The organism is Streptomyces sp. NRRL F-6492, assembly GCF_001280125.1.
Classification (GTDB): domain Bacteria; phylum Actinomycetota; class Actinomycetes; order Streptomycetales; family Streptomycetaceae; genus Streptomyces.
The window spans coordinates 1-56624 of sequence record NZ_LGEG01000215.1 but is presented as its reverse complement, the minus strand read 5'-3'; the positions used below and the strand labels follow the sequence as shown (position 1 = coordinate 56624).

55 protein-coding genes, 2 tRNA genes and 1 pseudogene (1 of these 58 running past the window's edge) are annotated in these 56624 nt (G+C 73.0%); 46 read left to right on the top strand and 12 right to left on the bottom strand.

Annotated features, from left to right (window positions below):
* From ADL08_RS18030 to ADL08_RS18020, 3 genes are all read left to right on the top strand, one after another.
* Window positions 1-214 carry the end of a chorismate-binding protein gene (locus ADL08_RS18030; RefSeq protein WP_053644146.1) on the top strand. It extends 854 nt beyond the left edge of the window, so only the last 214 of its 1068 coding nucleotides appear in the window; its start codon lies beyond the left edge, outside the window; its stop codon occupies window positions 212-214.
* Window positions 211-1041 carry an aminotransferase class IV gene (locus tag ADL08_RS18025; RefSeq protein WP_053644144.1) on the top strand — a complete coding sequence of 277 codons (831 nt, stop codon included), beginning with the start codon at window positions 211-213 and terminating at the stop codon, window positions 1039-1041. The genes ADL08_RS18030 and ADL08_RS18025 overlap by 4 nt, the downstream gene beginning before the upstream one ends.
* Window positions 1042-1104: 63 nt before the next feature.
* On the top strand, window positions 1105-1944 hold the full coding sequence (locus tag ADL08_RS18020) for a GNAT family N-acetyltransferase (protein ID WP_053644142.1): 840 nt from the start codon (window positions 1105-1107) through the stop codon (window positions 1942-1944).
* A 41-nt stretch (window positions 1945-1985) separates the two neighbouring features.
* On the opposite strand, the gene ADL08_RS18015 is transcribed toward ADL08_RS18020, so the two are convergent.
* On the bottom strand, window positions 1986-2501 hold the full coding sequence (locus ADL08_RS18015; RefSeq protein WP_053644140.1) for a DsbA family protein: 516 nt from the start codon (window positions 2499-2501) through the stop codon (window positions 1986-1988).
* A 207-nt stretch (window positions 2502-2708) separates the two neighbouring features.
* On the opposite strand from ADL08_RS18015, the gene ADL08_RS18010 reads away from it, so the two are divergent.
* Both ADL08_RS18010 and ADL08_RS18005 read left to right on the top strand, forming a co-directional pair.
* Complete coding sequence (locus ADL08_RS18010) at window positions 2709-3128, top strand: hypothetical protein (protein WP_053644138.1); 420 nt, start codon at window positions 2709-2711, stop codon at window positions 3126-3128.
* Window positions 3129-3228: 100 nt separating this feature from the next.
* On the top strand, window positions 3229-3414 hold the full coding sequence (locus ADL08_RS18005; protein WP_159043123.1) for a hypothetical protein: 186 nt from the start codon (window positions 3229-3231) through the stop codon (window positions 3412-3414).
* 32 nt (window positions 3415-3446) lie between these two features.
* Here ADL08_RS18005 and ADL08_RS18000 read toward each other — a convergent pair whose 3' ends face one another.
* The gene (locus ADL08_RS18000) at window positions 3447-4004 is read right to left on the bottom strand and encodes a CGNR zinc finger domain-containing protein (protein ID WP_053644134.1); all 558 of its coding nucleotides are present in this window, start codon (window positions 4002-4004) and stop codon (window positions 3447-3449) included.
* Between the two features lie 191 nt (window positions 4005-4195).
* Window positions 4196-4609: an SsgA family sporulation/cell division regulator gene (locus tag ADL08_RS17995; protein WP_015032345.1), complete on the bottom strand. Its 414-nt coding sequence runs from the start codon at window positions 4607-4609 to the stop codon at window positions 4196-4198.
* Between the two features lie 189 nt (window positions 4610-4798).
* On the opposite strand from ADL08_RS17995, the gene ADL08_RS17990 reads away from it, so the two are divergent.
* Window positions 4799-5221 (top strand): TIGR02611 family protein, encoded by a 423-nt coding sequence (locus ADL08_RS17990; RefSeq protein ID WP_053644132.1) that lies wholly within the window; start codon window positions 4799-4801, stop codon window positions 5219-5221.
* Window positions 5222-5275: 54 nt separating this feature from the next.
* A tRNA-Val gene (locus ADL08_RS17985) sits at window positions 5276-5350 on the top strand.
* A gap of 64 nt (window positions 5351-5414) precedes the next feature.
* Here ADL08_RS17985 and ADL08_RS17980 read toward each other — a convergent pair.
* A complete protein-coding gene (locus tag ADL08_RS17980) occupies window positions 5415-7898 on the bottom strand; it encodes an SCO7613 C-terminal domain-containing membrane protein (protein ID WP_053644131.1) in 2484 nt (827 codons plus the stop codon).
* An 83-nt stretch (window positions 7899-7981) separates the two neighbouring features.
* Here ADL08_RS17980 and ADL08_RS17975 point away from each other — a divergent pair, with 83 nt between their 5' ends.
* Window positions 7982-8305, top strand: coding sequence for a hypothetical protein (locus tag ADL08_RS17975; protein WP_053644129.1), 324 nt, complete (start codon window positions 7982-7984; stop codon window positions 8303-8305).
* Between the two features lie 39 nt (window positions 8306-8344).
* Window positions 8345-8416 (top strand) — tRNA-Val (locus tag ADL08_RS17970).
* A 62-nt stretch (window positions 8417-8478) separates the two neighbouring features.
* Here ADL08_RS17970 and ADL08_RS17965 read toward each other — a convergent pair.
* A complete protein-coding gene (locus tag ADL08_RS17965; RefSeq protein ID WP_053644127.1) occupies window positions 8479-9207 on the bottom strand; it encodes a 3'-5' exonuclease in 729 nt (242 codons plus the stop codon).
* Window positions 9208-9328: 121 nt separating this feature from the next.
* Here ADL08_RS17965 and ADL08_RS17960 point away from each other — a divergent pair, with 121 nt between their 5' ends.
* The 3 genes from ADL08_RS17960 to thrS all read left to right on the top strand — a co-directional run bounded on the left by ADL08_RS17960 (window position 9329) and on the right by thrS (window position 13384).
* Window positions 9329-9895: a DUF4365 domain-containing protein gene (locus ADL08_RS17960; protein WP_053644125.1), complete on the top strand. Its 567-nt coding sequence runs from the start codon at window positions 9329-9331 to the stop codon at window positions 9893-9895.
* Window positions 9895-11262: a hypothetical protein gene (locus ADL08_RS17955; RefSeq protein ID WP_053644123.1), complete on the top strand. Its 1368-nt coding sequence runs from the start codon at window positions 9895-9897 to the stop codon at window positions 11260-11262. The genes ADL08_RS17960 and ADL08_RS17955 overlap by 1 nt, the downstream gene beginning before the upstream one ends.
* 145 nt (window positions 11263-11407) lie before the next feature.
* Window positions 11408-13384: a threonine--tRNA ligase gene (gene thrS / locus ADL08_RS17950; protein ID WP_053644121.1), complete on the top strand. Its 1977-nt coding sequence runs from the start codon at window positions 11408-11410 to the stop codon at window positions 13382-13384.
* Window positions 13385-13469: 85 nt separating this feature from the next.
* Here the strand turns inward: thrS and ADL08_RS17945 are convergent, their stop codons facing one another.
* Window positions 13470-14165, bottom strand: coding sequence for a potassium channel family protein (locus ADL08_RS17945; RefSeq protein ID WP_053644119.1), 696 nt, complete (start codon window positions 14163-14165; stop codon window positions 13470-13472).
* A gap of 65 nt (window positions 14166-14230) precedes the next feature.
* Here ADL08_RS17945 and ADL08_RS17940 point away from each other — a divergent pair, with 65 nt between their 5' ends.
* Window positions 14231-14794 carry an HIT family protein gene (locus ADL08_RS17940; RefSeq protein WP_053644117.1) on the top strand — a complete coding sequence of 188 codons (564 nt, stop codon included), beginning with the start codon at window positions 14231-14233 and terminating at the stop codon, window positions 14792-14794.
* 65 nt (window positions 14795-14859) lie between these two features.
* Here ADL08_RS17940 and ADL08_RS17935 read toward each other — a convergent pair whose 3' ends face one another.
* Window positions 14860-16518, bottom strand: a complete 1659-nt coding sequence (locus tag ADL08_RS17935) for a hypothetical protein (RefSeq protein ID WP_199837031.1) — start codon at window positions 16516-16518, stop codon at window positions 14860-14862.
* Between the two features lie 187 nt (window positions 16519-16705).
* Window positions 16706-18937: an elongation factor G-like protein EF-G2 gene (locus ADL08_RS17930; RefSeq protein WP_053644113.1), complete on the bottom strand. Its 2232-nt coding sequence runs from the start codon at window positions 18935-18937 to the stop codon at window positions 16706-16708.
* 397 nt (window positions 18938-19334) lie between these two features.
* Between ADL08_RS17930 and pgsA the strand changes: the two genes are divergently transcribed.
* The 16 genes from pgsA (at window position 19335) to ADL08_RS17850 (ending at window position 35294) form a co-directional block, all read left to right on the top strand.
* Entirely contained in the window at window positions 19335-19997 is a 663-nt protein-coding gene (gene pgsA, locus ADL08_RS17925) for a phosphatidylinositol phosphate synthase (protein WP_053644111.1), read from the top strand.
* A 5-nt stretch (window positions 19998-20002) separates the two neighbouring features.
* On the top strand, window positions 20003-20938 hold the full coding sequence (locus ADL08_RS17920) for a phosphatidylinositol mannoside acyltransferase (protein ID WP_420709641.1): 936 nt from the start codon (window positions 20003-20005) through the stop codon (window positions 20936-20938).
* The gene (locus ADL08_RS17915) at window positions 20935-22089 is read left to right on the top strand and encodes a glycosyltransferase family 4 protein (protein ID WP_053644105.1); all 1155 of its coding nucleotides are present in this window, start codon (window positions 20935-20937) and stop codon (window positions 22087-22089) included. Before ADL08_RS17920 ends, ADL08_RS17915 begins: the two co-directional genes overlap by 4 nt.
* A 240-nt stretch (window positions 22090-22329) precedes the next feature.
* Entirely contained in the window at window positions 22330-22971 is a 642-nt protein-coding gene (locus ADL08_RS17910; RefSeq protein ID WP_053644103.1) for an MBL fold metallo-hydrolase, read from the top strand.
* An 11-nt stretch (window positions 22972-22982) separates the two neighbouring features.
* The gene (locus tag ADL08_RS17905; RefSeq protein WP_030214862.1) at window positions 22983-23525 is read left to right on the top strand and encodes a membrane protein; all 543 of its coding nucleotides are present in this window, start codon (window positions 22983-22985) and stop codon (window positions 23523-23525) included.
* A 115-nt stretch (window positions 23526-23640) separates the two neighbouring features.
* Window positions 23641-24555, top strand: a complete 915-nt coding sequence (gene pdxS / locus ADL08_RS17900; RefSeq protein WP_053644102.1) for a pyridoxal 5'-phosphate synthase lyase subunit PdxS — start codon at window positions 23641-23643, stop codon at window positions 24553-24555.
* A gap of 6 nt (window positions 24556-24561) precedes the next feature.
* Window positions 24562-25152, top strand: a complete 591-nt coding sequence (pdxT, locus tag ADL08_RS17895; protein WP_053644100.1) for a pyridoxal 5'-phosphate synthase glutaminase subunit PdxT — start codon at window positions 24562-24564, stop codon at window positions 25150-25152.
* A gap of 62 nt (window positions 25153-25214) precedes the next feature.
* Window positions 25215-25967: a YebC/PmpR family DNA-binding transcriptional regulator gene (locus ADL08_RS17890; RefSeq protein ID WP_053644098.1), complete on the top strand. Its 753-nt coding sequence runs from the start codon at window positions 25215-25217 to the stop codon at window positions 25965-25967.
* 109 nt (window positions 25968-26076) lie between these two features.
* Entirely contained in the window at window positions 26077-26643 is a 567-nt protein-coding gene (gene ruvC, locus ADL08_RS17885) for a crossover junction endodeoxyribonuclease RuvC (protein ID WP_053644096.1), read from the top strand.
* On the top strand, window positions 26640-27269 hold the full coding sequence (gene ruvA, locus ADL08_RS17880; protein ID WP_053644094.1) for a Holliday junction branch migration protein RuvA: 630 nt from the start codon (window positions 26640-26642) through the stop codon (window positions 27267-27269). Before ruvC ends, ruvA begins: the two co-directional genes overlap by 4 nt.
* A gap of 50 nt (window positions 27270-27319) precedes the next feature.
* Window positions 27320-28420 (top strand): Holliday junction branch migration DNA helicase RuvB, encoded by a 1101-nt coding sequence (ruvB, locus tag ADL08_RS17875; protein ID WP_053644092.1) that lies wholly within the window; start codon window positions 27320-27322, stop codon window positions 28418-28420.
* 165 nt (window positions 28421-28585) lie between these two features.
* Complete coding sequence (gene yajC / locus ADL08_RS17870) at window positions 28586-29059, top strand: preprotein translocase subunit YajC (RefSeq protein ID WP_053644090.1); 474 nt, start codon at window positions 28586-28588, stop codon at window positions 29057-29059.
* Between the two features lie 144 nt (window positions 29060-29203).
* A complete protein-coding gene (gene secD / locus ADL08_RS17865; RefSeq protein ID WP_053644088.1) occupies window positions 29204-30976 on the top strand; it encodes a protein translocase subunit SecD in 1773 nt (590 codons plus the stop codon).
* A gap of 1 nt (window position 30977) precedes the next feature.
* Window positions 30978-32057, top strand: coding sequence for a protein translocase subunit SecF (secF, locus tag ADL08_RS17860; protein WP_053644086.1), 1080 nt, complete (start codon window positions 30978-30980; stop codon window positions 32055-32057).
* Window positions 32054-32605, top strand: a complete 552-nt coding sequence (locus ADL08_RS17855; RefSeq protein ID WP_053644084.1) for an adenine phosphoribosyltransferase — start codon at window positions 32054-32056, stop codon at window positions 32603-32605. The genes secF and ADL08_RS17855 overlap by 4 nt, the downstream gene beginning before the upstream one ends.
* A gap of 211 nt (window positions 32606-32816) precedes the next feature.
* Window positions 32817-35294, top strand: coding sequence for a RelA/SpoT family protein (locus ADL08_RS17850; RefSeq protein ID WP_053644082.1), 2478 nt, complete (start codon window positions 32817-32819; stop codon window positions 35292-35294).
* 119 nt (window positions 35295-35413) lie between these two features.
* Here ADL08_RS17850 and ADL08_RS17845 read toward each other — a convergent pair whose 3' ends face one another.
* Window positions 35414-36643 (bottom strand): DUF349 domain-containing protein, encoded by a 1230-nt coding sequence (locus ADL08_RS17845; protein WP_053644080.1) that lies wholly within the window; start codon window positions 36641-36643, stop codon window positions 35414-35416.
* Window positions 36644-36844: 201 nt separating this feature from the next.
* Window positions 36845-37648, bottom strand: coding sequence for a peptidylprolyl isomerase (locus tag ADL08_RS17840; RefSeq protein ID WP_053644078.1), 804 nt, complete (start codon window positions 37646-37648; stop codon window positions 36845-36847).
* A gap of 162 nt (window positions 37649-37810) precedes the next feature.
* On the opposite strand from ADL08_RS17840, the gene ADL08_RS17835 reads away from it, so the two are divergent.
* From ADL08_RS17835 to ADL08_RS17820, 4 genes are all read left to right on the top strand, one after another.
* Complete coding sequence (locus ADL08_RS17835) at window positions 37811-38518, top strand: MBL fold metallo-hydrolase (protein ID WP_053644077.1); 708 nt, start codon at window positions 37811-37813, stop codon at window positions 38516-38518.
* An 8-nt stretch (window positions 38519-38526) separates the two neighbouring features.
* Entirely contained in the window at window positions 38527-39789 is a 1263-nt protein-coding gene (hisS, locus tag ADL08_RS17830) for a histidine--tRNA ligase (RefSeq protein ID WP_053644076.1), read from the top strand.
* A gap of 141 nt (window positions 39790-39930) precedes the next feature.
* Window positions 39931-40542 (top strand): vitamin K epoxide reductase family protein, encoded by a 612-nt coding sequence (locus ADL08_RS17825; protein ID WP_053644075.1) that lies wholly within the window; start codon window positions 39931-39933, stop codon window positions 40540-40542.
* A 42-nt stretch (window positions 40543-40584) separates the two neighbouring features.
* A complete protein-coding gene (locus ADL08_RS17820; RefSeq protein ID WP_053644156.1) occupies window positions 40585-41946 on the top strand; it encodes a replication-associated recombination protein A in 1362 nt (453 codons plus the stop codon).
* Between the two features lie 5 nt (window positions 41947-41951).
* Here the strand turns inward: ADL08_RS17820 and ADL08_RS17815 are convergent, their stop codons facing one another.
* Window positions 41952-42647 carry a DUF2470 domain-containing protein gene (locus tag ADL08_RS17815; RefSeq protein ID WP_053644074.1) on the bottom strand — a complete coding sequence of 232 codons (696 nt, stop codon included), beginning with the start codon at window positions 42645-42647 and terminating at the stop codon, window positions 41952-41954.
* Between the two features lie 206 nt (window positions 42648-42853).
* Here ADL08_RS17815 and rpsD point away from each other — a divergent pair, with 206 nt between their 5' ends.
* Window positions 42854-43468 (top strand): 30S ribosomal protein S4, encoded by a 615-nt coding sequence (gene rpsD, locus ADL08_RS17810; RefSeq protein WP_030214918.1) that lies wholly within the window; start codon window positions 42854-42856, stop codon window positions 43466-43468.
* A 28-nt stretch (window positions 43469-43496) separates the two neighbouring features.
* Here rpsD and ADL08_RS17805 read toward each other — a convergent pair whose 3' ends face one another.
* Complete coding sequence (locus ADL08_RS17805; protein ID WP_053644072.1) at window positions 43497-45710, bottom strand: ATP-binding protein; 2214 nt, start codon at window positions 45708-45710, stop codon at window positions 43497-43499.
* Window positions 45711-45867: 157 nt separating this feature from the next.
* Between ADL08_RS17805 and ADL08_RS17800 the strand changes: the two genes are divergently transcribed.
* The 12 genes and pseudogenes from ADL08_RS17800 to ADL08_RS38250 form a co-directional block, all read left to right on the top strand.
* Window positions 45868-46305 (top strand): DUF948 domain-containing protein, encoded by a 438-nt coding sequence (locus tag ADL08_RS17800; RefSeq protein WP_053644070.1) that lies wholly within the window; start codon window positions 45868-45870, stop codon window positions 46303-46305.
* 6 nt (window positions 46306-46311) lie between these two features.
* Window positions 46312-46665 carry a DUF6167 family protein gene (locus ADL08_RS17795; protein WP_053644068.1) on the top strand — a complete coding sequence of 118 codons (354 nt, stop codon included), beginning with the start codon at window positions 46312-46314 and terminating at the stop codon, window positions 46663-46665.
* Entirely contained in the window at window positions 46665-49334 is a 2670-nt protein-coding gene (gene alaS / locus ADL08_RS17790) for an alanine--tRNA ligase (protein ID WP_053644067.1), read from the top strand. Before ADL08_RS17795 ends, alaS begins: the two co-directional genes overlap by 1 nt.
* Window positions 49335-49336: 2 nt before the next feature.
* Complete coding sequence (gene ruvX, locus ADL08_RS17785; RefSeq protein WP_053644065.1) at window positions 49337-49801, top strand: Holliday junction resolvase RuvX; 465 nt, start codon at window positions 49337-49339, stop codon at window positions 49799-49801.
* A 102-nt stretch (window positions 49802-49903) separates the two neighbouring features.
* A complete protein-coding gene (gene mltG / locus ADL08_RS17780; RefSeq protein WP_053644062.1) occupies window positions 49904-51733 on the top strand; it encodes an endolytic transglycosylase MltG in 1830 nt (609 codons plus the stop codon).
* Window positions 51730-52557: a shikimate dehydrogenase gene (locus ADL08_RS17775; RefSeq protein ID WP_053644060.1), complete on the top strand. Its 828-nt coding sequence runs from the start codon at window positions 51730-51732 to the stop codon at window positions 52555-52557. The genes mltG and ADL08_RS17775 overlap by 4 nt, the downstream gene beginning before the upstream one ends.
* A 52-nt stretch (window positions 52558-52609) precedes the next feature.
* Entirely contained in the window at window positions 52610-52954 is a 345-nt protein-coding gene (locus ADL08_RS17770; protein WP_053644058.1) for a hypothetical protein, read from the top strand.
* A complete protein-coding gene (gene aroC, locus ADL08_RS17765; RefSeq protein ID WP_053644056.1) occupies window positions 52951-54135 on the top strand; it encodes a chorismate synthase in 1185 nt (394 codons plus the stop codon). Before ADL08_RS17770 ends, aroC begins: the two co-directional genes overlap by 4 nt.
* On the top strand, window positions 54132-54653 hold the full coding sequence (locus tag ADL08_RS17760) for a shikimate kinase (RefSeq protein ID WP_053644054.1): 522 nt from the start codon (window positions 54132-54134) through the stop codon (window positions 54651-54653). Before aroC ends, ADL08_RS17760 begins: the two co-directional genes overlap by 4 nt.
* Entirely contained in the window at window positions 54650-55747 is a 1098-nt protein-coding gene (aroB, locus tag ADL08_RS17755; protein ID WP_053644052.1) for a 3-dehydroquinate synthase, read from the top strand. The genes ADL08_RS17760 and aroB overlap by 4 nt, the downstream gene beginning before the upstream one ends.
* Complete coding sequence (aroQ, locus tag ADL08_RS17750) at window positions 55744-56190, top strand: type II 3-dehydroquinate dehydratase (protein WP_053644049.1); 447 nt, start codon at window positions 55744-55746, stop codon at window positions 56188-56190. The genes aroB and aroQ overlap by 4 nt, the downstream gene beginning before the upstream one ends.
* 130 nt (window positions 56191-56320) lie before the next feature.
* Window positions 56321-56624, top strand: a pseudogene (locus ADL08_RS38250) (hypothetical protein); the annotation flags it as partial.

Genomic DNA, 56624 nt, shown 5'->3' with positions numbered 1-56624 from the left:
CACCGGCGAGCTGGCCGTCGGCATACGCACCTTCTGGATCGACCGCCCCGAGGGCGTGCTGCGCTTCGGCACCGGCGCCGGGATCACCTGGGGCTCCGATCCCGAGCGCGAGTGGGAGGAGACCGAACTGAAGGCGTCCCGGCTGGTCGCGATAGCGTCGGGCACCTACGAACCAGGCGCCCCCGAGGCGACCGGAAAGGCCATTTCTCGATGAAACTCTGGGTCAACGGCGGGCTGCACGACGCGGAGACCGCCCGGGTCTCCGTACTGGACCATGGACTGACCGTCGGCGACGGCGTCTTCGAGACGGTCAAGGCGGAGCGCGGCGGGACGTTCGCCCTCACCCTCCACCTGGAGCGCCTCGCCCGCTCGGCCCGGGGCCTCGGCCTGCCCGACCCGGACCTCGACGAGGTCCGCCGCGCCTGCGCCGCCGTCCTGGAGGCCAACCCGATGGAGCTCGGCCGGCTCCGCATCACGTACACCGGCGGTCTCTCCCCGCTCGGCTCGGAGCGCGGCGACTCCGGCGCCAGCCTCGTCGTCGCCCTCGGCGAGACCGGCCGCCGCCCCGACTCCACCGCCGTGATCACCGTGCCCTGGACCCGCAACGAGCGCGGCGCCCTCACCGGCCTCAAGACCACCTCGTACGCCGAGAACGTCGTCGCCCTCGCCAGGGCGCGCGAACACGGGGCGTCCGAGGCGCTCTTCGCCAACACGGCGGGGCGGCTCTGCGAGGGCACCGGCTCCAACGTCTTCGTCGTGGTCGACGGCCGGATCCTCACCCCGCCCGTCTCCTCCGGCTGCCTCGCGGGCATCACCCGCGCCCTCGCCGTGCGGTGGACCGGCGCGGAGGAGGCCGATCTGCCGCTGGACGTCCTGGAGAGCGCCGACGAGGTCTTCCTGACCTCGACCCTCCGCGACGTGCAGGCCGTGCACCGGGTCGACGGGCGCGAACTGTCGCCCGCGCCCGGCCCGGTCACCGCCAAGGCCATGCGGACCTTCGACGAGCACGCGGCCCGCGACCGGGACCCGGGTCTCGGCTAAGCGGGCGCCGTCCCGCCGCAAAACCCGATGACGGACGGCCTCGGGGTGGGTAGAACACCTCTGATGACCACCACCCTGCGGCCGGTCGAGCCGCTTCAGCAGCTGCCCGGCGGCGGCCGTTCCCGCACCTACGACGTGTGCGTGAACAGCCGTCGCGTGGGCTCCGTCCACCTCGCCACCGACCCCGGCTTCGGCGCCGCCTCGGGAGTGGTCGAGGACCTCCGCATCGACGAGCCGGACCGGGGGAGGGGCCGGGGCACGGTCGCCGCGCTCGCCTCCGAGGAGGTGCTGCGGGGCTGGGGCTGCGTCCAGGTGCGGACGTCGGTGCCCGCCGACGCCGCGCCCGCCCTGCGCATGGTCCGCTCGCTCGGCTACGTCGAGCGCAGCCGGAACATGGTCAAGGAACTGCCCGCCGTCCCGCCCGCACTGCCGGAGGGCGTCGAGGTCCGGCCGATGACCGGCGCCGAGTACGAGGAGTGGGAGGCGCGGGCCAGGGAGGCCTTCGCGCGGAGCTGGACCGAGCGGGGCGTCCCCGAGGAGCAGGCGCGCGCGAAGGCCGAGAACAGCCACCGCACCCTCCTGCCCGAAGGGCTCGCCACCCCCGGCACCGCGATCCACGTGCTCGTCCGGGACGGCCGGTCCGCCGGCTTCCTGTGGACCGGTCGGGTCGAGCTCGAACCGGGGCGGTGGGCGGCCTACGTGTACGACGTCGAGGTGTACGAGGAGCAGCGCGGGCACGGCTACGGGCGGGCGCTCATGCTGCTCGCCGAGCGGGTCGCGCGGGAGGCCGGGGAGACCCTGCTCGGGCTGCACGTCTTCACGGACAACACCCCGGCGGTCCGGCTCTACGAGTCGCTCGGCTACCGCACGACCCACGTCAACAGCGCCAAGACGCTGCTGTAGCGGGGCGGTCGGGCGTCCGGGAGCGGTCGGGTGTCCGGCGGTCAGGCGTCCAGGAGGCGGTCGGCGATCGCCCCGATCCGCTCCCGCAGGCCCTCCTGGCTCCGGCCGCCGTCCAGGCGCTCGCCGCCGATGACGTAGGTCGGCGTGCCGGTGACCTTGATCGCCTTGCCCTCGGCCTCGTCCGCGTCGACGGTCAGCAGGTGCCGGCCGTCGATCAGGGCGGTGTCGAACTCCTCGGCGTCCAGCCCCAGTTCGGCCGCCAGTTCCAGGAGGACCGGCTCGCCCCGCTCGCCGAGCTCGGCGGTCCTGGTGAGCAGCGCCTCCGCGTACGGCCAGCCCTTGCCCTGGGCGAGGGCCTCCTCGGCGGCCTGGGCGGCGGCGTACGCGTGCTTGTGCTTCGCCAGCGGGAAGTGGCGCAGCTGCACGTCGAGCCGGTCGCCGTACTCCTCGCGGAGCGCGCGGACGTCGTCGAGGGCCCGGAGGCAGTCGGGGCACTGGAGGTCGAACCACGCCTCCAGGACGACGGGGGAGACGGGGGCGGTGGTGGAGTCGCTCATGCCAGCAGTCTCCCTCACCGGGGCCCGGGGGCCCACCGGCGCCCGGGACCTCGGCCGGCGTTCGGGGAGGCCCACCGGGGCCCGGGGAGGAGATCCCGGCCGGGACGACCCGGAGATCTCCCTGAGACCGGGCCGGGGACATGGCCCCGGGCGGAGGCGCGGGTGCAGGATGGAAGGGACGTATCACCCGGGGACCTGGAGGACCGCATGCTCGCCGAGACCATCTGTTCTGCGGTGTCCGCGGCGGGCCTGGGCATCGCCGCGATCGCGGCGTACCGGAAGCGCTTCCTGTCCGCCGCCCGGATCGCCGCCTACGCGCTGGTGCCCCTCGGCCTGGTGATGACGGGGGCCGTCGCCTGGATCGCGGGCACGGCGTTCAGCCCGGTGGCCTGGGCCGGCTTCGGCCTGCTCGGCCTGGCCTGGGTGCTCTTCCTGTCCACCCGGGCCGTCGAGCGGCGCCGGGCCGGCCGGGCGCGGCCCGCCGTCGCGGAGGCCGACCCGAGAGCCGCGGCTCCCGCCGCCCCGGCGGCCCCGCGGGCCGTGACGGGGAAGCCGCGGGCCGCCGCCGAGCCCGCGGGCGACGACTTCGGCGACATCGAGGCGATTCTGAAGAAGCACGGAATCTGACCGCTTCTGGCGATTCCGCTGTCCGTCCCGGTTCGGTGATCCACGGGAAGGAGTGAACCCCCCGGTCGGAAGGCGTGTTCCGTGAGGTCGGGTGCGCGGCGTGCGCGATCATCCCCCCGAGATGCTGGATACCTCGCGGGACGCCGTCCCCGCCCCCACCGACGCCCCCGGCGAAGAAGCGCGCGGCTGTCTGTACGCGCTCTCCCAGCCGCCGCTGATGATCTTCCTCGGCGTCATCGGCTGTCTGCTGCTCGTGGCCGCCGTGAACGACCTCTTCGTGCGGTGAGCCCCCTGCCGTGATCCTCCGGACCGGGGCCGTCAGCCCGCCGCCTCCTTGCGGCGCGCCCGGTAGGCGGCCACGTGCAGCCGGTTGCCGCAGGTCCGGCTGTCGCAGTAGCGGCGCGAGCGGTTGCGGGAGAGGTCGACGAAGGCCCGGCCGCAGTCCGGCGCCTCGCAGCGCCGCAGCCGCTCCTGCTCGCCCGCCACGACGATGAACGCCAGGGCCATGCCGCAGTCGGCCGCGAGGTGGTCCGCCACCGAGGCGCCCGGCGCGAAGTAGTGCACGTGCCAGTCGTAGCCGTCGTGGTCGGTGAGCTGCGGGGTGGTGCCCGCGCCGGCCACCAGCTGGTTGATCAGGGGGGCCGCGATCCGGGCCTCGGGCGCGGAGAAGACCGCCGCGAACTTCTCGCGCACCTGGCGCACGGCCCGCAGGTCGCCGGTGCCGAGGTCGCCCACGTCGCTGATCTTGTGCGCGTGCACGAAGGCGTGGAGGCCCCGGAGGTCGGCGAGCGCGTCGGGGCGGTCGCCCTGGGGCGCGGTGTTCATCAGATCGACGACGGTGTCGAGGGCGATCCGGGTGTCGTGAGGGATCAGCACGATTCGCTCCCTGGCCGGCCGCGGGCGGGCGCCCGCGGAATGGCGCTGACTTTAGCGCGGTCCGGACATGGCACCGGCGCCCACCACCGCGCCGGCTGCGCGGTGGTGGGCGCCGGATGACGTGCCTGTGTGGCTGCCCGCGCGGCGCCGTCTCCCCGAGTCGGACGGCGCCGTGCGGCTCTCGGGCTGGCTCAGCTGTCGGCCAGGATGTGGGAGAGCTCCGTGTCGAGGTCGAAGTGCCGGTGCTCGGTGCCCGGTGGCACGGCGGCGTCGGTCCTCTTCAGGAACGACTCCAGGGCCCTCGCCGGGGCCTCGAGCAGGGCTTCTCCCTCGGGGGAGCTCAGCGCGATGCAGACGACTCCCTGGCCGTGACTACGGGATGGCCAGACGCGGACGTCGCCCGTGCCGGTGGGCCGGTGCAGCCCCTCGGCGAGAAGGTCGCGGGCGAAGACCCACTCGACCGTCTCCTCGGCTCCGGTGTGGAAGGTGGCGTGCACGGCATACGGATCGGCCGTGTCATACCGCAGGCCCGCGGGTACAGGCAGTGAGGACTCGCTCGACACAACGAGGCGCAGGTGCAGCTCGCAGCTGACCGTGGTGTTCATAAGCGCCAGGGCCTTTCGCTCAGTGTGCGCTCGGGGATTCGCACGTCGGCGCAATCGACATGCCACCTCCGGTGGCGTTGTAAACCCCTCTGTCGGTTTTGTGGTCGTTCAGGTCCCTCGTACGGACCCATGTAACTTTGGGTAATACGGCCATTCAGGTATCGGCTCGGCGTCCGGTAGGTTGGAGCCATGAATGCGGAGAGTGACGAGCGCACGGGGGAGTCCGCGGCCGACCAGGACGCCGAACTGGGATCCCGCGCGCCGGAGTTCATCAAGTCCCGCCGGACCCTGCACCTCAGCTGGCAGGTCGGCGTCTTCGTCGTGGGACTCGCCGTGGTCGGCGCCGGGGTGGTCATGCTGCCGCTGCCCGGACCGGGCTGGCTGGTCATCTTCGCCGGCATGGCGATCTGGGCGACCGAGTTCGTCTGGGCGCAGCTCGTGCTCCGCTGGACCAAGCGCAAGGTCACCGAGGCCGCCCAGCGCGCCCTCGACCCCAAGGTCCGCCGCCGGAACATCGTCCTCACCGCGATCGGCCTGGTGATCGTCGCCGTCCTGCTCGGCGTCTACCTCTGGAAGTTCGGCTTCGTCATGCCGTGGAAGATCGACGAGTGACCCTCCGCGTGGTGCGGGAGCCCCGCTGACATGGGGTAATGTGTGCGGTGCACCGGGCGATTAGCTCAGTGGGAGAGCACTTCGTTCACACCGAAGGGGTCACTGGTTCGAACCCAGTATCGCCCACCACCCGGACCGAGGGCCCGGAGACGACCACCGTCTCCGGGCCCTCGGCGTTCCCCCGGCAGCGGCCTCACCGCATCCGCGCCAGCCTCTCCCGCAGCCTCCGGGCGTCCCGCAGCCGCTGCTCGTACGTGGCGCCCACCGCGAGCAGCAGCAGCCCGGCGAGGGCCGGCGGCAGCCAGCGCGGCAGCGCGCCCACCACCTGCACCACGTACGGCGCCAGCTCGTGCAGGCCGTCCAGGGCGAGCGCCGTGCCGCCGAGCAGCAGCAGGGCCTGGAGCCGGAACCGCGCCCCGAGCAGCGTCACCACGAGCGCCGCCACCCCCAGGACCAGCGGCCGCACCCACTCCGGGTCCGTCCAGGCCGCGCCGAGGCTCGGCAGCAGCGTCGCCGCCAGACCGGGGCCGTACGCCGCCCAGGACGAGGCCTCCGGGTCCCGGCGCCGCCGCAGGAACCCGACGACGAGCGCCGGAACCGTCACCGGCAGCGTGTACGCCTCCGGAGCCGTCACGCCCCAGGCCCCCAGGCGCACCCAGGCGGCGAGGAGGAACAGCCCCGCCGCCGCCCAGGAGGCGAACCGGCGCCGCTCCGGCCGGACCGCCGTCGCCGCCGCGATCACCCCGCCGAGCGCCAGGACGAGCGCGAGGAACGCGGGCCGCGACCCGGCGAGCCCGACGGCGCAGAGGCCCACGGCCGCGCCGGTGATCTCCACCGGCAGCGCCACCGGACGCGCCTTGGCGCCGACGGCCGCCGTCGCCGCCGGGACGAGGAGCAGTACCAGCGCCGTCCAGTGCCCCTCCAGACCGCCGGCCGCCGCCCCCGCGAGCACCAGGCCCGTCGCCGCGAGCACCGCACCGCAGGCCGACACCGTCCGCCGCGCGTCCGTACCGAGGACGGCGACGCCCGCGAGGAGCCCGAGGACCACCCCGAGCGCGACGAACGTGGCCTCCCGCACGTCCAGGGCGAGGGCGACCGCGCCCACGGCGGACAGGAGACCGCCGGCGTACGCGACCCACCCGAGGACGGTCCCGGGCTCCGTCGCGGGAGTCCGAGGCCGGGGCCGCGGGGACGCCCAGCCGGACCAGGGGGCGGCGGGGCCGGCCGCGGGGGCCCGGGGCGCCTTCGCGCCCGGAGCCGTTTCCGGGGCCGGTGCGGCGCCCTCGGGCGCACCCGGCCGGGGCAGGCCGTGGGTCAGCGGGGCCGGGCGGACGGCGATCCACAGGGCCGCCGCCGTCGTGAGGAGCCGGAGGGCGAGCGTCGCCGCGTACGGCAGGTCCAGGGAGACCGGCAGGGCCGTGAGGAGCGCCCAGCCGAGGACGAGGGCCCCGCACCGGGCCCACGGCCGGGGGACGGAGGCCAGGGCCGCGGCGACCACCGCGAGGACCAGGACGGCCGTCGCGGGGTGGGAGCCCAGGACGGAACCGGCGTGCTCGCCCGACCAGACGTCCGTCGTCCGGGCCAGGGGAGCCAGCGCGCCCGCCACGACCGGCGGCAGCGCCCACGCGAGCCCCAGCGCCGTCACCGACGCCCCCGCGCCCGCGAGACCCGTCCGAACCCCGCGCGGCAGCCGGTCGCCCGCGCCCGCCCGCCACACCGACGCCAGGACCAGCGCGCACAGCACGTACCCCGGAACCGCCCAGTCGCCGGGAAGCGCGGACCGCAGCAGACCGCCGACGGCCGCCAGTACCGCCAGGCCCGCGACCACCGAGGCCGCCACCGCCCGCGCGGGCGTCCGCCACGCCACGTACAGGCACACCGCCGCACCCGTCAGGAGCAGCGCGGCGCCGCTCCACGGCGAGGAGAGGGAGAGCCGGCCGCCCGTCAGGAGCGCCCAGCCGCCCAGGACCGCCGCACCGACGCCCGCCGTGATCCGCACCGGCGGCGGCCGCGTCCACAGGACCGCCGCGCCGTCCGCCGCGGCGGTGACGAGCGCCGCCCACGCGAAGGCCGTCGGCCCGCCACCGGCCGCGAGCACGCCCAGCGGCAGCGGCAGCTGCGCCGCGACCACGGCCGCCGGCAGCGGCACGCGCAGCCGGGACAGCGCCGAGCCGTACGCCGCCCACACCCCCGCCAGGACCGCCGAGGCCCCCGCCGCGTACCCGAGGCCGTCCGTGTCCGCCAGCGCCACCCGGTGCAGCGCGTACGCGTCGAGCACCGTCAGGACGAGCCCCAGGGCCGTCACCGACTCGGCCGTCGACGCCAGCCCCTTGCGCAGCAGCGCCACCGGCGCCGCGAGCGCCGCGCCGGTCACCGCGCACAGCACCGCCGCGCGCCCGCCGATCCCCATCGAGCCCCAGCTCACCAGGGTGAACGCGACCGCCGCGATCGTCAGCAGCGTGCCGCCGAGCGTCAGGAGCACGTTCTGCGCGCTCCGCGGCGTCGAGTCCGCCACCGGCGCCGCCGGCCACGACGGCGCCGCCGCCCGGGCCGGCTGGTACAGGACCTGGACCAGCCAGGCCCGCCGGGTCAGCAACTGGGTCCGGCGCACTTCGAGTTGCGCCAGCTCGCGGTCGACGAGCACCAGCTCGTCCGCGGGCGGCAGGGAGTTGTCCATGACCGGAGTGTCGTCCCGGCCGCGGCCGCCGGGAATCGGGCCCCGTACTCAGATTCCCGTCTGAGTACCCCCACACCGGGCCCATGGACCGGTGCCGGTGCCGGTGCCGGTACCGCTTCCGCCGCGTCCGGCGGCTCGCCGCCCCGCCCGACACGGTCCACGCCGTCCCCGAACGGGCCGAGGACCACCCCGGCCGGTGGCCCCGGGCCCGCGAGGGCTTCCCCCGCGACGCGACCTCCGGCACCGCCCGCCTCCGCTCCGTCCTCCCGTACGACCTCGTCGTCACCGTCCGCGCCCGGCTCCTGAGGGTCCTCACCGTCCCCGGCGGCCCCCTCTTCCGCGCCCACCACGCCCCGATGGCGCGCGGCGGGAGACGGGGGCTCGCCGCCCACCTGCGATCGGTTTGAAGGAAGGGCCGGGAGGCCTGTATGGTTCAACCCGTTCCCGGGCGATTAGCTCAGCGGGAGAGCACTTCGTTCACACCGAAGGGGTCACTGGTTCGATCCCAGTATCGCCCACCGGGAGAGGCCGGTCCGTCGACAGACGGACCGGCCTCTGTCATTGCGCGCCACGCACCGGCTCACGCCGCCGTGCGCAGCTCCGGACGCAGCGGCCACGACGGGTCCACCGTCTCCGGCGTCCCCTGCCGCGCGAACCACGCCTGGAGGCCCCGCGCCTGGGCCGCGTGCCACACCGCCTGGAGCGTGTGCAGCTCCGCCGGCGTCAGCCGTTCGAGCCGGGACGAGAAGCGCCGCGCCACCGCCCGTACGACGTCCATCGCCGCCGTCGCGTCCGCCGCCGCGTCGTGCGCCCCCGCCAGCTCCACCTCGTAGTGGGCGCACAGGTCCGTCAGCGTCCTGCGCCCCTTCCGGTAGCGGTCCAGGTGCTTGTCCAGGACCCGCGGGTCGAGCACGCACAGCGGGGCGCCCGCCAGGTAGGTGCCCAGCGTCGACGCCCGGTGCCGCCTCAGCTCCCGGTCCAGGAGCGTCAGGTCGAACGGCGCGTTCATCACCACCAGCGGACGCCCGGCCGCGATCTGCTCGGACAGCGCCCGCCCCAGCTCCTCCATCACCGGAGCCGGCCACCGGCCGTTCCGCTGAAGGTGATCGTCCGTCAGGCCGTGCACGGCGGTGGCCTCCGCGGGCACCGGTATGCCCGGGTTCACCAGCCACCGCGTCACCCGGGGACGCGCCCCGGCCGCGTCCTGCACGACGAGCGCGGCCGAGACGATCCGGTCGCCCTCGACGTCGATCCCCGTCGTCTCCGTGTCGAAAGCCGCCAGGGGCCCTTCGTACCAGTGCATCGTCATCCCTGAACTCCCTGCACACGTGCGGCAGATGGCCAACCCCCTGCCCCGAAACGGTGATACCCGGACTGTTTGCGCCGTACGCGGACCGGTCACAACAGAAGGGACGGGGAAGGAAGACGACATGGCGCTCGCCCAGCCCGAGTCGGGAGGGCTGCCGCCCCGGCGGGCAGCACCGACGCGCGGCTCACTCGCCACCACCGCCTGCATGGAGACCCTCCAGGTGGGATACCTGCACGCCGTCGCCGCCGCGGCGGGCTGCTCGCTGTCCCAGCCCTTTCCGGACAACGGCATCGACTGGCACGTGAGCCACAGCGCTCCCGGCCACACCGTCGACGACGAGGTGACCATCAAGGTGCAGCTCAAGTGCACCTACCAGATACCGCCGCGCCCCCGGGGGAGCGCGTTCTCCTTCACCCTGGACAACGACCACCTGGTGAAGCTCGCCCGGACCCCGGTGTCCGTGCACAAGATCCTGGTCGTGATGCTCGTCCCGAGGTCCCGGGACGACTGGCTGAGGGCGGACCACGACGGGCTCGACCTGCGGCACTGCTGCTACTGGATCAACCTGGCCGGGCACCCGGTCACGGGACGGCGCCGGACCACCGTGCGCGTCCCGACGACACGGATCTTCGACGACCGGGCGCTCTGCGACATCATGACCCGGGTCGGGGTGGGAGGGAGACCTTGATGCACCGACCGATCGACGACCCCGGACGCGGAGACGGCTCCGGAGCCGGGGGAGAGGGGCACGGCCCCGTCCCCCCGCCCTACCGGCCCCACCCGGCACCCGGCGACCTCTCCGGCCCCCGGCCCGACCCCTCCGGACCCCGCGCCGGGATCCCCGGGTCCCGGACCGGCGCCCCCGGGTTCCCCGTCCCGCCCGCCGGGCCCTGGGCCGACGTCCACGGCGCGCCCGACCCCGGCCGCGTCGACCCGCGGGTCCTCGGCGCCCTGCTCGCCCGCCACGGCTGGCGGCGGCGCGGCGGCGCGGCCGGCCGCTACAGCCGCTGGACCCCGCCCGGCACCGGCACCGGCACGAGCCTCCTCGTCCCCGAGAGCCGCGCCTTCCCGGACTGCGAGGACCTGCTCGGCGAGGCCCTCGCCGCCCTCGCCCACAGCGCCACGCCCTCCGCCCGCGAGGTCCTCACCGGCCTCGCCGTGCCCAGCGACGAGATCCGCTGGTGGCGCGACGTGCCCCCGGGACCCGCCGGCACCGTCCCCTGGACCGTGCGGGAGCAGCTCGGATCGGCCGCCCGCCAGCTCCTCCTCGCCGGCGCCCTCGCCGTGCGCGGCCGGGCCGGCTACTACGGCGCCCGGCACCGGCGCCCCGCCCAGGCCTCCCTGGAGACCGTCCTCGTCGGCGCGTCCCCCGGCGGGCGCGGTCTCACCGCCTTCCTGCCCGTCGAACCGGGCCGCCCGATCGCCGTCCGGCTCTACCACGCGCTCCACGCGGCCCGCGAGGCCGTCGACTACCGGCGCGCCACCGGCGGCACGGAGGCCTTCGACGCCGCCGTCGAGGCGGGCGTCAGCCGCGAGCTCACCGAGGCCCTCGTCGCCCTCGTCCGGGGCACCGAGGGCGCCCGCGTCGCCCTGGAGTGGGCCCCGGCCGCCGGACCGCCCGAGGGGTGCGCCGCCCGGCCCGAACCGGTCGAGTTCTCGCCCGGCGACCTGCCCGCCCTGCGCGAGGCGAGCGCCCGCTACCGGACCGGCGAGCCCGCCGTGCCGGTCCGCCTCACCGGCGCCGTCGTCCGCATGCGCCGCTCCGGACCCCGGGGCGAGGGCACCGTCCGGCTCCGCGTCCTGGGCGGGGCCGAGGTCCAGCACGTCCGCGTCGCCCTCGACGAGGAGGCGTACCGCACCGCCGGCCACGCCCACCTCGTCGGCCTCCCGATCAGGGTCTCGGGCCGCCTGGAGAGCCGGGGCGGCTTCCGTCGCCTCACCGACGCCTCCGAGGTCGTCCCCGTCCAGGTCGACGAGGTCGAACGGGACCGCCTGATGAAGGCGCTCCACGAGAACCTCGACTTCTTCGGGGAGGCCTGCGGGCCGGAGGACTGAGGGCGGGGGCGGGGGGCGGCCCGAAAAGCCGGCGTCGGGCCCGGGGCCGAGCCCGTAAGATCGGCGGTGCGCGGCACCTCGTCTCTGTCGCGCACCGCCGGCGCCGGCACCTCGTGTCTGCCGCGCCCCGATGTATGGAGCACCAGTGTCTGATGTCCGTGTGACCGTCCAGTCCGCCTCGGAAGCAGAGGAGAGGGCGGTGAGCGCGGGCACCACCGCCGGCGCCCTGTTCGCCGACGACCGTACGATCGTCGCCGCCCGCGTCGGCGGTGAGCTGAAGGACCTGTCCTACGAGCTGGCCGACGGCGACGTCGTCGAGGGCGTCGAGATCTCCTCCCCGGACGGTCTCGACATCCTGCGCCACTCGACCGCCCACGTCATGGCCCAGGCCGTGCAGGAGCTCTTCCCCGAGGCCAAGCTGGGCATCGGCCCGCCGGTCCGGGACGGCTTCTACTACGACTTCGACGTCGACCGGCCCTTCACTCCCGAGGACCTCAAGGTCATCGAGAAGAAGATGCAGGAGATCCAGAAGCGCGGGCAGCGCTTCGCCCGCCGCGTGGTGACCGACGAGGCCGCCCGCGAGGAGCTGGCCGACGAGCCGTACAAGCTGGAGCTCATCGGCATCAAGGGCTCCGCGTCGACCGACGACGGCGCGAACGTCGAGGTGGGCGGCGGCGAGCTGACCATCTACGACAACCTCGACGCCAAGACCGGCGAGCTGTGCTGGAAGGACCTCTGTCGCGGTCCGCACCTGCCGACCACCCGGAACATCCCGGCGTTCAAGCTGATGCGGAACGCGGCCGCCTACTGGCGCGGCAGCGAGAAGAACCCGATGCTCCAGCGCATCTACGGCACCGCCTGGCCGTCCAAGGACGAGCTGAAGGCCCACCTCGACTTCCTCGCCGAGGCCGAGAAGCGCGACCACCGCAAGCTGGGCAACGAGCTCGACCTCTTCTCCATCCCGGACGAGATCGGCTCCGGCCTCGCGGTCTTCCACCCCAAGGGCGGCATCATCCGCCGGGTCATGGAGGACTACTCGCGCAAGAAGCACGAAGAAGCCGGCTACGAGTTCGTCTACACCCCCCACGCCACCAAGGGGAAGCTGTTCGAGAAGTCGGGCCACCTGGACTGGTACGCCGAGGGCATGTACCCCCCCATGCAGCTCGACGAGGGCGTGGACTACTACCTCAAGCCCATGAACTGCCCGATGCACAACCTGATCTTCGACGCGCGCGGCCGCTCCTACCGCGAACTGCCGCTGCGCCTGTTCGAGTTCGGCACCGTGTACCGGTACGAGAAGTCCGGCGTCGTCCACGGCCTGACCCGGGCCCGCGGCTTCACCCAGGACGACGCGCACATCTACTGCACCCGCGAGCAGATGGCGGACGAGCTGGACCGCACCCTCACCTTCGTCCTGAACCTGCTCCGCGACTATGGTCTGACCGACTTCTACCTGGAGCTGTCCACCAAGGACCCGGAGAAGTTCGTCGGCTCCGACGAGGTGTGGGAGGAGGCCACCGCGGTCCTCCAGCAGGTCGCCGAGAAGCAGGGCCTCCCGCTGACCCCCGACCCGGGCGGCGCCGCGTTCTACGGCCCGAAGATCTCGGTGCAGGCGCGGGACGCCATCGGTCGCACCTGGCAGATGTCGACCGTGCAGCTCGACTTCAACCTGCCGGAGCGCTTCGACCTGGAGTACACCGCCCCGGACGGCACCAAGCAGCGCCCGGTCATGATCCACCGCGCGCTGTTCGGCTCGATCGAGCGGTTCTTCGCGGTGCTCCTGGAGCACTACGCGGGCGCGATGCCGCCGTGGCTGGCCCCGGTCCAGGCGGCCGGCATCCCGATCGGCGACTCGCACGTCGAATACCTCCAGGACTTCGCGGCCGAGGCGAAGAAGCTGGGGCTGCGGGTCGACGTGGACGCGTCCTCGGACCGGATGCAGAAGAAGATCAGGACCTGGCAGAAGCAGAAGGTCCCGTTCATGATCATCGTCGGTGACGACGACATGGCGGCCGGCACCGTCTCCTTCCGCTACCGCGACGGCTCGCAGGAGAACGGCATCCCGCGTGACGCGGCGCTGGCGAAGCTCGTCGACGTGGTGGAGAGCCGCGTTCAGGTGTGACGCGGTCCCCGCGTGAGCGGGGGTGGCCCGTCGTAGTCCTCCTTCTCGTGCCGTTTGCGTGAGTTGCTCCCCGCCCGCGCGGGGGTCAGGCCCCCGGGGAATCCCCCGGGGGCCTCCTCGCGTCCTGCCGCTTCTCGTCCTCCCGCGTGAACGCCTGGACCAGCCAGGACGAGAACGAACCCGTCACCGCCCCCAGCAGCGCCAGGCCGCAGGCCATCAGGCCCACCGCCGTCACCCGGCCGACCGGGGTCACCGGGGACACGTCCCCGTACCCCACCGTCGCCAGCGTCGAGCAGGTCCACCACACCGAGTCGCCGAAGGTGACGATCGTCGCGCCGGGGGCGTCCACCTCGTGGTGGTAGACCGTGAGCGCCCCCGCGAAGCCGAGCAGGGCCACGCTGAGGCCCGAGTAGACCATCACGCGCCCGTAGAGGCCGAGCCTCGGACCGTGGCGGCGCTGGACCCGGCCGTACAGGTTCACCATGCGGAGCGGACGCAGCAGCGGGAGGAGCACGACCAGGGTGTCCAGGGGATGGGCGCGCGGGAAGCGGTGCGGGGCCAGGCCGCTCAGCCGGAGCCGCACCAGGTAGTCCACGACGAAGAGGGCCCAGGCGCCGAGGGTGACCGCGAGGCAGACGTCATGCCAGACCTCGGGGAGCCGGCGGGCGAGGACGTGGACGGCGTAGGCGGTGAGGAAGGCGAGGGAGGCCACGGCGAGCGGGATCTCCATGCGGCGGTCCCAGTGCTCCTGCCGGGACGGTGTCGGTGGCCTGTCGCTCATCGCATCAGCATGGCCGGAGGAGGGATCCTGCGCCCCGGCGACACGTTCCGAACGGACGACGCAATATGCTGCACGGCATGACGACTGAGCCGGAGCAGCAGATCGGAGTGGGGACGCAGGACGCGTTCCAGCGCCTGTGGACGCCTCACCGGATGGCGTACATCCAGGGCGAGAACAAGCCGACCGGGCCGGGTGCCGGGGACGGCTGTCCGTTCTGCTCGATCCCGTCGAAGTCGAACGAGGACGGTCTGGTGATCGCGCGCGGCGAGAGCGTGTACGCGGTCCTCAACCTGTACCCGTACAACGGCGGCCACCTCATGGTCGTCCCCTACCGGCACGTCGCCGACTACACGGACCTGGACGCGGCGGAGACGGCGGAGCTGGCCGACTTCACCAAGCGGGCGATGGTGGCGCTGCGGGCGGCCTCCGGCGCGCACGGCTTCAACATCGGCATGAACCAGGGCGCGGTGGCGGGCGCCGGCATCGCCGCCCACCTGCACCAGCACGTGGTGCCGCGCTGGGGCGGGGACACCAACTTCATGCCGGTCGTCGGCCACACGAAGGTGCTGCCGCAGCTGCTCGCGGACACCCGCGGGATGCTGGCCGACACCTGGCCGACCGGCATCTGACCCGTACGGCACGGAGACCCGGACCCCCTCGGCGGGGGGCCGGGTCTCCGTGCCGTACGGGCCGGTCAGGCGTCGTAGACGTCGGCCTTCCGGGGGCTCGCCTCCTGGGCGCCGCCGCTGAGGACGAGCGAGCGGTTGGTGAAGCGCTCGGTCTCGACGTTGTGCTCGTCGAGGACCTTGATGGTGGCCGCGTGGACCGCGCGCAGGACCGGCGTCGCCATGCGGATGGCGTCGTCGGCCATGAAGCGGTTCCTCCAGAGCGGCCCGGCCCAGACGTGGCGCAGCCCGAAGGGCTCCGGCAGGACGAGCTTGCCGCCGAGGAACTCCAGGACCGGCGGGAACCAGGTGAACGGGGCGCGGACGGCGGTCCGGACGACGTCGTCGGTGGTGGTCAGCGGCAGCTTGACCTCGCGGGTCTCCCAGAAGCGGACGGACTTGGAGACCACCTTGCTCTTCCCCGCGGGCTTCTCGCTGAAGAGGCCGTGGACGGGGCCGAGGGCGTGGCCGGTGACCTCGACGCGGAGCGTGTGGAGGAGCGAGGTCACGGTGACCATCATGGTGAGGACGAGGTTCCCGTCCCAGAGGGTGAACTGCACGCCGAGGTAGTGGCGGTTGCCCGCGCCGAACTGCTGGTCGTTGCAGATGCGCTGTATCTCGTGGGGCTTCACCTGGTAGTGGACGATGTTGTCGCCCTCGGGGCGGCTGACGGAGTCGGCCCCCTCGCCCACCGGGGAGACGATCCAGTGCTTCACCGTCGGCTTGGGGAAGCCGGTCTTGAGCGAGCCGCGCTCCAGCAGGGTGAGCTGCTCGTGGATCTTGCGGACGACGTCCCAGGCGCGGAAGTCGTGGATCTCCTTGCCGGCCTTGGGGACGATCTCCTCGGCGAGCGTCCAGCTGCCCCAGCGGGTGCCCAGGCCGAGGATGCCCTTGGGGCCGGCGTAGAACACGACGTTGGACTGCTGCTCGGCGGAGAGCTTCTCCAGGTTCTGGCGGAGCTCCTCGGCGGCCTTCTCGCCCGGGTCCCGGGGCGCCGCCTCGGGGATCCTGGCGCCGATGCCGCCGCCGCCCAGCAGGGCGCTCCAGCGCTCGCGCAGCTCGACGGCGGTCCTCTCGCAGGCGCGGCGGGCGAGGAACCAGCCGATGACCGGGGCCACCAGCATGGCGCGCAGATAGGTCGGCAGGACGCCGGCGAAGGGCAGCTTGAACATCACGAGCAGGGCGAGGAACCCGGCGGCGACGAGCACCGCGTTGCCCAGGAAGCCGGTGCGCCTGTTGTCGGAGCCGGCGGCGAACCGGCGGAGCTGGATGACGGCGAGCCAGAGCAGCAGCCCGGGCAGGAAGAGGACCCCGCAGACGAGCGTGATCAGGGTCAGCTTCACGTCCCGCTGCTTGCGGATGCGGTTGGCGGCGAGGCAGTGGACGACCACCGGCTGGGGCTCCACGCCGAAGGACTGGACGAGGGCGCCGCGGGCCCCGCCGAGCATCCGCACCTGGACGGCGCGGGAGAAGGCCTCGCCGAGGTCGGGGCGGAAGAGCTTGTGCCACCTGCCCGGCGTGACCTTCGACTTGTACAGCTCGTTGTCGGCGTCCAGGATCTTGTCGACGGGCCCGTCGCGGTACGCGGCGGAGGCGAGGGCGTGGGTCGCCGCCGTCTGCCCGTCCGAGCCCTGGAGGGGGATCTGCGCCCCGAGACCGAAACCGTCCATCGCCACTGCCGCCCCCATCGCGCCGAGTCCCTGTGCGGGCTGTTTCCCAACTGCGGTGCCCCGCACACCTTCTGAGCTGGGCACCCCAGCGTAACCGGGTACCGCCCGACGCGTCACCGGAGTGCGCGGGGACGGCCGAATGCCGCCCGCCCCGCGGCGGCGGAACGGGCGGTCGGCGCTGTCGGGCCGTCAGCCAGGAGCCTTTTCAGGCCTGTTGCCGGACCTTCTCCGCCAGGTGGGGCGGCATCGGTTCGTGCCGGGCGTACGTGCGGTCGAACCGTCCGGTGCCGTGCGACACGGACCTGAGGTCCACCGCGTACCGCACGATCTCGGTCTCCGGCACCTCGGCCCGCACGAGGGTCCGCCCCGGGCCCGCCCGGTCGGTGCCGACGACGCGGCCGCGCCGTCCCGACAGGTCGCTCATGACCGGGCCGACGTACTCGTCGGGGACGAGGACCCCGACCTCGTCCACCGGTTCCAGGAGGTGGACGGGGACGCCGGCGGCCGCCTCGCGCAGCGCGAGGGCGCCGGCCGTCTGGAAGGCGGCGTCCGAGGAGTCGACGGAGTGGGCCTTGCCGTCGCGCAGCGTGACCCGGACGTCGACGAGCGGATGGCCGGTGGCGATCCCGCGCGCGGCCTGGGCCCGTACGCCCTTCTCGACGGAGGTGACGAAGGGGCGCGGGACCGCGCCGCCGACCACCTTGTCGACGAACTCGACGCCGCTGCCCGGCGGCAGCGGCTCCACGTCGATCTCGCAGACCGCGTACTGGCCGTGGCCGCCGGACTGCTTGACGTGCCGGCCCCGGCCCGAGGAGGAGCCGCCGAAGGTCTCGCGCAGCGCCACCTCGTACGGCACGGCGTCGACCCGCACGCCGTGGCGCTCGCGGAGGCGTTCCAGGGCGACGTCCTGGTGGGCCTCGCCCAGGCACCACAGGACCATCTGCCGGGTGTCCGGGTTCTGTTCGAGCCGCAGGGCCGGGTCCTCGGCGACCAGCCGGGCCAGGCCCTGGGAGAGCCGGTCCTCGTCGGCCTTGCCGTGGGCGCGGACGGCGAGCGGCAGCAGCGGCTCGGGCAGGGTCCACGGTTCCATCAGGAGCGGATCGTCCTTGGCGGAGACGGTGTCGCCGGTCTCCGCGTGCCCGAGGCGGGCGACGCAGGCGAGGTCCCCGGCGACGCCGTGCGCCACGGGGCGCTGCTGCTTGCCGAAGGGGGAGGTGAGGCCGCCGATCCGGTCGTCCGCCTCGTGGAGGTCCTGCTCGCCGGGGCCCGCGTCCGTCCCCGTCCCCGGCCCGGCCGTGTCCATGAGGCCGTGTCCGGCGACGTGGACGGTCTCGTCGGGGCGCAGGGTGCCGGAGAAGACCCGGACCAGGGAGATCCGGCCCACGTAGGGGTCGGCGGCGGTCTTGACGACCTCGGCGACCAGGGGGCCCTCGGGGTCGCAGACGACGGGGGGCCGGGGCTGTCCCCCGGGGGTGGTGACGGCGCGCGGCCCGTGCTCCAGGGGGGAGGGGAAGCCGCGGGCGATCAGGTCCAGGAGTTCGACGGTGCCGAGGCCCTGCGTGCCGCCGTCGGCGGCGGGGGCGGCCGCGAGGACCGGGTGGAAGACGCCCCGGGCGACGGCCTTCTCCAGGTCGGCGACGAGGGTCTCCGGGGCGATCGGCTCGCCGCCGAGGTAGCGGTCCATGAGGGTCTCGTCCTCGCTCTCGGCGATGATCCCCTCGATGAGCCGGGCGCGGGCCTCCGCGACGAGCTCCCGCCGGTCCTCGTCGGGCGGCCGCTCCCGTCGCGCCCCCGTGGAGTAGTCGAGGGTCCGCTCCGAGAGCAGGTCGGCCAGACCGGTCGCGGGCGCGTGCCCGTCGGAGCCCTCGGGGCCGTACACGGGCAGGTGGAGGGGGAGGACGGCGTCCGGGTCGTCGCGGCCGAAGAGCCCGGCGCAGACGCCGGTCAGCTCCGTGAAGCCGGTGCGGGCGGTGTCGAGGTGGGTGACGACGACGGCGCGGGGCATGCCGACGGCGGCGCACTCCTCCCAGAGCGCGCGCGTGGAGGCGGCGACGGCGTCGGCCTCCTGGGCGGCCGAGACGACGAAGAGGGCCGCGTCCGCCGCGCGCAGACCGGCCCTCAGCTCCCCGACGAAGTCGGCGTACCCGGGGGTGTCGATCAGGTTGATCTTGCAACCGTCCCAGCCGACCGGGACGAGCGAGAGCTGGACGGAGCGGTGGCGGCGCCGCTCGATCTCGTCGTGGTCCGAGACCGTGCCGCCGTCCTCGACGCGTCCGGCCCGGTTGAGCGCGCCCGCGGTCTGCGCGAGGGCCTCGACGAGCGTCGTCTTGCCCGATCCGCTGTGGCCGACCAGCACCACGTTCCGTATGTCCGAGGGCCGGTCGGCCGTCGGAGCCCTGCCGGCGGCCCCGGCGGGTGTCTTCGCCCTGTCACCCATGACGTGTTCCTCCCGACTGCTCGCACGGTGCGGCGGGACGCGGGCGCGGGGGAGAGGGTGTCGCGGCGGTACGGCTGCGGTACGGCTTCCGCGGTGCCCGCGGTGCCTTGCGGTGGTCCTTCGAGCTTGGCACCGACACCGGGGCGCGTCCATCCGTCCGCCGCGCGGCACCGGCCCGGTGCGCCGCGCCGGCCCGTACGCGGTGCGCCGCGCCGGCCTGTACGCGGTGCGCGCCCGCCCCGACGAAGGGCCCCGTTCGCGCGCCGCCTGCGCCGGGCCCTTCGGGGGCGCCGACGCGGCGGGGCGGGTACCCGCCGGTAGCCGGGGGCGCGCGTGGCTACGATGGGCGGGCCGGTGGTCGTAGGGGCCGCGCGGCCCACCGAACCTCGGGAAGGCCATGCTGAACAAGTACGCGCGTGCCTTTTTCACGCGTGTCCTCACACCGTTCGCCGCGTTTCTGCTCCGCAGGGGCGTCAGCCCCGACGCGGTCACGCTCATCGGCACGGCGGGGGTGATGGCCGGTGCGCTGGTCTTCTTCCCCCGCGGGGAATTCTTCTGGGGCACGATCGTCATCACCCTGTTCGTCTTCTCCGACCTCGTCGACGGCAACATGGCCCGGCAGGCGGGGATCTCCAGCCGCTGGGGCGCCTTCCTCGACTCCACGCTCGACCGGGTCGCGGACGGCGCCGTCTTCGGCGGCTTCGCGCTCTGGTACGCGGGCAAGGGCGACGACAACGTGATGTGCGCCGTGTCGATCTTCTGCCTGGCGAGCGGCCAGGTCGTCTCTTACACCAAGGCCCGCGGCGAGTCGATCGGCCTGCCGGTCGCCGTCAACGGCCTGATCGAGCGCGCCGAGCGGCTCGTGATCTCCCTGGTCGCCGCCGGACTCGCCGGACTGCACGCCTTCGGCGTCCCCGGCGTCCAGGTGCTGCTGCCGATCGCCCTGTGGATCGTCGCCGTCGGCAGCGCGGTCACCCTGGGACAGCGGGTGGTCACCGTACGGCGGGAGTCGGCCGAGGCGGACGCCGCCGCGGCCGGGGGAAGCGGAGCGACCACGTGAGCGACCTGAAGGACCGGCTCAGCGACGGGCTGTACGGCCTGGGCTGGGCGACCGTGAAGAAGCTGCCCGATCCGGTGGCCGAGGGCCTCGGCCGGCGGATCGCCGACCTCGCGTGGAAGCGGCGCGGCAAGAGCGTCCTGCGCCTGGAGTCCAACCTCGCGCGCGTGGTGCCGGACGCCACGCCCGAGCGGCTCGCCGAGCTGTCGAAGGCCGGCATGCGCTCGTACATGCGGTACTGGATGGAGTCCTTCCGGCTGCCGGCCTGGAGCAAGGAGCGGGTCGGTCGCGGGGTCGACATCAAGGACATCCACCGTCTGGAGGAGGGCCTCGCCTCCGGGCGCGGGGTCGTCCTCGCCCTGCCGCACCTGGCCAACTGGGACCTCGCGGGCGTGTGGGCGACCCGCGTGCTCGGCGTGCCGTTCACCACGGTCGCCGAGCGGCTCGAGCCGGAGTCGCTGTACGACCGGTTCGTCGCCTACCGCGAGTCCCTGGGCATGGAGGTCGTGCCGCACACCGGCGGCTCCGCCTTCGGCAGGCTGGCGCGGCGGCTGCGGGCCGGCGGCCTGGTCTGCCTGGTCGCGGACCGGGACCTGTCGGCCTCCGGCACCGAGGTCACGTTCTTCGGGGACACCGCACGGATGCCGGCGGGCCCGGCGATACTCGCCCAGCAGACGGGTGCCCTGCTGCTGCCGGCGACGCTCTGGTACGACGACACGCCGGTCATGAAGGGCCGGATCCACCCCCCGGTGGACGTGCCCGACGCGGGTACACGGGCGGAGAAGACGGCCGTCATGACCCAGGCCCTCGCCGACGCCTTCGCCGAGGGCATCGCGGACCACCCGGAGGACTGGCACATGCTGCAGCGGTTGTGGCTCGCGGACCTGGAGGAACAGGGAACGGGCGAGCGGGCCTCGGGTGAGAGGGAGGGCGGGGCGGAGTGAAGATCGGGATCGTCTGCCCGTACTCCTGGGACGTGCCGGGCGGCGTCCAGTTCCACATCCGCGACCTCGCCGAGCACCTGATCCGGCTCGGCCACGAGGTCTCCGTCCTGGCCCCCGCCGACGACGAGACCCCGCTGCCGCCGTACGTGGTCTCGGCCGGGCGGGCCGTCCCCGTGCCGTACAACGGCTCGGTGGCCCGGCTCAACTTCGGCTTCCTGTCCGCCGCGCGGGTGCGCCGCTGGCTGTACGACAACGCCTTCGACGTCGTCCACATCCACGAACCGACCTCGCCGTCGCTCGGGCTGCTCACCTGCTGGGCGGCGCAGGGGCCGATCGTGGCCACCTTCCACACCTCGAACCCGCGCTCGCGGGCGATGATCGCCGCGTACCCGATCCTCCAGCCCGCCCTGGAGAAGATCAGCGCGCGGATCGCCGTGAGCGAGTACGCGCGGCGCACGCTCGTCGAGCACCTCGGCGGCGACGCCGTCGTCATCCCCAACGGCGTCGACGTGGACTTCTTCGCCCGCGCCGAGCCGAAGGAGGAGTGGCAGGGCGAGACCCTCGGCTTCATCGGCCGGATCGACGAGCCCCGCAAGGGCCTGCCCGTCCTCATGAAGGCCCTGCCCCGCATCCTCACCGAGCGGCCCGGGGCGCGGCTCCTGGTCGCCGGGCGCGGCGACGAGGAGGAGGCGGTGGCCTCGCTGCCGCGCGAGATGCGCTCCCGGGTGGAGTTCCTCGGCATGGTCAGCGACGAGGACAAGGCGCGGCTGCTGCGCAGCGTCGACGTGTACGTGGCGCCCAACACCGGCGGCGAGAGCTTCGGCATCATCCTCGTCGAGGCGATGTCGGCCGGCGCGCCCGTGCTCGCCGCCGACCTGGACGCCTTCGCGCAGGTCCTCGACCAGGGCGGCGCGGGCGAACTCTTCGCCAACGAGGACGCCGACGCCCTCGCGGACGCGGCGATCCGCCTCCTGGGCGACGAGAAGCGCCGCAAGGAGCTGAGCACCCGCGGCTCGGCCCACGTCCGCCGCTTCGACTGGTCCACCGTCGGCGCGGACGTCCTCGCCGTCTACGAGACCGTCACGGACGGCGCGGCGGCCGTGGACACGGACGAACGCGTGGGCGGGCTGCGGGCGCGGCTGGGGCTGTAGGGCGGGGGCGGGGGTAGGGCCCCGCCCGTACGCGGACGGCGGGCCCGTCACTGCGCGCCGGTCACGGGTCCCCGTCCGCAGCGGGACGGCGGGCCCGTCCGTACACCGATCGCGGGCCTGTCCGTACGCCGGTCGCGGATTCGTCCGTACGCCGGCGGCGGGACCCGGGGCGGCCGTCCCACCCGTACGCTCCCGGCTGAAACCGCCCGCCCGGCGGGTCCCGCGCCGCGGGCTGGGGCGATGACCCCGATCACCGTGCACCGGCTCGACCTCGGTCACCTCACCCGTCCCGCCGAGGAGTGGGGCGGTCCCCACGCGCGCGTGGAGCCCGTCTTCGGCTACCTCGTGCGGCACGCGCGCGGAGCGCTCCTCCTCGACACCGGCATGGGCGGCGGCTCGCCCGAGACCGACGCCCACTACCGGCCGGTCCGCAGGCCGCTCACCGTCCGTCCCGCCGACGTGGACGCCGTCGTCAACTGCCACCTCCACTTCGACCACATCGGCGGCAACCAGCGCTTCCCCGACACCCCCGTCCTCGTCCAGCGCGCCGAACTCGCCCGCGCCCGGGCCGGCGGGCACACCATCGACTCGCTCCTGCCCGGCGTCCGGTACGAGGAGCTGGACGGCGAGCACGAGATCGCGCCCGGCGTCCTCGTCGTGCCCACGCCCGGCCACACCGAGGGACACCGGTCGCTCCTCCTCGACCACGGCGACCGCGTGACCGTCCTCGCGGGCCAGGCCTACGATTTCGCGGCGGAGTTCGGGACCCCGTACCGCCCCTGGCTCGCCCGGCTCGCCGAACTGGCCGACGGCCGCCCGGCCCGTGTCCTGTTCGCCCACGACCACGCCCTTCGGGAAGGCGTGCTGCCACCGCCCCGGTAGCCTGTGCGCCCGTGACCCAAACCCTGATCTGGACCGTCGTCGCGCTGATCGTCATCGGCGTCTACCTCAGCTGGACCGCCGGCCGGCTCGACCGGCTGCACTCGCGCATCGACGCCGCCCGCGCGGCCCTGGACGCGCAGCTGCTGCGCCGGGCCTCGGTCACTCAGGAACTGGCCACCTCCGGGGTCCTCGACCCGGCCGCCTCGATCGTGCTGTACGAGGCCGCGCACGCCGCCCGGCAGGCCGAGGAGGACCAGCGCGAGGTCGCCGAGAGCGAGCTCAGCCAGGCGCTGCGGGCCGTCTTCGGCGAGCCCGAGCAGATGGAGCTCGTACGGGAGGCCCCCGGCGGCGAGGAGGCCGCGGGGGAGCTCGCGCAGGCCGTGCGCCGGGTGCCGATGGCCCGCCGCTTCCACAACGACGCCGTACGGGCCGCCCGCGCCCTGCGCCGCCACCGCACGGTCCGCTGGCTCCGGCTCGCGGGCCACGCCCCCTTCCCCCTGGCCTTCGAAATGGACGACGAGCCCCCGGTGGCCCTTGCCGATCGCCCGGCTTGATCGTCCCCACCTGCGAAAACGATCCACCGGGTCCACATTGGCCCTTGCCGTGGCCCATGGGTGGACTGTTTCCTCGTCTCTGTCGTCAACCCCCGTTGTCACCAGTGAGGTATCCGTGTCCACCACGCCTTCCACCCCCTCCTCGTCCCCCGAGACCGGCACCGCGCGCGTGAAGCGCGGCATGGCCGAGCAGCTCAAGGGCGGCGTGATCATGGACGTGGTCAACGCCGAGCAGGCGAAGATCGCCGAGGACGCCGGCGCCGTGGCCGTCATGGCCCTGGAGCGGGTCCCCGCGGACATCCGCAAGGACGGCGGCGTGGCCCGCATGTCCGACCCGAACATGATCGAGGAGATCATCGGCGCGGTCTCCATCCCGGTCATGGCCAAGTCCCGCATCGGCCACTTCGTCGAGGCCCAGGTCCTCCAGTCCCTCGGCGTCGACTACATCGACGAGTCCGAGGTCCTGACCCCGGCCGACGAGGTCAACCACTCCGACAAGTGGGCCTTCACCACGCCCTTCGTCTGTGGCGCCACCAACCTGGGCGAGGCCCTGCGCCGCATCGCCGAGGGCGCGGCCATGATCCGCTCCAAGGGCGAGGCCGGCACCGGCAACGTCGTCGAGGCCGTCCGCCACCTGCGCCAGATCAAGAACGAGATCGCGAGGCTGCGCGGCTTCGACAACAACGAGCTGTTCGCCGCCGCCAAGGACCTGCGCGCCCCGTACGAGCTGGTCAAGGAGGTCGCCGAGCTCGGCAAGCTGCCGGTCGTCCTCTTCTCCGCCGGTGGCGTCGCCACCCCCGCCGACGCCGCGCTCATGCGCCAGCTCGGCGCCGAGGGCGTCTTCGTCGGCTCCGGCATCTTCAAGTCGGGCGACCCGGCCAAGCGCGCCGCCGCCATCGTGAAGGCCACCACCTTCTACGACGACCCGAAGATCATCGCGGACGCCTCCCGCAACCTGGGCGAGGCCATGGTCGGCATCAACTGCGACACCCTCCCCGAGTCCGAGCGCTACGCCAACCGCGGCTGGTAAGCACTCATGAGCACTCCTGTGATCGGTGTCCTGGCCCTCCAGGGCGACGTACGGGAGCATCTGATCGCCCTGGCCGCGGCGGACGCCGTGGCCAGGCCGGTGAGGCGCCCCGAAGAGCTCGCCGAGGTCGACGGCCTCGTCATCCCCGGCGGCGAGTCCACCACCATCTCCAAGCTGGCCGCGCTCTTCGGCCTCATGGAGCCGCTGCGCGAGCGCATCGCCGCGGGCCTCCCGGTCTACGGCACCTGCGCCGGCCTGATCATGCTCGCCGACAAGATCCTCGACCCGCGCTCGGGCCAGGAGACCTTCGGCGGCATCGACATGATCGTCCGCCGCAACGCCTTCGGCCGGCAGAACGAGTCCTTCGAGGCCGGCGTCACCGTCACGGGCATCGAGGACGGCCCCGTCGAGGGCGTCTTCATCCGGGCCCCCTGGGTGGAGTCGGTCGGCGCGGCCGTCGAGGTCCTCGCCGAGCACGAGGGCCACGTCGTCGCCGTACGGCAGGGTCGGGCGCTCGCGACCTCGTTCCACCCCGAACTCACCGGCGACCACCGCATCCACGCCCTGTTCGTCGACATGGTGCGCGCGGCGGGCTGATCCGATCCCGGTAGGATCTCTGGGGTTCGTTCAGAAAAGGGTTACGCGAAGGAGACAGGCAGATGTCCGGCCACTCTAAATGGGCTACGACGAAGCACAAGAAGGCCGTGATCGACGCCAAGCGCGGCAAGCTCTTCGCGAAGCTGATCAAGAACATCGAGGTCGCGGCCCGTACGGGCGGCGCCGACCCCGAGGGCAACCCGACCCTCTTCGACGCCATCCAGAAGGCGAAGAAGAGCTCGGTCCCCAACAAGAACATCGACTCCGCGGTCAAGCGCGGCGGTGGTCTTGAGGCCGGCGGCGTCGACTACGCCACGATCATGTACGAGGGTTACGGCCCGAACGGCGTCGCGGTGCTCATCGAGTGCCTCACCGACAACCGGAACCGCGCCGCCTCCGACGTGCGCGTGGCCATGACCCGCAACGGCGGCTCCATGGCGGACCCGGGCTCCGTCTCGTACCTGTTCAACCGCAAGGGCGTCGTCGTGCTCCCCAAGGGCGAGCTGTCCGAGGACGACGTCCTGGGCGCGGTGCTCGACGCGGGCGCCGAGGAGGTCAACGACCTCGGCGAGTCCTTCGAGGTCATCAGCGAGGCCACCGACCTGGTCGCGGTCCGCACCGCGCTCCAGACGGCCGGCATCGACTACGACTCCGCCGACTCCAGCTTCGTCCCGACCATGCAGGTCGAGCTGGACGAGGAGGGCGCGCGCAAGATGTTCAAGCTGATCGACGCGCTCGAGGACAGCGACGACGTGCAGAACGTCTTCGCCAACTTCGACGTCAGCGACGAGGTCATGGCGAAGGTCGACGCCTGATCACCTGCTTCGCGCGGCGGGCCGACGGGGACACGCTCCCGTCGGCCCGCCGCGTTGTCGGTGGCACCCGATAGCCTGCTCAAACAGGAGATCGAAGAGAGGGGGCGACGTGCGCGTACTCGGAGTGGACCCCGGGCTCACCCGGTGCGGCGTCGGCGTCGTCGAGGGCGTCGCCGGCCGGCCCCTGACCATGCTCGGCGTCGGAGTGGTGCGGACGCCCGCGGACGCCGACATCGGCATGCGCCTGGTCGGCATCGAGCAGGGGATAGAGGAGTGGATCGACCGCTTCTCGCCCGAACTCGTCGCCGTGGAGCGGGTGTTCAGCCAGCACAACGTGCGCACGGTGATGGGCACCGCCCAGGCCAGCGCGGTCGCCATGCTCTGCGCCTCCCGCCGCGGGATCCCCGTCGCCCTGCACACCCCCAGCGAGGTCAAGGCCGCCGTCACCGGCAGCGGCCGCGCCGACAAGGCCCAGGTCGGGACCATGGTGACCCGGCTGCTCCGGCTCTCCGAGCCGCCCAGGCCCGCCGACGCCGCCGACGCCCTCGCCCTCGCCATCTGCCACATCTGGCGGGCCCCCGCCCAGAACCGCCTCCAGCAGGCCGTCGCCACCCAGAACCGCCTCCAGGAAGCGGCCGCCCGGCACGCGTCCGCAGTGAAAGGCCGAATCCGATGATCGCCTTCGTCAGCGGCCCGGTCGCCGCCCTCGCCCCCACCACCGCCGTCGTCCAGGTCGGCGGCGTGGGCATGGCCGTCCACTGCACCCCGGCGACCATCGCCGGACTGCGGATCGGCGAGGACGCCCGGCTCGCCACCTCCCTCGTCGTCCGCGAGGACTCCCTCACCCTGTACGGCTTCGCCGACGACGACGAGCGGCAGGTCTTCGAACTCCTCCAGACCGCCAGCGGCGTCGGCCCCCGCCTCGCCCAGGCCATGCTCGGCGTGCACAGCCCCGACGCGCTGCGCCTCGCCGTCTCCACCGGGGACGAGAAGGCCCTCATGGCCGTCCCCGGCATCGGGAAGAAGGGCGCGCAGAAGCTCCTGCTCGAACTGAAGGACAAGCTCGGCTCCCCCCTCGGCAGCAGCGGCCTCGTCGGCGCCCAGCGCGTCGCCTCCGGCCCCGCCCCGTGGACCGAGCAGCTCGCCGCCGCCCTCGTCGGCCTCGGCTACGCGAGCCGCGAGGCCGAGGAGGCCGTCGTCGCCGTCGCCCCGCAGGCCGAGGCCGCCATCGCCGAGACCGGCACCGCCCCCGTGCCGCAGCTGCTCCGCGCCGCCCTGCGGACCCTCAACCGCGCCCGCTGACCACCCCCGACCCCGCCCGGCCGGGCCGTACGAACGAGAAGGCATCCACCGTGAACTGGGACGACGACACCACCGCCGAGGCACACGACGCCGAGGCGCGCATCGTCGACGCCGCCGCAGAGGGCGACGACCAGGCCGTCGAGGCGGCCCTGCGCCCCAAGGACCTCGGCGAGTTCGTCGGCCAGGAGAAGGTCCGCCAGCAGCTCGACCTGGTCCTCAAGGCCGCCCGGCAGCGCGGCGCCACCGCCGACCACGTCCTGCTCTCCGGCGCCCCCGGCCTCGGCAAGACCACCCTCTCGATGATCATCGCGGCCGAGATGAACGCCCCGATCCGCATCACCTCCGGCCCCGCCATCCAGCACGCCGGCGACCTCGCCGCGATCCTCTCCTCCCTCCAGGAGGGCGAGATCCTCTTCCTCGACGAGATCCACCGGATGTCCCGGCCCGCCGAGGAGATGCTCTACATGGCGATGGAGGACTTCCGCGTCGACGTCATCGTCGGCAAGGGCCCCGGCGCCACCGCCATCCCCCTCGAACTGCCGCCCTTCACCCTCGTCGGCGCCACCACCCGGGCCGGCCTCCTGCCGCCCCCGCTGCGCGACCGCTTCGGCTTCACCGGCCACATGGAGTTCTACGACCCGTCCGAGCTCCAGCGCGTCATCCACCGCTCCGCCGGACTCCTCGACGTCGAGATCGACCCGGCCGGGGCCGCCGAGATCGCCGGCCGCTCCCGCGGCACCCCCCGCATCGCCAACCGCCTGCTGCGCCGGGTCCGCGACTACGCGCAGGTCAGGGCGGACGGAGTGATCACCCGCGAGATCGCCGAGGCCGCCCTCAGCGTGTACGAGGTCGACGGCCGCGGCCTCGACCGGCTCGACCGCGCCGTCCTGGAGGCCCTCCTCAAGCTCTTCGGCGGCGGACCGGTCGGCCTGTCCACCCTCGCGGTCGCGGTGGGGGAGGAGCGCGAGACCGTCGAGGAGGTCGCCGAACCCTTCCTCGTGCGCGAGGGTCTGCTGGCCCGCACGCCCCGTGGCCGCGTCGCCACACCCGCCGCGTGGACGCACCTCGGACTCGTTCCGCCGCAGGCAGCGGGCCCGGGCGGTGCGGGGAGCGGCACGGGAACGGGACAACAGGGGCTCTTCGGGGCGTGACGGAGCGGACACTCGCCCGGACCGGAACCGGGGTGCGATGCTGGACGTTGTTCCATCGATGCGGACTCGCCTAGACTCCGCCGATGCCGCCCCTTTCGGTCGGCGCGCCCACCCCCGAAGATCAGGCCGCGGGTTCTCCGCGACCGTGCGAAGGAAATCCGTCCCGTGAGCATCGTGACCCTCCTCCCCTTCATCGTCCTCATCGGGGCCATGTTCCTGATGACCCGCTCCGCCAAGAAGAAGCAGCAGCAGGCGGCGCGCATGCGTGACGAGATGCAGCCCGGCACCGGCGTACGCACGATCGGGGGCATGTACGCCACCGTCAAGGAGATCGGCGACGAGACCGTTCTCCTCGAGGTCGCCCCGGGCGTGCACGCCGTCTACGCCAAGAACGCGATCGGCGCGGTCCTCGAGGACTCCGAGTACAACCGGATCGTCCACGGCGACGACGACAGCGGCGAGTCCCCGGACTCCGACGCCGTCGTCCCGGACGACGCCTCCTCGCTGACCGGTGGTGCCACCGAGGTCACGGCCGAGGACGCGCCGAAGGCGGACCTGACGAAGAAGTCGGACGCGGCCGAGGCCGCGACCGAGGGGGAGAAGGACGGCAAGACCGACGGCGAGACCGGCGCGAAGTAAGCGCGACGGGGGACCGCGCGCACGCCCACCGGGGTGCGCGCGCCCCCGAACGGTTCCACGTCTGCGGGGGATGGTCCCCACACATACTTCGTGGCCGTCGCGCACACACCCGTAGCGCGACGGTTGGACAGGGAGATACGACAGGTGGCAGCACCGAAGAAGGGCCGAGGGCCGGCGGGGGGACAGGGCCGGCCGGGCCGCGCCCTGGCACTCATCCTGATCGCCATGGTCGCGCTCACCGGCGGCATGTTCTGGTCGGGGCACACCACCCCGCGCCTCGGCATCGACCTCGCCGGCGGCACGTCGATCACGCTCAAGGCCAAGGCCGACCCCGGCCAGGAGTCGGCGGTCAACGAGACCAACATGAACACCGCGGTCGACATCATCGAGCGCCGTGTCAACGGTCTGGGCGTCTCCGAGGCCGAGGTCCAGACCCAGGGCCGCGAGAACATCATCGTCAACATCCCTCGCGGGACGAACGAGAAGCAGGCCCGTGAGCAGGTCGGCACCACCGCCCAGCTCTACTTCCGGCCCGTCCTCGCGGTGACGAACGGCGCTCCCCAGGCGGCGCCGAGCGCCACCCCCTCGGGCTCGGCCTCGCCGAAGCCGTCGGCCTCCACCCCCGGTGCGACCGCGGGCGAGAAGTCGGCCACGCCGTCGGCCACCGCCTCCACCCGGGGCCGCGCGCTCACCGAGGCCCTCAAGGCCCCGAGCCCCACGCCCACCGGAAGCACCCAGCCCTCGTCCTCCGCGACGCCGAAGGCCACCGGCACCCCGCAGGTGACCCCCACGCCCGACCCCGCCACCGCGGCGCTCGAGCAGAAGTTCACCACCCTGAACTGCCTCGACCCCAAGCAGCGCACCGCCGCCGGCCAGGGCGTCAAGCCGGACCAGCCCACCGTGGCCTGCGGCGAGGACGCTCCGGGCGCGTGGTCGAAGTACATCCTCGGCCCGGCAGAGGTGGACGGCCGTGACGTCGACGACGCCAAGGGCGTCTTCGACCAGCAGCGCGGCATGTGGATCGTCACCATGGACTTCACGGACGGCGGATCGAAGAAGTTCCAGTCGATCACCGGCAAGCTGTCGCAGCAGAGCGAGCCCCAGAACCGGTTCGCGATCGTCCTCGACGGCGAGGTCGTCTCGGCCCCCTCGGTGCGCCAGACGCTGAGCGCCAGCGCCGAGATCTCCGGCAGCTTCAACCAGGAGACCGCCCAGGACCTCGGCAACATCCTGTCCTACGGCGCCCTGCCGCTCTCCTTCCAGACCCAGAGCGTCGACACCGTCACCGCCGCGCTCGGCGGCGACCAGCTGGAGGCCGGCCTGATCGCCGGCGCCATCGGCCTCGCCCTCGTGATCATCTACCTGGTCGCCTACTACCGCGGCCTGTCGCTGATCGCCATCCTCAGCCTCGGCGTCTCCGCGCTCCTCACCTACGTGATCATGGCCCTGCTCGGCCCGGCCATCGGCTTCGCGCTGAACCTGCCGGCCGTCTGCGGCGCCATCGTCGCCATCGGCATCACCGCGGACTCGTTCATCGTCTACTTCGAGCGCATCCGCGACGAGCTCCGCGAGGGCCGCACGCTCCGCCCGGCCGTCGAGCGCGCCTGGCCGCGCGCCCGCCGCACCATCCTGGTCTCCGACTTCGTGTCGTTCCTGGCCGCGGCCGTGCTCTTCATCGTCACCGTCGGCAAGGTCCAGGGCTTCGCGTTCACGCTCGGCCTGACCACCCTGCTCGACATCGTCGTGGTGTTCCTCTTCACCAAGCCGGTCATGACGCTGCTCGCGCGGACCAAGTTCTTCGGCGACGGCCACCCGTGGTCCGGCCTGGACCCCAAGCGCCTCGGCGCCAAGCCGCCGCTGCGCCGCACCCGCCGCACCACCGCCCCCGCCGGCCCTGTCGACCCGAAGGAGGCGTGAGATGTCGAAGCTCGGAGATCTCGGCGCCCGACTCCACCGCGGTGAGGTCGGCTACGACTTCATCGGCAACCGCAAGATCTGGTACGGCCTGTCCGTCCTGATCACCATCACCGCCATCGTCGCCCTGGCCGTCCGCGGCCTCAACATGGGCATCGAGTTCCAGGGCGGCGCCGTCTTCACCACCCCGAAGACGGACGTCTCGGTCAGCCAGGCCCAGGAGTACGCGGAAGAGGCCTCCGGCCACGACGCGATCGTCCAGCAGCTCGGCAACGGCTCGCTGCGCATCCAGGTCGGCGGCCTCGACACCGCGCAGTCCGACCAGGTCCGCTCGGAGCTGGCCAAGGACCTGAACGTCGCCGAGGAGAAGATCGCGGCCGAGCTGGTCGGCCCCAGCTGGGGCGAGCAGATCGCCAACAAGGCCTGGACCGGCCTCGGGGTCTTCATGATCCTGGTGGTGATCTACCTGGCCATCGCCTTCGAGTGGAGAATGGCGGTCGCGGCGCTCATCGCCCTCATCCACGACCTCACCATCACCGTGGGCATCTACTCCCTGGTCGGCTTCGAGGTCACCGTCGGTACGGTCATCGGCCTCCTGACGATCCTCGGCTACTCGCTGTACGACACGGTGGTCGTCTTCGACTCCCTCAAGGAACAGACGAAGGACATCACGAAGCAGACCCGCTTCACCTACAGCGAGATGGCCAACCGCTCGATCAACGGCACCCTGGTCCGTTCGATCAACACCACCGTCGTGGCGCTGCTGCCGGTCGCCGGCCTGCTCTTCATCGGCGGCGGCGTCCTCGGCGCCGGCATGCTCAACGACATCTCGCTGTCGCTGTTCGTGGGTCTCGCGGCCGGTGCGTACTCGTCGATCTTCATCGCCACCCCGCTGGTCGCCGACCTCAAGGAGCGCGAGCCGTCGATCAAGGCCCTCCGGAAGCGCATCCTGGCCAAGCGGGCCGGTGCCGCCGCCAAGGGCGAGTCCGCGGACGGTCCGGACGCGTTCGCCGACGGCGCGGAGGCCGCCGTCGTCGGCCCGCGGACCGACCGCCGGGGCCGCGCCCAGGAGCACCGAGGATGACCGCCGGGGCCCAGGACGTCACCGATCTCCTGCTCAGCCGCATCCGCGACGTACCGGACTACCCGAAGCCGGGCGTGCTGTTCAAGGACATCACGCCGCTGCTCGCGGACCCGGAGGCGTTCGGGGCCCTCACCGGCGCCCTCGCCGGGCTGTGCTCCGCGCACGGCGCGACGAAGGTCGTCGGTCTGGAGGCCCGCGGCTTCATCCTGGCCGCCCCGGTCGCCGTCCGCGCGGGCCTGGGCTTCATCCCGGTCCGCAAGGCCGGCAAGCTCCCCGGGGCCACGCTCCGCCAGGCGTACGAGCTGGAGTACGGCACCGCCGAGATCGAGGTGCACGCCGAGGACCTGGCGGCGGGCGACCGCGTCATGGTCATCGACGACGTCCTCGCCACCGGCGGCACGGCCGAGGCCTCCGTCGAGCTCATCCGCCGCGCCGGTGCCGAGGTCGCGGGCGTCGCCGTCCTCATGGAGCTGGGCTTCCTGCCCGGCCGCGCCCGTCTGGAGCCGGCCCTGAAGGGCGCTCCGCTCACGGCGCTGATCACCGTCTGACGCCGGGCTCCGGCCCGTACGGGGCGCTCCGGGGAATCCCCGGGGCGCCCCCGTCGTTTTCCGGAGTGCCCCGGTCCGGCCGCCCGGGGGCGGACTCCGCCCGTGGCCGGATCCGTTCACTCCCCGGGCGCGTGAGCAGCGCGGGTCCGGGCTCGATACCATGGCTGTTCCGGGCCTGACCGGGGGACCCGGACATGCACGAGGAGCGCTCTTGCCAGACGAGGCCCAGCCAATCTCCGCCGCGCAGCCCGACCCGAAGGCCGAAAAGGCCGCGCCGGGGACCGGCACGCCCGGGAACGAGCCCGCGGAGACCGGGCCCGCGCCCGCCGCGCCCGAGCCGGCCCCCGCGGCCGCCCCGGCCGCGCGCCCCGCGCCGACCGCGCCCGCCCGCTCGGGCGGCTCGTCCAACCGCGTCCGCGCCCGCCTCGCCCGGCTCGGCGTGCAGCGCTCCTCCCCGTACAACCCGGTCCTCGAACCGCTCCTCCGGATCGTCCGCTCCAACGACCCCAAGATCGAGACGGCCACGCTGCGCCAGGTCGAGCGGGCCTACCAGGTCGCCGAGCGCTGGCACCGCGGCCAGAAGCGCAAGAGCGGCGACCCGTACATCACGCACCCGCTCGCCGTCACCACCATCCTCGCCGAGCTCGGCATGGACCCGGCGACCCTGATGGCCGGGCTCCTGCACGACACCGTCGAGGACACCGAGTACGGCCTCGACACCCTGCGCCGGGACTTCGGCGACCAGGTCGCGCTCCTCGTCGACGGCGTCACCAAGCTCGACAAGGTCAAGTTCGGCGAGGCCGCCCAGGCCGAGACCGTCCGCAAGATGGTCGTCGCCATGGCCAAGGACCCGCGCGTCCTGGTCATCAAGCTCGCCGACCGCCTGCACAACATGCGCACCATGCGCTACCTCAAGCGGGAGAAGCAGGAGAAGAAGGCCCGCGAGACCCTGGAGATCTACGCGCCGCTGGCCCACCGGCTGGGCATGAACACCATCAAGTGGGAGCTGGAGGACCTCGCCTTCGCGATCCTCTACCCCAAGATGTACGACGAGATCGTCCGGCTCGTCGCCGAGCGTGCCCCCAAGCGGGACGAGTACCTGGCCGTCGTCACCGACGAGGTCCAGGCCGACCTGCGCGCCGCCCGCATCAAGGCCACCGTCACCGGCCGCCCCAAGCACTACTACAGCGTCTACCAGAAGATGATCGTCCGCGGCCGTGACTTCGCGGAGATCTACGACCTGGTCGGCATCCGCGTCCTCGTGGACACCGTCCGCGACTGCTACGCGGCCCTCGGCACCGTCCACGCGCGATGGAATCCGGTCCCCGGCCGGTTCAAGGACTACATCGCGATGCCGAAGTTCAACATGTACCAGTCGCTGCACACGACGGTCATCGGGCCCAACGGCAAGCCCGTCGAGCTCCAGATCCGCACCTTCGACATGCACCGGCGCGCCGAGTACGGCATCGCCGCGCACTGGAAGTACAAGCAGGAGGCCGTCGCCGGCGCCTCCAAGGTGCGCACCGACGTGCCGAAGAAGACCGGCAAGGACGACCACCTCAACGACATGGCGTGGCTCCGCCAGCTCCTCGACTGGCAGAAGGAGACCGAGGACCCGGGCGAGTTCCTGGAGTCCCTGCGCTTCGACCTCTCCCGCAACGAGGTCTTCGTCTTCACGCCCAAGGGCGACGTCATCGCGCTGCCCGCCGGCGCCACCCCCGTCGACTTCTCCTACGCGGTCCACACCGAGGTCGGCCACCGCACGATAGGAGCCCGGGTCAACGGGCGGCTCGTCCCGCTCGAATCGACCCTCGACAACGGCGACCTGGTCGAGGTCTTCACCTCCAAGGCCGCCGGCGCCGGACCCTCCCGCGACTGGCTCGGCTTCGTCAAGTCCCCGCGCGCCCGCAACAAGATCCGCGCCTGGTTCTCCAAGGAGCGCCGGGACGAGGCCATCGAGCAGGGCAAGGACGCCATCGCGCGGGCCATGCGCAAGCAGAACCTGCCGATCCAGCGGATCCTCACCGGCGACTCCCTCGTCACCCTCGCCCACGAGATGCGCTACAGCGACATCTCCTCGCTGTACGCGGCGATCGGCGAGGGCCACGTCACCGCCCAGTCCATCGTGCAGAAGCTGGTCCAGGCGCTCGGCGGCGAGGAGGCCGCCACCGACGACATCGACGAGTCCGCGCCGCCGACCCGGGGCCGCTCCAAGCGCCGCTCCAACGCGGATCCCGGTGTCGTCGTCAAGGGCGTCGAGGACGTCTGGGTGAAGCTGGCCCGCTGCTGCACCCCCGTCCCCGGCGACCCGATCATCGGCTTCGTCACCCGGGGCAGCGGGGTGTCGGTCCACCGCAGCGACTGCGTCAACGTCGAGTCGCTGTCCCGGGAGCCGGAGCGGATCCTTGACGTCGAGTGGGCCCCGACCCAGTCCTCGGTCTTCCTCGTCGCCATCCAGGTCGAGGCGCTGGACCGCTCCCGGCTGCTCTCCGACGTCACCCGGGTCCTCTCGGACCAGCACGTCAACATCCTCTCGGCGGCCGTCCAGACCTCCCGCGACCGGGTGGCCACCTCCCGCTTCACCTTCGAGATGGGCGACCCGAAGCACCTGGGACACGTCCTGAAGGCCGTGCGGGGCGTGGAGGGCGTCTACGACGTGTACCGCGTGACCTCGGCCCGCCGACCGTAACGACGGCGCGTACGGGAGGCGTACGAGAGGCATACGAGAAGGGCGGCCCCGGTACCTGCGTACCGGGGCCGCCCTCCTTCGCGTACGGACTTCGCGTACGGACTTCGCGTACGGCCGGATCAGCCGCCGAACTCCTCCAGGCCCTTCAGGGCCTGGTCGAGCAGGGCCTGGCGGCCCTCCAGCTCGCGCGAGAGCTTGTCGGCCTTGGCGTCGTTGCCGGCGGCGCGGGCCGCGTCGATCTGCTTGCGCAGCTTCTCGACCGCGTCCTGGAGCTGACCGGTCAGACCCGCGGCACGCGCGCGCGCCTCCGGGTTCGTCCGGCGCCACTCGGCCTCCTCGGCCTCCTGGATCGCCCGCTCCACCGCGTGCATCCGGCCCTCGACCTTGGGACGGGCGTCGCGCGGCACGTGGCCGACGGCCTCCCAGCGCTCGTTGAGGGAGCGGAAGGCCGCGCGGGCCGCCTTCAGGTCCGTCACCGGGACGAGCTTCTCGGCCTCGGTCGCGAGCTCCTCCTTCACCTTGAGGTTGTCGCCCTGCTCCGCGTCCCGCTCGGCGAAGACCTCGCCGCGCGCCGCGAAGAAGACGTCCTGGGCGCCGCGGAAGCGGTTCCACAGGTCGTCCTCGTGCTCGCGCTGGGCGCGGCCGGCCGCCTTCCAGTCCGCCATCAGCTCGCGGTAGCGGGCCGCCGTGGCGCCCCAGTCGGTGGAGTTCGACAGCGACTCCGCCTCCGCGACCAGGCGCTCCTTCACCTTGCGGGCGTCCTCGCGCTGAGCGTCCAGGGACGCGAAGTGGGCCTTGCGGCGCTTCGAGAACGCCGAGCGGGCGTGCGAGAAGCGGTGCCACAGCTCGTCGTCGGACTTGCGGTCGAGCCGGGGGAGGCCCTTCCAGGTGTCCACGAGCGCCCGCAGCCGCTCGCCCGCCGAACGCCACTGCTCGCTCTGGGCCAGCTCCTCGGCCTCGACGACGAGCTTCTCCTTGGCGGTGCGCGCCTCGTCGGCCTGCTTCGCCTTCTGGGCCCGGCGCTCCTCGCGGCGCGAATCGACCGTCCCGACGAGCTTGTCCAGCCGGGCGGAGAGCGCGGCCAGGTCGCCGACGACGTGGTGCTCGTCGACCTGGTGCCGGATGTGCTCGATCGCCGCGGTGGCGTCCTTCGCCGAGAGGTCGGTGGTCTTCACCCGCTTCTCGAGGAGGCCGATCTCGACCACCAGGCCCTCGTACTTGCGCTCGAAGTAGGCCAGGGCCTCCTCGGGGGTGCCGGCCTGCCACGATCCGACGACCTGCTCACCCTCGGCCGTCCGCACGTACACGGTGCCCGTCTCGTCGACGCGGCCCCACGGGTCGCTGCTCACAGCGCCTCCTCACCATGATGCCGTCGCGGGGTCGTACCCCCCGGGCATCGTCCACAGTTTCCCGGCGGGCCTCGCCCGCCTTCCGCAGCGCGGCCGACGGCCCACGCTGCACACCGCCAATCTAGGCGAACGGCGGCCCGGCTGTCCGCACTCAGCGCGACCGAGATTCGACGGTCGGCCCGCCGGTGCGGACGCGCGGACTCACTTCTTCGTGACGGTGGCCTTCTCGACGGTCACGGCCTTCTTCGGGGCACCGTCCTTGGCGCCGCCCTCGACGCCGGCCTTCGCGACCTCCTGGACCGCCTTGAGACCGGCCGCGTCGATCTTCCCGAAGGGGGTGTAGGTCGGCGGCAGCCTGGTGTCCTTGTAGACGAGGAAGAACTGCGAGCCGCCGGTGCCCGGCTGCCCGGTGTTCGCCATGGCCACGGTGCCGGCCGGGAAGGTCACCGCGCCGTCCGCGCCGGCCTTGCCGAGGGCGTCCAGGTTCTCGTCCGGGATGGTGTAGCCGGGGCCGCCCGTGCCGGTGCCCTGGGGGTCGCCGCACTGGAGCACGAAGATGCCCTGCGTGGTGAGCCGGTGGCACTTGCTGCCGTCGAAGTACTTCTTGTCCGCGAGGTGCTTGAAGGAGTTCACCGTGCGCGGGGTCTTCGCCGCGTCCATGGTGATCGTGATGTCGCCCGCGTTCGTCTTGAGCGCCATGTCGTACGAGGCCTTCCGGTCCACCGTGAGCTCCGGCTCCGGGCTCTCGGACTCCTTCTCGGAGGGCGAGGGCGCCGGGGTGGTGGGCGCGTCGCCCGCCGCGCTGTCCGAGCCCTTCTTCGTGCCGTCGTCCGACAGCGCCACCGAGGCGTACACGGCGCCGCCCGAGGCCAGCACCACCGCGAGGGCGGCCGCGACGACGGTGTTGCGGCGCTTGTCCTTGCGGCGCTTCTCCTCCCGCCGCTGCTGCTGCCGTACGTACTTCTCCCTGGCAAGCTGCCGCCGCCGCTGATCGCTGCTGACCACCGGTCCGCTCCTTGTCGCTCGTCTGTTCCCGTCCTGGCCGGATGTGCCCGTACCGTATACGGGTTGGCTGTGGAACCGGCACCGCCGGTAGGCTCTGATCTGCCGAATCCCGTCATTCTCGTGATTTCCGCGCCCCGTGCCGGACGACATCTAAGGACGAACGTGCTGATTGCCGGGTTCCCCGCCGGGGCCTGGGGCACCAACTGCTACCTGGTCGCCCCCGCCGCAGGCGAGGAGTGCGTGATCATCGACCCCGGCCACCAGGCCGCCCAGGGTGTCGAGGAGACGCTGAAGAAGCACCGTCTCAAGCCCGTCGCCGTCGTCCTCACCCACGGACACATCGACCACGTCGCCTCCGTCGTCCCGGTGTGCGGCGCCCATGACGTCCCCGCGTGGATCCACCCGTCCGACCGCTACATGATGAGCGACCCGGAGAAGGCCCTCGGCCGCTCCATCGGGATGCCCCTCATGGGCGAGCTGACCGTGGGGGAGCCCGACGACGTGCGCGAGCTCGCCGACGGCTCCGAGCTGAAGCTCGCCGGTCTGGAGTTCTCCGTCGCCCACGCGCCCGGCCATACCAAGGGGTCGGTGACCTTCCGGATGCCCGAGACCACGGAGATCCCCTCCGTGTTCTTCTCCGGGGATCTGCTGTTCGCCGGCTCCGTCGGACGCACCGACCTGCCCGGCGGTGACATGGACGAGATGCTCGGATCGCTGGCCCGCGTGTGCCTGCCCCTCGACAACTCGACCGTGGTGCTGTCGGGACACGGTCCCCAGACGACCATCGGCCAGGAGCGCGCCACCAACCCCTACCTCAGGCAGGTGGCCTCCGGCCTCGGGAGCCCCGACGCTCCCCGACGAGGAATGTGACGACTCACGTGAGCACCTTCAAGGCCCCCAAGGGCACGTACGACCTCATCCCGCCGGTCTCGGCGACCTACCTCGCGGTCCGCGAGGCCATCGCGGCGCCCCTGCGCCGCTCGGGCTACGGCTACGTCGAGACCCCCGGCTTCGAGGACGTGAACCTCTTCGCCCGCGGCGTCGGCGAGTCCACCGACATCGTGACCAAGGAGATGTACGCCTTCGAGACCAAGGGCGGCAGCAAGCTCGCCCTGCGTCCCGAGGGCACCGCCTCGGTGCTCCGCGCCGCCCTGGAGGCCAACCTCCACAAGCAGGGCAACCTGCCGGTGAAGCTCTGGTACTCCGGCTCGTACTACCGCTACGAGCGCCCGCAGAAGGGCCGCTACCGGCACTTCTCGCAGGTCGGCGCCGAGGCGATCGGCGCCGAGGACCCGGCGCTCGACGCCGAGCTGATCATCCTGGCCGACGAGGCCTACCGCTCCCTGGGCCTGCGCGACTTCCGCATCCTGCTGAACTCGCTCGGCGACAAGGAGTGCCGTCCCGTCTACCGGGAGGCCCTCCAGGACTTCCTGCGCGGGCTCGACCTCGACGAGGACACCCTGCGCCGCGCCGAGATCAACCCGCTGCGCGTCCTCGACGACAAGCGCGAGGCCGTGCGCAAGCAGCTGACCGACGCCCCCCTCCTGCGCGACTACCTGTGCGACGCGTGCAAGGCGTACCACGAGGAGGTGCGCGCCCTGATCACCGCGGCGGGCGTGGTCTTCGAGGACGACGACAGGCTGGTGCGCGGCCTCGACTACTACACCCGCACCACCTTCGAGTTCGTCCACGACGGCCTCGGCTCGCAGTCGGCGGTCGGCGGCGGCGGCCGCTACGACGGCCTCTCCGAGATGATCGGCGGCCCCGCGCTGCCGTCGGTCGGCTGGGCGCTCGGCGTGGACCGCACGGTCCTCGCCCTGGAGGCCGAGGGCGTCGCCCTCGACCTGCCCTCCGCCACCAGCGTCTTCGCCGTCGCCCTGGGCGAGGAGGCCCGCCGGGTCCTCTTCGGCAAGGTCACCGAGCTGCGCAGGGCCGGGATCGCCGCGGACTTCTCCTTCGGCGGCAAGGGCCTCAAGGGCTCCATGAAGGACGCCAACCGCTCGGGCGCCCGCTTCGCCGTCGTCGCCGGCGAGCGCGACCTCGCCGAGGGCGTCGTCCAGCTCAAGGACATGGAGTCCGGCGAACAGCGGGCGGTCGCCCTGGACGGCCTCCTGGACGCGGTGCGGGCCGAACTGGCCTGATCACCGGCCGTACCCGACGGGGGCGGGGCCCGGCGCGCGCGAGCGGCCGGGCCCCGCCCTTATGTCCACCGAACGGTGGACACGGGCCTCCGTGCGGCAGAATGACCGGGACCGGCAGCCCGTGAGCGATGGATCGGAAACATGACGAAAGCAGCGCTGGACGCCCCGGAACGCGGCACGATCGGAGCGAGCCGCGCCTTCGCCTGGCTCCTGGTGGTCACGGGCGCGGCCGGACTGCTCGCCGCCTGGGTCATCACGATCGACAAGTTCAAGCTCCTGGAGGACCCCGGCTTCACCCCCGGGTGCAGCCTCAACCCGGTCGTCTCCTGCGGCAACATCATGAAGAGCGAGCAGGCCTCGGTCTTCGGCTTCCCCAACCCGATGCTCGGCCTCGTCGCGTACGGCATGGTGGTCGCGATCGGCGTCGGCCTGCTCGCCGGCGCCCGGTACCGCCGCTGGTACTGGCTCGGCCTCAACGCCGGCACCCTCTTCGGCGTCGTCTTCTGCGCCTGGCTCACCTACCAGTCGCTGTACGAGATCAACGCGCTCTGCCTGTGGTGCTGCCTGGCCTGGGTCGGGACCATCGTCATGTTCTGGTACGTGACCTCGCACAACGTGCGCCACGGCGTGATCCCCGCCCCGGCCGGCCTGAAGACCTTCTTCGGGGAGTTCACCTGGGTCCTGCCCGTCCTGCACGTCGGGATCATCGGGATGCTGGTCCTGACCCGCTGGTGGGACTTCTGGACGGGCTGATCCCGTCGGCGTTGTCGGCGGCGTGACCTAGGCTTCATGAACGTGGAGCCCGACCTCTTTACCGCAGCCGCCGAAGACCGCCAGGAGAAGGACCCGTCCAGCAGCCCGCTGGCCGTCCGGATGCGCCCCCGCACCCTCGACGAGGTGGTGGGGCAGCAGCACCTGCTCAAGCCCGGGTCGCCGCTGCGCCGGCTCGTGGGGGACGGCGACGGCGGCCCCGCCGGTGCCTCCTCCGTGATCCTCTGGGGTCCGCCGGGCATCGGGAAGACCACCCTGGCGTACGTCGTCTCCAAGGCCACGAACAAGCGGTTCGTGGAGCTGTCCGCGATCACCTCCGGCGTCAAGGAGGTCCGGGCCGTCATCGACGGGGCCCGGCGCGCGGCCGGCGGCTACGGCAGGGAGACCGTCCTCTTCCTCGACGAGATCCACCGCTTCTCCAAGGCCCAGCAGGACTCCCTGCTGCCGGCCGTCGAGAACCGCTGGGTGACGCTGATCGCCGCCACCACCGAGAACCCCTACTTCTCCGTGATCTCCCCGCTCCTCTCCCGCTCGCTGCTCCTCACCCTGGAGCCGCTGACCGACGAGGACCTGAAGGGCCTCCTCGCCCGGGCCCTCACGGACGAGCGCGGGCTCGGCGGGGCCGTGACCCTGCCCGGGGACGCCGAGTCCCACCTCCTGCGGGTCGCGGGCGGGGACGCCCGCCGCGCCCTGACCGCCCTGGAGGCCGCCGCCGGGGCGGCGATCGCCAAGGGCGAGGCGGAGATCACCCTCCAGACGGTCGAGGAGACCGTCGACCGGGCGGCCGTGAAGTACGACCGGGACGGCGACCAGCACTACGACGTGGCCAGCGCGCTCATCAAGTCGATCCGCGGCTCGGACGTGGACGCGGCCCTGCACTACCTGGCGCGGATGATCGAGGCGGGGGAGGACCCGCGCTTCATCGCGCGGCGCCTGATGATCTCCGCGAGCGAGGACATCGGCCTCGCCGATCCGAACGCCCTGCCGATCGCCGTCGCGGCGGCCCAGGCCGTCGCCATGATCGGCTTCCCGGAGGCGGCGCTGACCCTGAGCCACGCCACCATCGCCCTGGCCCTGGCCCCGAAGTCGAACGCGGCGACGACCGCGATCGGCGCCGCCCTCGCCGACGTGCGGGGCGGCCTCGCGGGCCCGGTCCCGTCGCACCTGCGCGACGGCCACTACAAGGGCGCGGCCAAGCTCGGCCACGCACAGGGCTACGTCTACCCGCACGACGTGCCCGGCGGCATCGCGGCCCAGCAGTACGCCCCGGACACGATCCACGGCCGCCGGTACTACGAGCCCACCCGCTACGGCGGGGAGGCGAGGTACGCGGACGTGGTGGAGTGGGCGCGGACGCGCCTGAGGGGCGAGGAGCCGCAGCGGTAGCGCGCTCAGGCGCGGGCGGCCTCGAAGAGCCGGTGCATCTCGCGGCGCAGCTCCGAGACCTCCCGCACCGGCTCGGGGAAGTCGAAGCGGGCGTCGAAGCAGTCCCCGGGGCCCGCGCTGAAGCGGATCCGCAGGCCGAAGCGGTCGAGGGCGAGCGGGGCCACGTCCCGGGTGGGGACGAGGGCGGCCGAGCGCTCGCCGAGCAGCGAGGTCAGCTCCCGCAGCCGGTCGCCGTGCGCCGCCGCCAGGTGCTGGAGCAGCTCCGTCTCGTGCGCGTGCAGCGGGTCGGGGGCGGCGGCCGCGAACTCCTCCGCGTCGATCCCGGCGGTGCCCCACAGGTCGTCCACGCGCGCCTCCCCGACCTCCAGGCGCAGCATCATGCGGCCCTGCTCGGCGACGCCCGGCAGGCAGGTGAGCCAGCCGGAGACCCAGGCGCGGCCCCGGATGCGGTGGGGGACGGAGACGGGGGCCACGTCCGTGAGCTCCAGGACGACCGGCAGCTCGTCGTCCACGGCGTGCGTGGCGGCCCGTACGGGCGGGGCGTCGGCGGCGTAGAGCAGGAAGATCTCACCGTCGGGCCCCACGGCCCGCGCCTCGGGCGCGAGCTGCTCGGGCCGGTGCCCCTCGGCCCCCGGGATCAGCAGCACGCCGGAGCATGTACTCTGTACGAGAGTTCGTGTGCGCTCGGCTGCTGACGGCATCCGCGCGATTTCAAGTCCGCTGGGACGCGGCTGACCATGAGCTGATCGGACCTCCGTCGTATCGATGCCATCCAGGGCTTCACCCGTGGTTGGGGCATCGTTCTTTGTGTTGCCGTCCGTGATGCGTGTGGTGTTCCCCGGGCGAGACATGCGATCTCCTTGAGTAAGGTGAGCCTAACCTAACCTACAACGGAGGTCTGGAGAACGTGCCTAACCAGTCGCGTCCCAAGGTCAAGAAGTCCCGTGCGCTCGGTATCGCGCTGACGCCGAAGGCCGTCAAGTACTTCGAGGCCCGCCCGTACCCGCCGGGCGAGCACGGCCGTGGTCGCAAGCAGAACTCGGACTACAAGGTCCGTCTGCTCGAGAAGCAGCGCCTGCGCGCCCAGTACGACATCAGCGAGCGCCAGATGGCCCGCGCCTACGACCGCGCCAAGAAGGCCGAGGGCAAGACGGGCGAGGCGCTGGTCGTCGAGCTCGAGCGTCGCCTCGACGCCCTGGTCCTGCGTTCGGGCATCGCCCGCACCATCTACCAGGCCCGCCAGATGGTCGTCCACGGCCACATCCAGGTCAACGGCCAGAAGGTCGACAAGCCGTCCTTCCGCGTCCGTCCGGACGACGTCGTCATGGTCCGCGAGCGCAGCCGCACCAAGCCGCTGTTCGAGGTCGCCCGCGAGGGTGGCTTCGCCGCCGACGGCGAGACCCCCCGCTACCTCCAGGTCAACCTGAAGGCGCTGGCGTTCCGCCTCGACCGCGACCCGAACCGCAAGGAGATCCCGGTCATCTGCGACGAGCAGCTGGTCGTCGAGTACTACGCCCGCTGACGCAGGCGCGGTACCGCCCACGCGGTGTTCAGCCCGCCGCTTCCCCGCCCTTTCCGGTGGGGGAGCCGGCGGGCTTCCGCGTTCCCGGCACCCCCGCCGACCGGCCCGTACGGAACGGGCGCGGCGTCGCGGGGCCGCCCGCGGCCGGACCCCGGCGCCCGGCGAGCGCACGCTCCACCACCGCGTCCAGCGAGAGCCCCCGGCCCTCCCGGAACGCCTCCTCGTACGCCTCCGCGCCCAGCGCCTCGCGTGCCCGCCCCTCGCACAGCCGCCCCGGGCCGCCGAACGACTCCGAGCCGAAGAGCCGGACGCCCACCGCGTCCCACACCGGCACCGCCGCCCCCTGGAACACCGCGGCCTCCGCCGGGTCCCCCTCGCTCACCGTCACGAGGGCGAGCAGCTCGATCGCCAGGACGAGCCCGACCAGGTCGTGGAAGACGTGGTTGACCGAGACGCACTCGGTCAGCAGCTCCCGCGCCTCCCCGTACGCGTCCCGGGTCCACGCCGCGTACGCCAGGACGTAGAGGGCGTACGCCCGCGTCCACAGCTCCCCGCGCTCCTCGCAGATCTCCCGGACCTCCCGGCAGAGAACCGCCGCCCCCTCCGGATCGCCCCGGAAGGCCCGCGCCATCGCCACCTCGACCTGGCCCATCAGCACGTTGCTGTTCAGCTCGCCCAGCTCCCGGTAGGAGTCGAGCGCCCGCCCGATCAGCTCCTCCGCGCGCGCCGCGTCGTCCGTGAGCAGCGCCAGACAGCCCATCCGGTGCGTCGCGTACGCCTCCGCCAGCGCGTTCCCCGAGGACCTGGCCCGCTCCCCGCACTCGTGGAGCGCCGCCACCGCCGCCGTGCCGTCCCCCTGGAGGACCGCCACGTACCCCAGCACCCACAGCGCCTTCAGCCGCGCCCCCTGGTGCCCGGAGTCGAGCGCGAGCGCCCGGTCCAGCCAGTACCGGCCCTCCGTGAGGCGCCCGCAGCCCGCCCAGGCGAACCAGAGCGTGCCCGCCAGGTGCTGGGCGAGGTGCGCGTCCTCCGGAAGTTCCAGGCACAGCTCCAGGGCCGCCCGCAGCTGGGGCAGCGCCACGTCCGTGCGGGCCGCCACCTCCGCCTGGCGCGGACTGAACCACTCCAGCTCGCACCAGGTGGCCAGGCCCATGTACCAGTCGCGGTGCCGGCGCCGCATCCGCTCCGTGTCGCCGAGCGCCGCCAGCCACTCCGCCCCGTACGCGGCGACCGTCCCCAGCATCCGGTAGACGGGGCCCGCGGGCGTGTCCTCGCGCGACACGAGCGACTGCGCGAGCAGCCCCCCGAGCAGGTCCAGGATCCGCTCCGGCGGCAGCTCGCGGCCCCCGCACACGTACTCCACCGCCTCCAGGTCGAAGGGGCCCGCGAACACCGAGAGCCGCGCCCACAGCAGCCGCTCCCTCGGCGTGCACAGCTCGTGGCTCCAGCCGATCGCCGTCCGCAGCGTCCGGTGGCGGGGGAGCGCCCCGCGCTCGCCGTCCGCGAGGAGCCGGAAGCGGTCGTCGAGCCGGTGCAGCATCTGCTCGACGGAGAGCAGGGGGAGCCGCCCGGCGGCCAGTTCGACGGCGAGCGGGATCCCGTCCAGGCGCCGGCACAACTCCCTTACGGCCTCGGGAACTTCGGAGGGACCGGGGCCCCTGCCGCTCGGCGCGTCCGACTCCGCGGGAGTGCCCGCACCCACCGGGAGCACCGGCGCGCCCGCCTCCGCCGCCCGCTCGGCCAGCAGGGCCACCGCGTCCGCCTCGTCCATCGGCGCCAGCGGGAACACCGCCTCGCCCGCCACCCGCAGGGGCCGGCGCCCGGTCGCGAGGACGGTGAGGCCCGGCGCGTGCGCGAGCAGCTCCCGCACCAGCGGCGCACAGCTCTCCACCAGGTGCTCGAAACCGTCGAGCACCAGCAGCATCCGCCGCTCCGCCAGGTGCTCCTTCAGCGCCTCGCGCGGCGGCCTCGGCGTGTGGTCCGTGAGGCCGAGCGCCTCGGCCAGGGCGTGCGCCACCAGATCCGGATCGCGCAGCGGCGCGAGGTCGGCGAGCCCGATCCCGTCGCCGTGGCGCTCCCGCACCCCCGCCGCCGTCCGCAGGGCGAGCCGCGTCTTGCCGACCCCGCCCACCCCCACGACCGTGACCAGGCGGGACGTCCCGAGGAGCGCCGCCAGTGCGGCCTGCTCGGCGGCCCGCCCGACGAACCGGTTCAGCTCCGCCGGGAGATTGCTCCGTCGCATGGGACACGGAGCGTACTCACCCCCGCGCGCTGCGTACAACCGGATCCCGTGACCGGCGTCTCGCGCGCGGTAATGCGGTACGGCGCGACAGCCCGGGCGCGATAGGGTCGGGGGACGACTTTTCACATGGCCCAACGACAGCAGAGAGCGGTGCAGCGTGACCGGTGGAGAGGTTGCCGGGATCCTGGTGGCCGTCTTCTGGGCGATCCTCGTCTCCTTCCTCGCCGTGGCGCTGGCGAGACTGGCGCAGACGCTCAGGGCGACCACCAAACTCGTGGCGGACGTGACGGAGCAGGCCGTGCCCCTGCTGGCCGAGGCCTCCGCGACCGTGCGTTCGGCGCAGACCCAGCTCGACCGGGTCGACGCCATCGCCTCGGACGTCCAGGAGGTCACCTCCAACGCCTCCGCGCTCTCCACCACCGTCGCCTCCACCTTCGGCGGCCCGCTCGTCAAGGTGGCCGCCTTCGGCTACGGCGTGCGCCGGGCGCTCGGCCGGAGCCGGGACGGGGAGGACGCGCCGCGCGCCTCCGCGCGCCGCACCGTGATCGTGGGCCGTACCGTGCCGTCCATGCGACGCCGGAAACAGAAGGGCTGAGCCGCGATGTTCCGCCGCACGTTCTGGTTCACGGCCGGCGCAGCCGCCGGCGTGTGGGCCACCGCCAAGGTCAACCGGAAGCTGAAGCAGCTGACCCCCGAGAGCCTCGCGGCCCAGGCCGCGAACAAGGCCGTCGAGACCGGCCACCGGCTCAAGGACTTCGCCCTCGACGTGAGGGCGGGCATGGTCCAGCGGGAGGCCGAGCTGGGGGAGGCGCTCGGACTCGAAGCCTCCGCCGACCCGGCCGCGGCACAGGGCGGGGAGCTCCCGGAGCCCCGCCGCAGGACCGCCCTCGGTCCCACCCCGCCCCCGTATTTCACCCTTCCCAAGAGTTCGTACAACCGGAATGAGGACCACTGATGGAGTCGGCTGAAATCCGCCGCCGCTGGCTGAGCTTCTTCGAGGAGCGCGGGCACACCGTCGTCCCTTCGGCGTCGCTCATCGCGGACGACCCGACTCTGCTGCTCGTCCCCGCCGGCATGGTGCCCTTCAAGCCCTACTTCCTGGGCGAGGTCAAGCCGCCCTTCTCGCGCGCCTCCAGCGTGCAGAAGTGCGTGCGCACCCCCGACATCGAAGAGGTCGGCAAGACCACCCGCCACGGCACGTTCTTCCAGATGTGCGGCAACTTCTCCTTCGGCGACTACTTCAAGGAAGGCGCCATCAAGCTCGCCTGGGAGCTGCTGACCACCCCGGTGGAGCACGGCGGCTACGGGCTGGAGCCGGAGAAGCTCTGGATCACCGTCTACCAGGAGGACGACGAGGCCGAGCAGATCTGGCGCGACGTCGTCGGCGTCCCCGCCGAGCGCATCCAGCGCCTCGGCAAGAAGGACAACTACTGGTCCATGGGCGTCCCCGGTCCCTGCGGCCCCTGCTCCGAGATCAACTACGACCGCGGCCCCGAGTTCGGCGTCGAGGGCGGCCCGGCCGTCAACGACGAGCGGTACGTGGAGATCTGGAACCTGGTCTTCATGCAGTACGAGCGCGGCGAGGGCACGGGCAAGGACGACTTCCCGATCCTCGGCGAGCTGCCGTCGAAGAACATCGACACGGGCCTCGGCCTGGAGCGCCTGGCGATGATCCTCCAGGGCGTCCGGAACATGTACGAGACGGACACCCTCCAGGTCGTCATCGACAAGGCCACCGAGCTCACCGGCGTCGCCTACGGCAAGGCCCACGACAGCGACGTCTCGCTGCGCGTGGTCGCCGACCACATGCGCACCTCCGTCATGCTCATCGGCGACGGCGTCACCCCCGGCAACGAGGGCCGCGGCTACGTGCTGCGCCGCATCATGCGCCGCGCCGTCCGCAACATGCGCCTGCTCGGCGCCACCGGACCGGTCGTCCAGGACCTTGTCGACACCGTGATCGGGACGATGGGCGAGCAGTACCCGGAGCTGGTCACCGACCGCAAGCGCATCGAGACCGTCGCCCTCGCCGAGGAGGCCGCCTTCCTCAAGGCCCTCCGCGGCGGCACCAACATCCTCGACACCGCCGTCACCGAGACCAAGGCCTCCGGCGGCACGGTCCTCTCCGGCGACAAGGCGTTCCTGCTCCACGACACCTGGGGCTTCCCGATCGACCTCACCCTGGAGATGGCCGCCGAGCAGGGCCTCTCCGTGGACGAGACCGGGTTCCGCCGCCTGATGAAGGAGCAGCGGGACCGCGCCAAGGCCGACGCCAAGGCCAAGAAGACCGGCCACGCCGACGTCACCGCCTACCGGGAGATCGCCGACACCAGCGGCGCCACCCAGTTCACCGGCTACACCAGCACCGAGGGCGAGACCACGGTCGTCGGCCTCCTCGTCAACGGCGTCCCCTCGCCGGCCGCCTCCGAGGGCGACGAGGTCGAGGTCGTCCTCGACCGCACCCCGTTCTACGCCGAGGGCGGCGGCCAGATCGCCGACCAGGGCCGCATCAAGCTGCACAGCGGCGCCGTCATCGACGTCCGCGACGTCCAGCAGCCGGTCCCGGGCGTCTCGGTGCACAAGGGTTCCGTGCAGGTCGGCGAGGTGACCGTGGGCGCCACCGCCTACGCCGCCATCGACGTGCGCCGCCGCCGGGCCATCGCCCGCGCCCACTCGGCCACCCACCTCACCCACCAGGCCCTGCGCGACGCCCTCGGCCCGACGGCCGCCCAGGCCGGTTCCGAGAACCAGCCCGGTCGCTTCCGCTTCGACTTCGGCTCGCCGAACGCCGTGCCCGGCGCGGTCCTCACCGACGTCGAGCAGAAGATCAACGAGGTCCTCTCGCACGAGCTGGAGGTCCACGCCGAGGTCATGCCGATCGACGAGGCCAAGCGCCAGGGCGCCATCGCCGAGTTCGGCGAGAAGTACGGCGAGCAGGTCCGCGTCGTCACCATCGGCGACTTCTCCAAGGAGCTGTGCGGCGGCACCCACGTCCGCAACACCGCCCAGCTGGGTCTGGTGAAGCTGCTCGGCGAGTCCTCCATCGGCTCCGGCGTGCGCCGCATCGAGGCCCTCGTCGGCGTCGACGCGTACAACTTCCTCGCCAGGGAGCACACGGTCGTCGCCCAGCTCCAGGAGCTGGTCAAGGGCCGTCCGGAGGAGCTGCCGGAGAAGATCTCCTCCATGCTCGGCAAGCTGAAGGACGCCGAGAAGGAGATCGAGAAGTTCCGCGCGGAGAAGGTCCTCCAGGCCGCCGCCGGTCTCGTCGACTCCGCCCGCGACATCCGCGGCGTCGCCCTGGTGACCGGCCGGGTCCCGGACGGCACCGCCGCCGACGACCTGCGCAGGCTGGTCCTCGACGTGCGCGGCCGCATCTCGGGCGGTCGCCCGGCCGTCGTCGCCCTGTTCACCACGGTCAACGGCAAGCCGCTGACGGTCATCGCCACCAACGAGGCCGCCCGCGAGCGCGGCCTCAAGGCCGGCGAGCTGGTCCGCACGGCCGCCAAGACCCTCGGCGGCGGTGGCGGCGGCAAGCCGGACGTCGCCCAGGGCGGCGGCCAGAACCCGGAGGCCGTCGGCGAGGCCATCGCCGCCGTCGAGCGCCTCGTGGGGGAGACGGCGTGACGATGCGCCGCGGCCGCCGTATCGCGGTGGACGTCGGGGACGCCCGGATCGGGGTCGCCTCGTGCGACCCCGACGGGGTCCTCGCCACGCCGGTGGAGACCGTGCCGGGACGCGACGTCCCGGCCGCCCACCGGAGGCTCCGCCAGATCGTCGAGGAGTACGAGCCGATCGAGGTCGTCGTGGGCCTGCCCCGCTCGCTCAGCGGGCGGGAGGGTCCGGCCGCGACCAAGGTCCGCGCCTTCGCCCGGGAGATGGCGAAGGGCGTCGCCCCCGTGCCGGTCCGGCTGGTCGACGAGCGGATGACGACGGTCACCGCCACCCAGGGCCTGCGCGCCTCCGGGGTGAAGGCGAAGAAGGGCCGCTCGGTCATCGACCAGGCCGCCGCCGTGATCATCCTCCAGAACGCTCTTGAGTCCGAACGGGTATCGGGTAATCCTCCCGGCGAGGGCGTCGAAGTGGTCATCTGATCGCGATACGGTAACGTTCCGCGCGATGCGGCGGTGTTCGAACAGCTGCCGCACTACGTAGAGGCGGATCGTCCGGAAGCCTCGCGGCTGTTTTGGGGATCGATGACTGAGTATGGCCGGGGCCCTGGCTCCGAACCGTGGCACCCCGGGGACCCGCTCTACGGGGACCAGGGGTGGGAGGGCCAGCAGCAGTACCCGCATCCGCAGCAGCCGGGCCAGTACGACCAGGGCGGCCACGGCTACCAGGAGCCCTACGGGCAGGGCGGCCAGGGATACCAGGACCCCTACGGGCAGCAGTACCAGCAGCAACAGCCGCCGCAGGGCTACGCCGATCCGCAGTACCAGCAGCAGCAGTACCCGTCGCAGTACCAGCAACAGCAGCCGTACGACCAGCAGCAGCCGCACCAGCAGCAGTACGGGACGGGACAGCCGGGCGATTACGACACGCCCGGACACCTCGGACAGCAGTACGACGGCACCTGGGAGAGCGGCCAGGCGGCGATGGCCTACGGCGCGCCCCCGGCCGACCCGTACGGCGGCCAGAACCCTGACCTGTACGGCACGCCCGACGCCTATCCGCCGCCCCGTCCCCCCGGCCACCGGCAGAACCCGCCGGAGCCGGTGGTCGACTGGGCGCCGGAGGAGGAGACGCGCCGGGGGCCGGAGCCCGGTCCGGAGCCGGAGGAGGAGAACCACCCCTTCTTCACCGGCGAGGACGGCCGTGGCCCCGGCCGCGGCGGAGAAGACGTCCGCGAGGACGACTACGACGACGGGTACGACGAGGAGCCGGCGGCCGGCCGGGGCTCCCGCGGCGACGACCGCGACCGCCGCGGCAGGGACAAGAAGCGCAAGGGCAAGAACGGCGTGGCCTGCCTGGTCGTCGCCGTCGTCCTGGTGGGCGGCGTCGGCGGCGTCGGCTACTTCGGCTACCAGTTCTGGCAGGGCCGGTTCGCCGAGGTGCCCGACTACGCGGGCAGCGGCACCGGCGAGGTCCAGGTCGAGATCCCGAAGGGGTCGTACGGCTCCGACATCGGCAACATCCTGAAGAAGGCCGGGGTCGTCAAGAGCGTCGACGCCTTCACCTCGGCACAGCTGAAGAACCCCAAGGGCAACTCCATCCAGGCCGGCGTCTACACGCTGAAGAAGGAGATGTCGGCGGAGACCGCGGTCAAGCTGATGCTCGACCCGGCGAGCCAGGCCAACCTCATCATCCCCGAGGGCAAGCGGAACGCCTGGGTCTACGAGACGCTCGACCAGCGCCTGGACCTCAAGCCCGGCACCACCAAGGAGGTCGCGCTCGCGAAGGCGGGCTCCCTGGGCCTGCCCGACTGGGCCAAGAAGCACCCCGACATCAAGGACCCGCTGGAAGGATTCCTCTTCCCGGCGAGCTACCCGGTCGCGAAGGGCAGCAAGCCCGAGGACGCCCTGCGCAGGATGGTGACCCGCGCGAACCAGGAGTACAACAAGCTGGACCTGGACGCGAAGGCGAAGGCGCTGGGCGTCGAAGGGCCCTGGGAGCTGCTGACGGTGGCGAGCCTCGTCCAGGTCGAGGGCAAGTACAAGCACGACTTCGACAAGGTCGCGCGCGTGGTCTACAACCGGCTCAAGCCCGGCAACACGGAGACCGTGGGCCGTCTGGAGTTCGACTCGACGGTGAACTACCTCAAGGGGCAGAGCACCCTCGACGTCGGCACGGTCGACGCCATGCGCAAGATCGACGACCCGTACAACACGTACAAGGTGACCGGGCTCGTCCCCGGGCCCATCAGCAACCCCGGCATGGAGGCGCTCCAGTCCGCGATCAAACCCGCGGCCGGCCCGTGGTACTACTTCGTCTCGATCAACGAGGACAAGACCGTCTTCTCCGTGACGAACGAGGAGCACAACCGGAACGTCGCGGAGTACGAGAAGCAGCGGAAGCAGGGGCAGTGAGCAAGCAGCGTCGCGCGGCGGTCCTGGGATCGCCGATCGCCCACTCCCTCTCCCCGGTCCTGCACCGCGCCGCGTACGCCGAACTCGGCCTGGACGACTGGTCGTACGAGCGCTTCGAGGTCGACGAGGCGGCGCTTCCGGGATTCGTGGGCGAGCTGGACGGCAGTTGGGCCGGGCTCTCCCTGACCATGCCGCTCAAGCGGGCGGTCATCCCGCTGCTCGACGAGGTCAGCGACACGGCCGCGTCCGTGGAGGCCGTCAACACCGTCGTCCTCCGCGAGGACGGACGGCGGGTCGGCGACAACACCGACGTCCCCGGCATGATCGCCGCCCTGCGCGAGCGCGGCGTCGAGAAGGTGGAGGCCGCCGCCGTCCTCGGCGCCGGCGCCACCGCCTCCTCCGCGCTCGCCGCCCTCGCCCGCATCTGCGCCGGGCCCGTCACCGCGTACGTGCGGAGCGAGGCGCGGGCCGAGGAGATGCGCGGCTGGGGCGAGCGGCTCGGCGTGGACGTGCGCACCGCCGACTGGGAGCGCGCGGCGGAGGCCTTCGAGGCCCCGCTGGTGATCGCGACCACCCCCGCCGGTACGACGAACGCCCTGGCCACCGCCGTCCCCGACCGGGTCGGCACCCTCTTCGACGTCCTCTACGACCCCTGGCCCACCCCGCTGGCCGCCGCCTGGTCCGACCGCGGCGGCAAGGTCGTCGGCGGCCTCGACCTCCTCGTCCACCAGGCCGTCCTCCAGGTGGAGAGGATGACGGGCGTGCCGCGGGCGCCGCTCGCGGCCATGCGGGCGGCGGGGGAGCGGGCGCTGGCGGCCCGGTAGGCTCTCGTGGGCGCCGGGGACCGACCGGCGCCGGAGGGGGGACGCGGGGGACATGAGCGGGGAACTGGTGCTGGCGTCCAAGTGGGACGCCGCCTTCGACGTGGTGCGCTTCCTGTACGTGGGGTTCTTCAGTGACCTGCCCGCGTGGGTGCGGTACACCGTGCTGGGGCTCTTCGGGTCGACCGTCGCGTACGGCTTCCTCTCCTGGCTGCGGAACAGGTCCGCCACGGCCCCGGACGACGGGGAAACCGTCCCGGACCCCGAGACGCCCGTCCGATGGCTGGACGGCCGTCCAAGGGGGCGCTCCGGACGTGGGAGGATCGGGGGTGGCGGGCCAGGGCCGCGCACCCGGGCGCGCCGTCGCAGTGCCAGGCGCGAGCATGAGGAGCATCGTTGAGCAGGTTGCGTTGGCTGACGGCCGGCGAATCCCACGGACCCGCGCTGGTCGCGACCCTCGAGGGTCTGCCCGCCGGCGTCCCGGTCACCACGGAGCTGGTGGCGGACCACCTCGCGCGGCGACGCCTCGGCTATGGACGCGGCGCCCGGATGAAGTTCGAGCAGGACGAGATCACCTTCCTCGGCGGCGTCCGGCACGGCCTCTCCCTCGGCTCCCCGATCGCCGTCATGGTCGGCAACACCGAGTGGCCCAAGTGGGAGAAGGTCATGTCGGCCGACCCGGTCGACCCCTCGGAGCTCAAGGAGACGGGCCGCAACGCGCCCCTGACCCGGCCCCGGCCCGGCCACGCCGACCTCGCCGGCATGCAGAAGTACGGCTTCGACGAGGCCCGGCCGATCCTGGAGCGCGCCAGCGCCCGCGAGACCGCCGCCCGCGTCGCCCTCGGCGCCGTCGCCCGCTCCTTCCTCAAGGAGGCCGCAGGCATCGAGATCGTCTCGCACGTGGTCGAGCTGGCCGCAGCCAAGGCGCCGTACGGCCTCTACCCGACCCCCGCCGACGTCGAGAGGCTCGACGCCGACCCGGTGCGCTGCCTCGACGCCGACGCGTCGAAGGCGATGGTCGCCGAGATCGACCAGGCCCACAAGGACGGCGACACCCTCGGCGGCGTCGTCGAGGTCCTCGCCTACGGCGTGCCCGTCGGCCTCGGCTCGCACGTCCACTGGGACCGGCGCCTCGACGCCCGGCTCGCCGCCGCCCTCATGGGCATCCAGGCCATCAAGGGCGTCGAGGTCGGCGACGGCTTCGAACTCGCCCGCGTGCCCGGCTCGAAGGCCCACGACGAGATCGTCCGCACCGACGAGGGCATCAAGCGCTCCTCCGGCCGCTCCGGCGGCACCGAGGGCGGCCTCACCACCGGCGAGCTGCTGCGCGTCCGCGCCGCGATGAAGCCGATCGCGACCGTCCCGCGCGCCCTCGCCACCGTCGACGTCGCCACCGGCGAGGCCACCGTCGCCCACCACCAGCGCTCCGACGTCTGCGCCGTCCCCGCCGCCGGCATCGTCGCCGAGGCCATGGTCGCGCTCGTCCTCGCCGACGCCGTCCTGGAGAAGTTCGGCGGCGACAGCGTCCCCGAGACCCGGCGCAACGTGGGGTCGTACCTCGACAACCTGCGCATCCGGTGACCGCCGGACCCCTGGTCGTCCTCGTCGGACCGATGGGATCCGGCAAGTCCACGGTGGGCGCGCTCCTGGCCGAGAGGCTGGGCGCGCCCTACCGGGACACCGACGCCGACATCGTCGCCGCCGAGGGACGCGAGATCTCCGACATCTTCGTCGAGGACGGCGAGGAACGCTTCCGCGCCCTGGAGCGGGACGCCGTCGCCCGGGCCGTCGCCGAGCACGAGGGCGTCCTCGCCCTCGGCGGCGGCGCGGTCCTCGACGCCGGCACCCGCGCCCTGCTCGCCGGACTGCCCGTCGCGTACCTCTCCATGGACGTCGAGGAGGCGGTCCGCCGCGTCGGCCTCGGCGCCGCCCGGCCGCTGCTCGCCGTCAACCCGCGCCGTCAGTGGCGCGAGCTGATGGAGGCGCGCCGCCACCTCTACACCGAAGTCGCCCGGGCCGTCGTCACCACCGACGACCGCACCCCCGAAGAGGTCGCGGACGCGGTCCTCTCAGCACTGGAAATCAAGAAGGACGCATGACGACGGACCAGGACGTGACCCGCATCCACGTGGCCGGCAGCGCGGGCACGGATCCGTACGAGGTACTGGTCGGCCGGCAGCTCCTCGGCGAGCTGCCCGCCCTGATCGGCGACCGGGCCAAGCGGGTCGCCGTGATCCACCCCGAGGCGCTCGCCGACACCGGCGAGGCGCTGCGCGCGGACCTCGCCGAGCAGGGCTACGAGGCGGTCGCCATCCAGGTGCCGAACGCCGAGGAGGCCAAGACCGTCGAGGTCGCCGCCTACTGCTGGAAGGCCCTGGGCCAGACCGGCTTCACCCGCACCGACGTCGTCGTCGGCGTCGGCGGTGGCGCCACCACCGACCTGGCCGGCTTCGTCGCCGCGACCTGGCTGCGGGGCGTGCGCTGGATCGCCGTGCCGACCACGGTCCTGGCCATGGTCGACGCGGCCGTCGGCGGCAAGACGGGCATCAACACCGCCGAGGGCAAGAACCTCGTCGGCGCCTTCCACCCGCCCGCCGGGGTCATCTGCGACCTCGCCGCCCTCGACTCGCTCCCGGTCCACGACTACGTCAGCGGCCTCGCGGAGATCATCAAGGCCGGCTTCATCGTCGACCCGGTGATCCTCGACCTCATCGAGGAGGACCCGCAGGCGGCCCGCACCCCGGCCGGACCGCACACCGCCGAGCTGCTCGTCCGCTCGATCCGGGTCAAGGCCGAGGTCGTCTCCGGCGACCTCAAGGAGTCCGGCCGCCGCGAGATCCTCAACTACGGCCACACCCTCGCCCACGCCATCGAGAAGAACGAGCGCTACAAGTGGCGCCACGGCGCGGCCGTCTCCGTCGGCATGGTCTTCGCCGCCGAGCTCGGCCGCCTGGCCGGAAGGCTCGACGACGCCACCGCCGACCGGCACCGCGCGATCCTGGAGTCCGTCGGCCTGCCGCTCACCTACCGCGGCGACCAGTGGCCCAAGCTCCTGGAGACCATGCGGGTCGACAAGAAGTCCCGCGGCGACCTGCTGCGCTTCATCGTGCTCGACGGGATCGGCAGGCCGACCGTCCTGGAGGGCCCCGACCCGGCCGTCCTGATCGCGGCGTACGGCGAGGTGTCGGCGTGAGCGAGCCGCGTCCGGTACTGGTGCTCAACGGCCCCAACCTGGGCCGCCTCGGCTCCCGCGAGCCCGACATCTACGGCGCCACCTCCTACAAGGGGCTCGTCGAGTCCTGCCGCGCCCTCGGCGCGGAGCTCGGCTTCGACGTCGAGGTGCGGGAGACCAACGACGAGGGCGAGATGATCCGCTGGCTCCACGAGGCGGCGGACGGCTCGGTCCCGGTCGTCATCAACCCCGGCGCTTTCACGCACTACTCGTACGGGATGAGGGACGCGGCCGCCCAGCGGACCGCGCCGCTGATCGAGGTGCACATCTCGAACCCGTACGCCCGCGAGGAGTTCCGGCACACCTCGGTGGTCGCGGCCGTGGCGACCGGGACGGTCGCCGGGTTCGGCATCGGCTCCTACCGGCTGGCGCTGCGGGCGCTCGCCGAGGAACTGTCCGGCTGACGGGGCACCAGGAAGCGCCCCCGGCCGTTCCCCTGTGGGGGCGGGGGCGCTCGGGAACGGTAACGTTCCGCCGTCCGGGTACACGACCGGTCCCGGGTGACAACAGGCGTACGAGACGGAGTGGCACCGGATGCAGCACGCAGTGGGGGGCCCGCTGCCACCGCACGAGCGGTCGGGCGGGGCGCCCGGCCCCGTTCCCGCGGCGGGGGACGCCGACCGGGGCGGTCGGCCGCCCGTACCGGGGGACACCCCCTACCCGGCGCCGGGCGCCGGCTCCCGCCTCGGCGTCCACCCCGCCGTCCCCGGCGGGACCCCCGCGCCCCGGCACCCGGCCCCGCCGCCGCCCCCGCACCCGGCGCCGTCTCCCACGGGAGCGGGACCGGGAGCGCAGGTGTGGGGCGCGAGCGCGTCCGGCGGCATACCCGGGCACTCCC

Coding starts and splice junctions, on each gene's coding strand:
- ADL08_RS17795 (WP_053644068.1), top strand. CDS start 46,312: ATGTTCCGCCGCACGTTCTGGTTCACGGCCGGCGCAGCCGCCGGCGTG.
- ADL08_RS18025 (WP_053644144.1), top strand. CDS start 211: ATGAAACTCTGGGTCAACGGCGGGCTGCACGACGCGGAGACCGCCCGG.
- ADL08_RS17965 (WP_053644127.1), bottom strand. CDS start 9,207: ATGACGATGCACTGGTACGAAGGGCCCCTGGCGGCTTTCGACACGGAG.
- alaS (WP_053644067.1), top strand. CDS start 46,665: ATGGAGTCGGCTGAAATCCGCCGCCGCTGGCTGAGCTTCTTCGAGGAG.
- ADL08_RS17955 (WP_053644123.1), top strand. CDS start 9,895: ATGCACCGACCGATCGACGACCCCGGACGCGGAGACGGCTCCGGAGCC.
- ADL08_RS17945 (WP_053644119.1), bottom strand. CDS start 14,165: ATGAGCGACAGGCCACCGACACCGTCCCGGCAGGAGCACTGGGACCGC.
- ADL08_RS17855 (WP_053644084.1), top strand. CDS start 32,054: ATGACCGCCGGGGCCCAGGACGTCACCGATCTCCTGCTCAGCCGCATC.
- ADL08_RS17805 (WP_053644072.1), bottom strand. CDS start 45,710: ATGCGACGGAGCAATCTCCCGGCGGAGCTGAACCGGTTCGTCGGGCGG.
- ADL08_RS17825 (WP_053644075.1), top strand. CDS start 39,931: ATGACGAAAGCAGCGCTGGACGCCCCGGAACGCGGCACGATCGGAGCG.
- ADL08_RS17890 (WP_053644098.1), top strand. CDS start 25,215: ATGTCCGGCCACTCTAAATGGGCTACGACGAAGCACAAGAAGGCCGTG.
- ADL08_RS18015 (WP_053644140.1), bottom strand. CDS start 2,501: ATGAGCGACTCCACCACCGCCCCCGTCTCCCCCGTCGTCCTGGAGGCG.
- ADL08_RS17770 (WP_053644058.1), top strand. CDS start 52,610: ATGAGCGGGGAACTGGTGCTGGCGTCCAAGTGGGACGCCGCCTTCGAC.
- ruvA (WP_053644094.1), top strand. CDS start 26,640: ATGATCGCCTTCGTCAGCGGCCCGGTCGCCGCCCTCGCCCCCACCACC.
- ADL08_RS17940 (WP_053644117.1), top strand. CDS start 14,231: ATGCTGCACGGCATGACGACTGAGCCGGAGCAGCAGATCGGAGTGGGG.
- ADL08_RS17995 (WP_015032345.1), bottom strand. CDS start 4,609: ATGAACACCACGGTCAGCTGCGAGCTGCACCTGCGCCTCGTTGTGTCG.
- ADL08_RS18010 (WP_053644138.1), top strand. CDS start 2,709: ATGCTCGCCGAGACCATCTGTTCTGCGGTGTCCGCGGCGGGCCTGGGC.
- ADL08_RS17975 (WP_053644129.1), top strand. CDS start 7,982: ATGGACCGGTGCCGGTGCCGGTGCCGGTACCGCTTCCGCCGCGTCCGG.
- secF (WP_053644086.1), top strand. CDS start 30,978: ATGTCGAAGCTCGGAGATCTCGGCGCCCGACTCCACCGCGGTGAGGTC.
- ruvX (WP_053644065.1), top strand. CDS start 49,337: ATGCGCCGCGGCCGCCGTATCGCGGTGGACGTCGGGGACGCCCGGATC.
- mltG (WP_053644062.1), top strand. CDS start 49,904: ATGACTGAGTATGGCCGGGGCCCTGGCTCCGAACCGTGGCACCCCGGG.
- ADL08_RS18020 (WP_053644142.1), top strand. CDS start 1,105: ATGACCACCACCCTGCGGCCGGTCGAGCCGCTTCAGCAGCTGCCCGGC.
- aroB (WP_053644052.1), top strand. CDS start 54,650: ATGACGACGGACCAGGACGTGACCCGCATCCACGTGGCCGGCAGCGCG.
- ADL08_RS17960 (WP_053644125.1), top strand. CDS start 9,329: ATGGCGCTCGCCCAGCCCGAGTCGGGAGGGCTGCCGCCCCGGCGGGCA.
- pdxT (WP_053644100.1), top strand. CDS start 24,562: ATGAGCACTCCTGTGATCGGTGTCCTGGCCCTCCAGGGCGACGTACGG.
- ADL08_RS17935 (WP_199837031.1), bottom strand. CDS start 16,518: ATGGGGGCGGCAGTGGCGATGGACGGTTTCGGTCTCGGGGCGCAGATC.
- ADL08_RS17910 (WP_053644103.1), top strand. CDS start 22,330: ATGACCCCGATCACCGTGCACCGGCTCGACCTCGGTCACCTCACCCGT.
- ADL08_RS17990 (WP_053644132.1), top strand. CDS start 4,799: ATGAATGCGGAGAGTGACGAGCGCACGGGGGAGTCCGCGGCCGACCAG.
- ADL08_RS17930 (WP_053644113.1), bottom strand. CDS start 18,937: ATGGGTGACAGGGCGAAGACACCCGCCGGGGCCGCCGGCAGGGCTCCG.
- pgsA (WP_053644111.1), top strand. CDS start 19,335: ATGCTGAACAAGTACGCGCGTGCCTTTTTCACGCGTGTCCTCACACCG.
- ADL08_RS17980 (WP_053644131.1), bottom strand. CDS start 7,898: ATGGACAACTCCCTGCCGCCCGCGGACGAGCTGGTGCTCGTCGACCGC.
- ADL08_RS17815 (WP_053644074.1), bottom strand. CDS start 42,647: ATGCCGTCAGCAGCCGAGCGCACACGAACTCTCGTACAGAGTACATGC.